The organism is Pseudomonas sp. CFBP 13602, from assembly GCF_014842725.1.
Taxonomy (GTDB): domain Bacteria; phylum Pseudomonadota; class Gammaproteobacteria; order Pseudomonadales; family Pseudomonadaceae; genus Aquipseudomonas; species Aquipseudomonas baltica.
This window is the reverse complement of the sequence record NZ_JACYVT010000001.1, coordinates 230,340-286,410: the sequence shown is the minus strand read 5'-3', so window position 1 is coordinate 286,410 and position 56,071 is coordinate 230,340. Positions and strand designations below refer to the sequence as shown.

Below are 56,071 nucleotides of genomic sequence, written 5' to 3'. Positions count from 1 at the left end.
GCAGCGAGTTGGTCCCGTTGACCAGCACGCCGCCCTTGATGCGCTGCATCCACAGCGGGCCCTCTACGGGCTGGCGTGACACCTTGCTGGTCGCCGTCACGTCACCGATCGCTTCCAGGGACGTCACCAGGTAGATCACCAGCATTGGAATGAACAACGCCCAGGAGAAACCGAGGCCGAAGTGCAGCGGTACGGGCACCTGAAATACCGCGGCCTGGTGCATGCCGGTGAAATCCAGTCGGCCCAGGTAACCGGCCAGCGCGTAGCCCATGGCCAGAGCGATGACGATGGCGGCGCTGCGCATCCAGGTCACCGGAATGCGATTGAGCACCACGATGATCGCCAGTACCAGGCCGGAGAGCATGAGGTTTTCGCCGTTGGCGAACGTGCCATTGGCCATGGCGCCGAAGCCGCCGCCCATGCTGATCAGACCGACCTTGATCAGGGTCAGGCCGATCATCAGTACCACGATACCGGTGACCAGCGGGGTGATCAGCCGTTTGACGAAGGGCAGGATTCGCGAAATGCCGATTTCCACGAACGACCCTGCGATGACCACGCCGAAGATCGCCGCCATCACAGCTTCCACCGGTGTGCCCTGTTGCACCATCAGCGCACCCCCGGCAATCAGCGGTCCGACGAAGTTGAAACTGGTGCCCTGCACGATCAAGAGGCCCGCGCCGAACGGGCCGATGCGGCGGCATTGAACGAAGGTAGCGATGCCTGAAATGACCAGCGACATGGAAACGATCATGTTGGTGTCACGGGCGCTGACGCCCAGTGCCTGGCAGATCAGCAGGCCAGGCGTGACGATCGGTACGATGATCGCAAGCAGGTGCTGCAGCGCGGCAAGCATGCCCAGCAGTGGGCGAGGGCGGTCTTCCAGGCCCAGGATCAATTCGTCGCTGGGTGGCTGTGGGGTGCTCATGGCAAGGGCTCCTGAGAAAGAGCGCGAAGGCTCCGGCAAAAAGAGCGCGATGGCTCAATCGAAAGGAGCGCGATTCTACGGCGCGGCGCCCATGGGGCAAACCGGTTTTTGCTGAGGATGTTCGAACCAGGGGCAAGAAAAAGCCCGCACGAGGCGGGCTTCGACAGGGCAACGGTGAATCAGTCGTCGCGACCCATGATGCCGAACAGCTGCAGCAGGCTCACGAACAGGTTGTAGATCGACACGTACAGGCTGATGGTCGCCATGATGTAGTTGCGTTCGCCACCATGGATGATCGCGCTGGTCTGGAACAGGATGCACACCGACGAGAACAGCACGAAACCGGCGCTGATCGCCAACTGCAGACCGGCGATCTGGAAGAAGAAGCTCGCCAGCACCGCGCCCAGCAGCACGAAGAAGCCTGCGGTAATGAAGCCGCCCAGGAAGCTCATGTCCTTGCGAGTGATGAGCACATAGGCCGACAGGCCGCCGAACACCAGCGCCGTCATGGCGAAGGCCGAGCTGACCACTTCGGCGCCGCCCTGCATGCCCAGGTAACGGTTGAGGATCGGGCCGAGCAGGAAGCCCATGAAGCCGGTCAGGGCGAAGGTGGACACCAGGCCCCAGGCCGAATCACGCAGCTTGTTGGTCAGGAAGAACAGCCCGTAGAAGCCGATCAGCACGACGAAGATGTTCGGGTAGCCGACGCGCATCTGCTGCGCGACGTAGGCCATCACGCCACTGAAAGCCAGGGTGAGTGCCAGCAAGCCGTAGGTGTTGCGCAGGACGCGGCTAACTTCTAGCTGCTGCACCTGCGAGCCTTGATTAACTGCATAATCCTGTTCGCGCATGGCGAGACTCCTTTGATTGAACACGTCTGAAACGTTCAGATGCAAAGATCATATCAGACCCTTGCCTAGCCGCTCTATCCAGAGTTTGACAGCGTGTTTCATTCCGGTATTATGGCGCCCGCAAAGCAACCAGCAAGACATTCGGGAAATTGGCAGAGTGGTTGAATGCACCGGTCTTGAAAACCGGCGAACGTTAATAGCGTTCCCAGGGTTCGAATCCCTGGTTTCCCGCCAAACATCGAAAAGCCCCGCATTGGCGGGGCTTTTTCGTTTTCGCCGTTGCAGAAGTGCCATGTCGCGAAACCCACTTGTGCAGGTGTCCTGATTGTTGCGTTACAGCAAGAAAAAGATATCGAGGTTGATCAGGAAAGGCGTCGTCTACGTGACGGTCATGGGGGTGATGGGAAATTCCGGGAGGATCTTCGATCACCTTTCGGTTTGGCAGCCGTGGCGCCTGGCGAAACAGATGCTTGGCTATGTATTGATGCATTGAGGTATCGATGCATTGAGCCGCTGGGCGTTTCAGTGCGGTGTCAATCGCCCGCGCAGCGCCGAAACCCCGGCGCGCAGCGCGTGGCCGCGGCAGGTCAGCACCACCAGCGAGGCAGCCGCCGCTACGGCCATGTCTTTCTGGGCATCCCAGAAATCGCCCTGGGCACCGACGAAGGCCGAGTCGCCACCGCCCACGTACGCGGCGCCTGCCCACTCCATCAGTTCATAGAGCATCGAGGTCGACAGCACCAGCGACCAGGCGATCAATGATGCCCACGCACCCTTGAGCTGGCATTTCTCACTGACGATTTCCCGCAAGGGCAGGCTGAGCAGCAGGCCGTAGGCCAGGTGCACGAAACGATCATATTGATTGCGCTCCCAGCCCAGCGCTGCATTCACGTCCACCCCGCTGATCAGGTACAACGCTTCGTTGTAGGGAACCTGGGGGTAGGTGAAGTGCGTGCCCACCTGATGCAGGCATAGAAAGATGATCACCATCACCCACGCGCGTCGGCTCCACTGGAAATGGTCACGGGTGAACCACACGGCCACGGCGCCCACCAGCACCAGAATGTTTTCGATCAGCCAGGTCTGGCGGTCCAGCGGCTGCCAGCCCGAGGCGATCACCGCCAGCAGCAACACCCAGTGCCAGTAGCCTATGCTTGTCCTTCGAGTTGCCATTGTCACGCTCCTCGCCAAGTCCTCTGCTGCAGTTGATCACCATGCCCTACATTAATTCGTTCAGGCTTGCAGCGCTGGCTGATCGACAGCCCGGTCCGGGTCGTCGGGCCTCTGGAGGGGAGAAAGTGAATTGCAAATTGGAATGAACATTTGCCGAACTACCACCCGTCGTATCTATCTGCAACCAACGCGCGATAGATAGGTCAAGAGACTTACAGCCGCCGGATGCCGGCATCTCCTCGACAGGTATCGTCCATGATCGGAATCATTGTCCCAGCTCATAATGAAGAAGCAGTGGTCGCTCAATGCATCGAGTCGTTGCTGATTGCCGGTGAGCATCCTGGACTGTCGGGCGAAGAGGTCAAGGTGGTTATCGTGCTGGACGAATGTTCCGACGGTACCCAGCAAGTGGTCAACCGCTACCCCGTACAGAGCGTGGCCGTGGCGCACTGCAACGTCGGTCGTACGCGCGCCGCGGGTGCTCAACTGTTGTTGGATCAAGGCGCCCGCTGGTTGGCGTTCACCGATGCCGATACCCTCGTGCCGCCCACCTGGCTGGTCGATCAGCTGCGCTTTCGCACCGACGCGGTTTGCGGCACGGTGCGCGTGGATGACTGGTCGCTGCATGCCGAGGAAGTTCGCAGCCGTTACGACGCCCTGTATACCCCGGTGGAAGGTCACAAGCATGTTCACGGCGCCAACATGGGGGTCAGTGCCCAGGCCTACCGCCGGGTTGGCGGGTTCAAGCCGCTCAAGGCCCACGAGGACGTGCACCTGGTGGCCGACCTGAAAGAGGTCGGGGCGTCCATTACCTGGACTTCGATCAACTGCGTGACGACCAGCGCCCGGCTGGATTGTCGCTGCCGTGAAGGCTTCGGCGACTATCTGCGCTCGCTGTCGATCGGTGCTCCGCTGGAAGCCATGGGTTGAGCGTGCCCGAGCGTCCGAATTCGCCAACATGAACACTGAAAATAAGATCGGAACTATTTCCAACCGGCAACGCCCTAAGTTCAGGCAGCAAGTACGAAGCTTCCGGCTTACATACTTCAAGTACTGTCACTAAAACGATGATCAAAGTGAGGCTCAACATGAAAAGCGAACAAATCGAAGGCGTAGCAGAAAAGATCGCTGGCAAGGCTCAAGGTGTAGTGGGCAAACTGGTCGGTGACCATTCCCTGCAGGCAGAAGGCGCAGGTCGTGAAGCGGCTGGCCAACTGACCAAGACCTACGGCGACGCGCTGAACAATGTGTCTGCCTTCGTCAAGGAAAAGCCAGGTGCCTCGTTGGCCATTGGCGCTGCCATTTTCGTACTGGTAAGCCGTTTCCTGCGTCGCTGATTCTGCTGCGCTTAAAGTGTCTTCCCAACCGTTCGATTCCTGGCCTTCAGCCAATTGAACGGTAGGGAAGTGCAGCAACCCCCCCCCGCACTTCCTCTAACGCTTCACCCCCCCCAACCCAGCGAACGACGAATGACGTCTCTGTAAGGCGTTTCTAGTTGCTGCGGCAGTTGTTCAATGTACTCCCGCGCATGTATTCGCACTTCACCCGTCAAGTTTTGCAGATAGTCGAGAACATCGTCGATGGTGGGTATCCGTGCCTCTATACCCGCGAATCGCGGCGGCAAAGCGGTCCAGATGACTGCATCCAGTTCTCGCTCACGAGCCCATTGGGCAAGGACCCCGGTGGACCGGTCGCTGCAGATGAAACTGCCGATGCCATCATCGCGCGAATGGGGTATCTGTTCACGTTCGCGCAGTGCCTGGCAGGCGTCGTCGAGCGAGGTGGTGTCCAGCAACGCCCAGAGAGATGGCACAGCAGGTGCATTCAGGCAGATCGCCGTGGCCAGCTCGCCGCCGTCGCCGACCCTGCAAAGCTCGACGGGTAATGCAGGGCCGTCGGTGTGCCAGGGGCTGCAGACCGGTAAAGCCCCCGGCTTCCATACCAGCGATCCCCAGGCCAGGCAGGCTATGTTCATCATCGTTTTCCGTTTGAGCAGTCATTGCCTGCAAGTGCAGGTGTCAACTCAGGCCCGCCGACAGCTGCACAAGTTCAGCGCCATCGCCCCAGTGGACGCTTCGGGCGCCGGTGCTCGGCATTCAGCCCAGCAGAGGTTTGGCCAATTCACGCAGCCGCTGCTTGTCTTCATCCAGGGTAAGCGCGCTGTCGGCGCGTTTCAGCAGTCGAGTCGCGTGCAGCCGGCACTGGGCGGCGAAGGTTTGCGGGCTGATCTCGTTCAGGCTGATCAGCGCCTTGATCATGCGAATGTCGACTTCCAGCAGCCCGGCGCCGTCGCGCGCCACGAAGGTGAAGAAGTCGTCGAACAGATCGGCCACCTGCAAGCCGCGAACGTGCACTCGGCGGCAGTGTGGATCGATCTCGCGGGATGTCGAATCGGTAGTGCTGTGTACATGCCAGGCGGTGAAGCACCTGACTCCACGGCCAATCACGTCGATCACCGTGCCCGAGTCGTTGGTGGCCGGCGACAGGGCGCGCGAAGCGATCTCCGCGAGAACCGAAATGCCGAAACGTGGGTCCTGTTCGAAGGTACGGCGCAGGCCGATCGTGACAGCCGCGCGGATCTCCGCGGCGAGGTCTGCCTGGGCCTGCGCCTGGCCGTCGCTGTCCGCGGTATACCAGGCCAGGTCTGCGCCGAGGTGAAGGAACGCGCCTGGCAGTACGCTCAGGTAGATCTGCAGCCCGTGCTTCTCGGCCAGCGCGCCAAGGGCGGCGACATCGATGTGCTGCACGTAGCCGGTGTCCTCGCTGCGCACGGTTGCTGCCGTTGGCGGAGTCATCAGATCGAGCGGGTAGGGCGCCGCGCCCATGTACGGCCAGCGCGCGCGGTTTTCCAGGGATTGCAGCGCTGCGGCTTCGACCCGGTCGATGGTTTCGCCGACCCGGCCCAGCTTGGACAGGTGGTCGATCCAACGCAGCAGCGTATAGACGATCAGGATGATCATGACGATGGTCACCGCGAACAGCACCACCCGCCCTTGAGCGCCGTAGGCCCCGGTGCTCAGGGCAATGATCCCGACCAGGCTGAACAGGAACGAGCCGATGAACGTTGCCAGCGCGTTCTGGGTCGTGGCGTCTTCCATCACCAGTGAGGTGGCACGCGGTGTTACGCCGCTGCTGGCGGCGCCATAGGCACTGACCATGGTGCTCAGCGAGAAGGTCGTGACCGCAAGCATGCTCGACGCGATGATCGCGAGGATCTTGTCGACCGAATCGGCACCGATCCGCGTTGGCAGGTCGGCGGGCACGAAGTCCTTGAAGACGATGGCAATCAGCGCCGTGGCGATGCCCGTCAGGGAGAACAGGCTTGCGCGGAACCACAAGCGTTTGGTCATCTGACCCAGGGCCCAGCGCCAGCGAGCGATCATCGTGTATTCCTCGGGATTGTCAGTCGGACCGCCAGCAGCCATGCGAGCGCGGCTGCACATTGAGTGCCTGGAGCTGACGAAAGTTTCATGCCACCGTAGCAGCGGTCATCGGCCGCGAAATGAACGACGCGATGTATCGGCCATGACGACAGCGGCCTGGTCGATTGCACGGAACCCCGGATCGGTCTGCAGGCTCACAGTGTAGAGCCCCTCATTGAAAGGAACCGATCATGGCCGATGACAAGCAACCGCCCGCCGAGGACACCGAGGACCAGACGCCCGCCCATTCCACCCCGGAAGAAAAGGAACGGCTGAAGGATTTCAACAAGGATGGCATCCCGCCAGGCGTGGCCTGAGGCTGGAGCAGCGCTATGCGCCCATATTCATGACCGGAGGATTTATGAGCAACGAGACCAAGCCCGACAACGACCTGGGGTTCGACCCGGACTCTCCCGACCTTGCCGACCCGCAGGTCGATCCGATCGGGCCCGCCAAGAAGCCCGAAGGCGACACGTCGGAAAAAACCGGTGACGCAGATAAATATCCGCCCTATGGCACCAAGGACTGAGTCTGGTAGCCTTGTGCAGGCAGCCCTCGGTGCCTGCCTGCCGCACCACGCTGAAAGCGTGAGCGCGCCGCCCTGCCGAGTGGCCGTACTCACGCTGCGACACGTCTCCAGCCATGACATCGCCAGGAGAAGCTCTAGATGATTCCCACCACTGAAATGCGCCGCATCGTCGAAGCCAGCTTCGCGCCCCTCAAATGCCATTGCACGTTGAATCCGGGGGGCACCATGACGGTCGAAGTGTCCGACCCGGCCAGTGGTCAGGTCGACCTGCTGATGGTAGGTGTCGATACCCAGCCGTTGTCCAGCAGTCGGGCGATTGCCGAACTGGTGGCGCAGCTGCGTGCCGAGCTCAAGGGCAACCAAGAGTGGTTCTGCCGCCATGCCCCGCGCGGCGCTAGCCGGTCGTGATCAGGCTGGTGTCTTCTGGCGCTCGGGCAATGCCTGCTCGTTGTTCTCGATGGTCCACAGCGGTCTGAACAGCCGTGTCCACAAGGCGACGATCACCAGCGTACTGACAGCGCCGAACAACGCTGCTGGCACCGTGCCCAGCGCCGTCGCGCTGACCCCCGCACGGAATTCGCCCAGTTCGTTCGAAGAGCCGATGAATAACATGTTCACCGCGCTGACCCGTCCACGCATATCGTCGGGCGTGGCGAACTGGATCAGCGAAGAGCGGATGTACACGCTGATCATGTCTGCTGCCCCAGCGACGAACAGCGCCGCGCACGACACCCAGAACCACGTGGACAAAGCGAACACCAGGTTGGCCACGCCGAACACGGCCACCGCGAGGAACATGCGCTGGCCCATCCGCGCGTTGAGCGGACGGATGCTCAGGTAGAAACCCATGCCCAGTTCACCCAGTGCGATGGCGCTGCGCAGCAGGCCCAGCCCGGCGGGGCCGACATGGAGAATTTCCGCAGCATAGATCGGCAACAGGGCGACCACGCCACCGAGCAGCACCGCGAACAGGTCCAGCGATATCGCACCGAGGATGATCGGCCGCGAGGTGATGAAGCGGATGCCAGCGGTGAAGCGACTCACTGCTGTGGTCTGATCATCCACCGGCCGCACGATGCGCACGCTGGGTACCCACTGCAGCAGCAGCACACCCAGGGCGAAGCCCAGCAGGCAGATGCCGAACGTCCAGCCACCGATGGCGGCATACAGCAGCCCGCCCAGCAGGGGACCGGCAATTACCGCCACTTTCATGATCATGCTGTTGGTGGCGATGGCCTGGGCCAGGTGCTCGCGCGCAACGATCTGCGGCAGCAGGCTTTGCACGGCGGGCCCGGTGAACGCTCGGGTACAGCCGAACACGAACAATGCGACGTAGTAGGGCCAGGTGTCGACGGTTTCACTCAGGGCCAGCCACAGCAGCGCGGCGGAGGAGAGCACCGACACACTCCAGCTGATCTGCAGGATGCGCCGCCGGTCGAAGCGATCCAGCAGATCCCCGGCCGGCAGCAGCAACAGCACCATGGGGATGAACTGGGCCAGGCCGACGTAGGCCAGAGTCAATGGATGGCGGGTCATGTCGTACATGTGCCAGGCGACAACGATGGCCTGGATCTGCATGGCGAACATGGCCGCGAGACGCACCATGAGGAAGGCACGGAAGCCGGGCTGGGAGAATATGGCGGTGGAGTTGCGTTTCAAGGTCGACGTTCTTGTGCCAGTCAATGGGTCACGCGATCAGCGCATACGTATCAAGATGTTAACAAAGACCGAGTGTACGTGATCAAGTGTCCGGTGCGCATCCGCTTGCGCACCGTTGAGTGGTTGCGGCACGTTTCGTGTGTCGATAATGACTATTGACGAACGCAATAGTGGCGCCTCGGTTCGGCTGGTATCTTTGATTTCGAAGATTGAATACGAGGCCAGGCGCTGATTCTTCCCCGCATAGCGACTGGCCCAGTGCTCTGCTTCAACTCTCTTTGGTTGGATTTTCAGCCACCTCACGTCAGTGCGGTGGCTTTTTTTTGCCCACGATCCATGCCCGATATCCGTAGGAGCGGTCCGTGGCCGCGAAACGGGCGCTGCGGTCGGTCAGGCACATCGCAGTCAGCCTTTCGCGGCCGATGACCGCTCCTACAGGCGCTGTCCACCTCACGTAGGAGCGGTCCGTGGCCGCGAAACGGGCGCTGCGGTCGGTCAGGCCGAATCACTGCGCCGAGAAGGCAAACACCGTGGTGTGGGTGTAGGTCTGGCCGGGATCGAGGCGGGTGCTGGCGAACGTGGGCTGGTTGGGGGCATCGGGGAAGTGCTGGGTTTCCAGGGTGAAGGCGCCCCAGTGCGGATACACCTTGCCACCCTTGCCGCGAACGGTGCCGTCGAGGAAGTTGCTGGTGTAGAACTGCACGCCTGGCTCGGTGGTGTACAGCGTCAAGGTGCGCCCCGAGACCGGGTCGGTCACCTTGGCGGCCTCGCGTTTCAAGTCGCCTGCGCTGTCGAGTACCCAGTTGAAATCGAAGCCGCCTTGTTTCGGCTCGGCGAACGCCAGCTGCTCATGCTTGGCGCCGATGTGCTTGCCAATGGCGGTAGGGGCGAGGAAATCCATCGGCGTGCCTTTCACCGGTGCCAACTCGCCGGTCGGGATCAACTTCGCCGTCACCGGCGTGTAGCGGCTCGCATGCAAGGTGGCCACCTGCTTCAACACATCGCCACTGCCGGCACCGGCCAGATTGAAATAGCTGTGGTTGGTCAGGTTGAGCACGGTGGGTTTGTCGGTGGTGGCCTTGTACTGCACGCGCAGTTCGTTGCGTTCGTTCAGGCTGTAGGTGACCTGGGTCGCCAGGGTCCCGGGAAAGCCCATCTCGCCATCGGGTGAGCGATAGGTGAAGGTGGCCGCGACCTGGTCGGCATCCTGCGTGGCCTCTACGGCCCAGACGTGTTTGTCGAACCCTCGGGTGCCGCCGTGCAGGGCATTGCTCTTGTCATTGAGCGGTACCGAATAGGTCTGCCCGTCCAGGTTGAACTTGCCCCCGGCCAGGCGGTTGCCGAAGCGGCCGATAGTGGCGCCGAAATACACGGTGGGATTGGCCTGGTAGCCCTGAATGTCATCGAAGCCCAGTACCACATCCGCAACCTCGCCTTTCTTGTCCGGCACTTGCAGCGCCTGCAAGGTCGCGCCGTAGGTGATGATGCTGGCTTTCATACCGTGGCTGTTGCTCAGGGTGATCTTTTCCAGCGGCGTGCCATCGGGCAGCGCGCCGAAGCTTTCGCGGGTCGAAGTCAAGCCTGCCGCATGGGCAGAGATGGAAGCAGTCATGAGGGTCAATCCAATGGCGCTGAGCAGTTTTTGATAAATAGGCATGTAAGGCGTTCCGTAGTTTTTTATAGGAAATGGCTGGATCCCGGGGTTGGACAACCGGACTCCGGCGGTGGCTGCACTGGCAGGTATAGCTGAAATTCGACGTCCGTAAAAATAAATGGTAATACTATTTGCCAGATCACTCGTGGTGTCATTTCTGACAGGATCTACGACACGCCGCTGTGGATGGCGCAAGCGTGACGTTACGTTACAAATGCCCATCCTGTTATATGGTATGACTATTCGCTGATATCGCTGGACGCTGTAGCTATTCAATAAAAATAAGGAGTTAGCTATGTTGAGTCGTCATGGGATCCGTTCCCTGTGTTGTGCCGCCCTGACCGCCGCGATGTTCGCAGGCTCGTCGGCTTCGTGGGCCGAAGAGGTCAAGATCGGTTTCCTGGTCAAGCAGGCTGAAGAGCCCTGGTTCCAGACCGAGTGGGCCTTTGCCGAGAAGGCCGGCAGGGACAAGGGCTTCAAGGTCATCAAGATCGCCGTGCCCGACGGCGAGAAAACCCTTTCGGCCATCGACAGCCTGGCCGCCAATGGGGTCAAGGGTTTCGTCATCTGCCCTCCTGACGTTGCGCTAGGCCCGGCCATCGTCGCCAAGGCCAAACTCAACGACATGAAAGTAATGGCCGTGGACGATCGCTTCGTCGATGCCAAGGGCAACTTCATGGAGGACGTGCCGTACCTGGGCATGGCCGCCTTCGAAGTCGGCGAGAAACAGGGCATGGCCATGGCCGGCGAAGCCAAGAAGCGTGGCTGGGACTGGAAAGACACCTACGCCATCATCAATACCTACAACGAGCTGGATACCGGCAAGAAGCGCACCGACGGCTCGGTCAAGGCGCTGAAGGCTGCGGGCCTGCCGACCGAGCACATTCTTTTCGCCGCGCAGAAGACCCTCGATGTACCCGGCAGCATGGACGCCACCAACTCCACGCTGGTCAAGCTGCCGTCAGGCGCCAAGAATCTGATCATCGGTGGCATGAACGACAACACCGTGCTGGGTGGCGTGCGCGCCACCGAGAGTGCCGGGTTCGCCGCAGCCAACGTGATCGGCATCGGCATCAACGGTACCGATGCCATCGGTGAGCTGAAGAAAGCCAACAGTGGCTTCTTCGGCTCCATGCTGCCCAGCCCCCATACCGAGGGCTACAACACGGCAAGCATGATGTTCGAGTGGGTCACCACCGGCAAAGAACCGCCCAAATACACCGCCATGGATGATGTGACCCTGATCACCCGCGAGAACTTCAAGCAGGAACTGGAAAAGATCGGTTTGTGGAACTGATCCGACCCATGGCCTCTGCCCTGGCAGAGGCCGATTCTTCACGGCGTGCCGTGATGCCTGCTCTGGAGTTGTATCCATGCGTGTAGAGTCATTGCGTTTCAACGGTATCGGCAAGAATTTCCCGGGCGTGCGCGCACTGTCGGACATCAGCTTCGAAGTTCGCCCGGGCAGCGTGCATGCCCTGATGGGCGAAAACGGTGCCGGCAAGTCCACCTTGTTGAAGATCCTGGGCGGTGCCTACCAGCCCAGCACGGGCAGCCTGCAGATTGGCAGCCAGAGCCTGGTGTTCAAGTCCGCTGCCGAAAGCATCGGCAGCGGCGTGGCCGTGATTCACCAGGAGCTGCACCTGGTGCCGGAAATGAGCGTGGCGGAAAACCTGCTGCTGGGCCACATGCCAGCGCGTTTCGGCCTGATCGATCGCAGCGCCATGCTGCGCCGTGCCGGCGAGCTGCTCGCCGGTCTGGCCGACGAGATCGATCCACGCCAGCGCTTGGGCAGTCTGTCCCTGGGCCAGCGGCAGTTGGTCGAGATTGCCAAGGCGATGTCGCGCAATGCCCATGTGATCGCCTTCGACGAGCCGACCAGCAGCTTGTCGGCACGGGAAATCGACCGGCTGATGACGATCATTGCCAAGCTGCGCGACGAGGGCAGGGTGGTCCTCTATGTCTCCCACCGCATGGAGGAGATATTCCGCATCTGCGACGCCGTCACGGTGTTCAAGGATGGCCGCTACGTGCGCACTTTCGACGACATGGCCGAGTTGACCCACGACCAGTTGGTGACCTGCATGGTCGGCCGCGATATCCAGGACATCTACAACTACCGTCCTCGCCCTCATCAGGGCCAGGCACTGCGCGTCGAGGGCTTGCTGGGGCCGGGTCTGCACGAGCCGGTCAGTTTCAGCGTCGCCAAGGGTGAAGTGCTGGGCTTCTTCGGCCTGGTGGGCGCAGGCCGCACCGAGCTGTTGCGCCTGCTGTCCGGATTGGCCGCCAGCAAGGCAGGCAGCCTCACCCTCGATGGGCGTTCGCTGACCCTGGCCAACCCGCGCGACGCCATCGCCGCTGGCATTCTATTGTGCCCCGAAGATCGCAAGAAGGAAGGCATCGTGCCCCTGGCCAGTGTGGCCGAAAACATCAACATCGGCGCCCGCGACCGCCATCTCACCCTGGGCTGCCTGGTGCAGGGCCCGTGGGAAAAGGAGAACGCCGCGCGCCAGATCAAGGCGCTGAACATCAAGACCCCGTCCGCCGAGCAGCCGATCATGTACCTCTCCGGCGGCAACCAGCAGAAGGCCATCCTCGGTCGCTGGCTGTCGATGCCGATGAAGGTCTTGTTGCTCGACGAACCCACACGCGGCATCGACATCGGTGCCAAGGCCGAGATCTACCAGATCATTCACGGCCTGGCCGCCGATGGTATCGCGGTGATCGTTGTGTCCAGCGACCTGATGGAAGTGATCGGCATCAGCGATCGAATCCTGGTCATGAGTGAAGGTGCGTTGACCGGCGAAGTGCTGCGCGAGCAGGCGCAGGAATCCAGGTTGCTGCAATTGGCACTGCCGCGCACTCGCGGCTGAACAATAACAACAGAGGTGCTTATGTCTACGCAAAACACGCTGCCGGCCCCCCGCCAGGGTCTCAACCTGCGTCGCTTTCTGGACGAGTGGGTGATGCTGCTCGCCGCGCTGGCGATCTTCGTGCTGTGCACGATGTTCATCGACAACTTCCTCTCGCCATTGAACATGCGCGGGCTGGGCCTGGCCATTTCGACCACCGGCATTGCGGCCTGCACCATGCTCTACTGCCTGGCGTCCGGACATTTCGACCTGTCCGTGGGTTCGGTGATTGCATGCGCCGGGGTCATCGCGGCGGTGGTGATGCGCGACACCGAAAGCGTGCTGCTGGGCGTGGGCGCGGCCTTGCTGATGGGGCTGGTGGTTGGCCTGATCAACGGCATCGTCATCGCCAAGTTGCGCATCAATGCCTTGATCGCGACCCTGGCGACGATGCAGATCGTGCGCGGCCTGGCCTATATCTTTTCCAACGGCAAGGCCGTCGGGGTCATGCAGGAGGACTTCTTCATCTTCGGCAATGGCCAGTTGATGGGCGTGCCGGTGCCGATCCTGATCACCATCGTCTGCTTCATCTTCTTCGGTTGGTTGCTCAACTACACCACCTATGGACGCAACACCATGGCCATCGGTGGCAACCAGGAAGCGGCGCTGCTGGCGGGTGTGCACGTGGATCGCACCAAGATCATCATCTTTGCCGTGCACGGTGTGATCGGTGCGCTGGCCGGTGTGGTGCTGGCGTCGCGGATGACCTCGGGCCAGCCGATGATCGGCCAGGGCTTCGAATTGACGGTGATCTCGGCGTGTGTGCTGGGCGGGGTGTCGCTGGCCGGGGGCATTGGCATGATTCGCCACGTGATCGCCGGCGTGCTGATTCTGGCGATCATCGAGAACGCGATGAACCTGAAGAATATCGACACGTTCTATCAGTACGTGATTCGCGGGACGATTCTGCTGATCGCGGTGATCATCGATCGCTTGAAGCGGCGCTGATATGCGGGGGGGGCTTTCGCGGCCGATGACCGCTCCTACAGGGGAATGCACATCTGTAGGAGCGGTCATTGGCCGCGAATAGGCGCTACCCAATTGCATATGTGATCGGGTTCAGACCACCATCGACAACAGCAGGATGAAGATCAGGCCGACAACGGACAGGATGGTTTCCATCACGGTCCAGGTCTTCAGGGTTTCGGTCACGGTCATGTTGAAGTACTGCTTGACCAGCCAGAAACCCGCATCGTTGACGTGCGAAAGGATCACCGAGCCGGCGCCGGTGGCCAGCACCAGCAACTCACGGTTGACGCCGGGCATCATGCCGATGACCGGGGCGACGATACCGGCACCGGTGATGGTCGCGACCGTTGCCGAGCCTGTTGCAACGCGAATCACCGCAGCCACCAGCCACGCCAGCAGAATCGGATTGACCTCGGCCTGCACGGCCATCTGGCCGATGATGTTGCCCACACCGGTATCCACCAGCATCTGCTTGAAACCACCGCCAGCGCCGACGATCAGCACGATGGCCGCAGTCGGGGCCAGGCTCTGGTCCAGCAGCTTCATGATCTTCGAACGGTCGAAACCGCGCGCCACACCAAAGGTGTAGAAGGCCAGCAACAGGGCCGCGAGCAGCGCGGTGATCGGGTGGCCGATGAAGTCCATCCACTGGCGGAACAGGTTCTCTGCCGGCAAGGCCACGTCGGCGAAGGTCTTGAGCATCATCAGGAACACGGGCAGCAGGATGGTGATCAGGGTCACCGCGAAGCTGGGCAGGTTCTGGTTGTCCGACTCCTTGGCAATCTGGTCCATCAGCTCCTTGGAAGGATTGCCCGGAATGTACTTGGAGATGAACGAGCCGAAGATCGGGCCGGCGATCATCGCAGTGGGCAGGCCGACGATCAGGCCGTAGAGAATGGTCTTGCCGATATCGGCGTTGAAGATGCCGATGGCCAGCAGCGGACCCGGATGTGGCGGCACCAGGCCGTGGACCACCGAAAGACCGGCAAGCAGCGGGATGCCGATCTTCACCAGCGACACGCCGGAACGGCGGGCGACGATGAACACCAGCGGGATCAGCAGCACGAAGCCGATCTCGAAGAACAGCGGGATGCCCACCAGGAACGCGGAGAACATCATTGCCCAGTGGATGCGCTTGACCCCGAACTTGCGGATCAAGGTTTGCGCGATCTGGTCGGCGCCGCCCGAATCGGCCATCAGTTTGCCGAGCATGGTGCCCAGCGCAAGGATGATGCCGACGAATCCAAGCACCCCGCCGAAGCCGTCCTGGAAGGACTTCATGACCTTGACCACCGGCAAACCGGACGTCAGGCCGAGGAAGATCGCCGCAATGGTGAGTGCGACGAAGGGGTGGACCTTGAACTGGGTGATAAGCACGATCAGACCAATGATGGTGACCAGTGCATCGAGCAGCAAGTAAGTGTCGTGAGCTAAGCCAAACATAAAGGTTTGCCTCGTGTTGTCGTTGTTGTGGGCGCAACGGTTGTGGTTGGGGACATCAGGCACTGCTGCGCGGGATGCTCAGACAGCGCTGTCTTCAAGTGCCGATCAAGCCAGCGTGGAAGTGCCGTGCTCTATCAGCCAGTGTTCCACCTGCTGCGCCAGCTCCACGATGGGAGTGGTCGCGTCCAGGTCCAGGGTCAATGGTTCGCCGGTCGGCGCTTCCAGGGCAGCGAATTGGCTGTCGATCAGGCTGGCCGGCATGAAATGACCGGGCCGATGGGCAACGCGGTTGGCGGCTTCTTCGCGGGTCAATGCGAGAAACACGAAGCCCAGGCCAGGCACGGCGTCGCGCAGGGTCTTGCGATACTTGAGCTTGAGCGCCGAGCAGGTCAATACGGGGCGTTGCCCGGACTCGATGCAGGCACGCATTTCCTCGCCCAGACGCACCAGCCAACCGGCGCGGTCGTTGTCGTCGAGGGGGTGGCCGGCGCTCATCTTGGCGATGTTGGCCTCGGGATGAAAGCTGTCGCCTTCGATCAGGCGGCCGCCGCTGCGGCCAACGATGGCGGCACCGACGCTGCTCTTGCCGCAGCCGGATACTCCCATCACCACCAAAGCGTTCAGAGGGGCATTCATCAAGTCACTCCTGCTGGGGCCGGCCGTTCGTGGATACGGCGCCCTCATCTTATTGATCTTGTCAAAGCAGTCTGGTGCAGCCTGCGGTAATAGCAAGGCACAAATCATTATTGCTCTGGATTCGAGACAGCGCTACCTTACCTCAACTCTTTTTCATTGCAAGTAGATAACAACAAGAATCATGGCGCGAATCGGCTCACGCGCAACTGGCCTGCCCACCCTGGCCGAAGTTGCCAAACTTTCAGGTGTTTCCCCTATCACGGCTTCGCGCGCACTGCGCGGAGTGTCCACAGTCGCTCCGCAGTTGGCCAGCAAGGTGCTGGAGGCCGCGCAGACCTTGGGTTATGTAGTCAACCCGGCCGCACGCGCCTTGGCCTCGGCGCAGAGCCAGTCGGTGGTGGTGCTCATTCCCTCGCTGTCCAACCATTTGTTCATCGACACGCTGGAGGCCATCCACGAAGTGATGCGTCCGCGCGGGCTGGAAGTGCTGATCGGCAACTACCACTACGATGTCGACGAAGAAGAAAACCTGATTCGCAATTACCTGGCCTACAAGCCGGGCGGCATCCTGCTGACGGGCATGAGCCGCACCGAGCGTGCGCATGCCATGCTGCACAGCAGCGGTGTGCCGTGCGTGCACATGATGGAGTTGGGCGCCAGCGGCGGGCGTGCCTGTGTCGGCTTTTCCCAGGAGCAGGCCGGAAGCGTGGCGGCGCAGCATCTGCTGGACGCCGGGCGCCGACGCCTGGGCTATGTGGCCGCGCAGCTCGACCCGCGTGTGATGCAGCGCGCCGAAGGATTCAGGGCGGCGCTGGAAAGGGCGGGGGTGCATGATCCCCAACTCGAAGTGCTGTGCCCGCAGCCTTCGTCGATCGGCTTGGGCGGCGAGTTGTTCGCTGACCTGATGCAGCGTCATCCAGATGTCGACGGGGTGTTCTTCTGCAATGACGACCTGGCCCAGGGCGCCATCTACGAGGCCCAGCGCTTGGGCATCGCCATTCCGGGACGAGTGGGCATGGTGGGCTTCAACGATCTGCCGGGTTCGGCGCATCTGGTACCGCGCCTGACCTCGATCCGTACCCCGCGCGCCGAGATCGGCCGCAAGGCGGCGCAGATGTTACTGGACAGCATGGCTGGCAAGAGTGACAGCGCCCAGGCAATCGACCTCGGCTTCGAGCTGGTCGTACGCGAAACCTGACCGGGCGTCCCTGATGCCTGCGGTGATGCCGGACGCGGCTTGCGCCGCTGCTACAGGGGATCGCGGTGCCTCTGTAGCAGCGGCGCGAGCCGCGTCGGCGGTGGGAGCGGTGTGTCTGATGCCCTGCGGTGATGCCGGACGCGGCTTGCGCCGCTGCTACAAAGGATGTGTGGCGCCAGTGGCAGCGGCGCGAGCCGCGTCGGCGGTGGGAGCGGTGTGTCTGATGCCCCGCGGTGATGCCGGACGCGGCTTGCGCCGCTGCTACAGGGGATCGCGGTGCTTCTGTAGCAGCGGCGCGAGCCGCGTCGGGGGTGGGTGCGGTGTGTCTGATGCCACGCGGTGATGCCGGACGCGGCTTGCGCCGCTGCTACAGGGGATCGCGGTGCTTCTGTAGCAGCGGCGTGAGCCGCGTCGGCGGTGGGCGCGGTGTGTCTGATGCCACGCGGTGATGCCGGACGCGGCTTGCGCCGCTGCTACAGGGGATCGCGGTGCTTCTGTAGCAGCGGCGCGAGCCGCGTCGGCGGTGGGAGCGGTGTGTCTGATGCCACGCGGTGATGCCGGACGCGGCTTGCGCCGCGGCTACAGGGGATCGCGGTGCCTCTGTAGCAGCGGCGCGAGCCGCGTCTGGGTTCAGCGCGTTACTCGTTCCTGGCCAGGGCTGTGGTTGAACAGGCGTTTGTATTCCCGGCTGAACTGCGAGGTGCTCTGGTAACCCACGCGCAACGCGACCTGGTTGACGTTCATTGCATCCGCGACCAGCAGCGCGCGGGCCTTGAGCAGGCGCAGGCGCTTGATGTACTGCACGGGCGAGGCCAGCGTATTGCGCTTGAAATGCTCGTGAAACGTCGAAGCACTCATGTTCGCCCGTCGCGCCAGGTCGTCGACTTGCAGCGGCTGCTCGTAATGTGCGTGCAGCCAGGACAGCGCGCCGGCGATACGTGCGAATTGCCCTTGCTGTTCGACCAGCGCGCGCAGCACATGCCCATTGGGACCGCGCAGTGCGGTGTAAAGCACCTCGCGCAACCGGGCCTGCGCCATGGCCAGGCGCTCCTGGGGATCGTGCAGGCACTGCAGCAGCCGTTCCACCGCGCCGCGCATGGCGTCGTCCAGCGCTACGGCAGTCATCGACTCGGTGGTCTGTGCCTGGCTCGGGCCGGGCTCCATGGCCAGCACCAGTTCACCCAACAGCGTTCGATCGATCGGGATAGATACACCGAGCAGGGGCAACTGCTCGCTGGCGAAGGTCTCGCACTCGAACGGCACTGGCAGTGCCTGTATCAGGTAGTGGCCCGCACCGTATTCCAGGGTGCGCTCGCCCAGGTACGCCAGTTTGCTGCCCTGGGCGATCACCATCAGGCTCGGTTCGTAGATCTGCGCGGTCCGCGCGACGTGGCTGCGGCACGAAACCACGCGCAGGCCGTCGATGGCCGTCGGGATCCAGTCATCGGCAATGGCCAGCGGGCGAATCAGCTGTACCAGGCGGGCGTTGGCGTCGAGGTGTTTGGTCAGGCTCATGGGATACCACGGATCAGGCATGAAATCAGTCGTGGATGATCGCACGTTCGGGCCCCGTTTGCGGGGTGCTCGGAGGAATGGGCATTCATTGCGCAGGATCGGACATGGCCGCAGGCGCGCGGGAAAGCCACAATCTAAGCCTAATCATTTTTCGTTTCGAGAGGTTTACCATGTCCAAGGCACTCGGCTACGCCGCGCTTTCGCCCACCACGCCCCTGGCGCCCTTGAGCTTCGAACGTCGCGCCTTGCGCCCTGACGATGTCAGCATCGAAATCCAGTATTGCGGCGTCTGCCACTCTGACTTGCACCAGGCCCGCAACGACTGGGGCATTGCGGTTTACCCACTGGTACCGGGCCACGAAATCGTTGGCCGCGTGGTTGCCGTCGGTTCCCAGGTGCAGAAGTACGCCGTGGGCGACCGCGTCGGCGTGGGCTGCATGGTCGACTCGTGCCAGCATTGCGATGCCTGCCACGCGGACTTGGAGCAGTACTGCCTGGAAGGCCCGACCATGACCTACGCTACGCCTGATCGCGTCGATGGCAGCAACACCATGGGCGGTTATTCCGACAGCATCGTGGTCAGCGAGAATTTCGTGGTGCGCATTCCCGACGGCCTCGACCCGGCCAACGCCGCGCCGATCCTGTGCGCCGGCATCACCACCTATTCGCCGCTCAAGCATTACGGCGTCAAGCCGGGTGACAAGGTCGGCATTCTGGGCATGGGTGGCCTGGGCCACATGGGCATCAAGTTCGCCAAGGCGCTGGGCGCCGAAGTGACGCTGTTCACCCGTTCGGCGAGCAAGGCTGCCGAGGGCCGTCGCCAAGGTGCGGACCATGTGATCGTATCGACCGATGCCGAGCAGATGAAGGCCGCCGCCGAGACCTTCGACTTCCTGCTCGACACCATTCCGGTGCCGCACGACCTGAACCCCTACCTGGAAACCCTGCGTTTCGACGGTGTGCACATTCTGGTCGGGCTGATCCAGCCGGTAGATCCCGCCCTGCATGCGGCCAACCTGGTGCTCAAGCGCCGCGTTCTGGCCGGTTCGTTGATCGGTGGTATCAAGGAAACCCAGGAAGTCCTGGATTTCTGCGCCGAGCACGACATCACCTGCGATATCGAGATGCTGGACATCAAGAACATCAACGAGGCGTTCGAGCGCATGCACGCCGGTGACGTGAAGTACCGCTTCGTGATCGACATGGCCACCCTCAAGGCCTGATACGGCAGGGCATAACCTGTGTAGGAGCGGTCCTTGGCCGCGAACCAGGCGCTGCGGTGTGTCAGTCAATCCGCGGTGTGCTTTTCGCGGCCGCTGACCGCTCCTACGGCTTCGCGGTCACCTGTAGGAGCGGCTTGAGGCCGCGAACCGGGCGCTGCGGTGTGTCGGTCAATCCGCGGTGTGCTTTTCGCGGCCGCTGACCGCTCCTACGGATACGAGGTCACCTGTAGGAGCGGCCTGAGGCCGCGAAACGGGCGCTGCGGTATGTCAGTCAATCCGCGGTGTGCTTTTCGCGGCCGTTGACCGCTCCTACGGATGCGAGGTCACCTGTAGGAGCGGCCTGAGGCCGCGAACCGGGTGCTGCGGTATCGCGCTGCTACTTTATGCAACCATTCCTGCACGCCAGCCTCAAAGCTGCAATCCGTGCCAGGAACATCCCCGATGTCTTCATCTTCCGCCCGCCCGTTGCGCATCGGTGTGCTGACGCACATCAAACACCCCATTCGCCAACCGTTCGCCGGCGGCCTGGAAGCGTTCACCCACGATGTGACATCCGGGCTGATGCAACGCGGCCATGACGTCACGCTGTTCGCCAGTTCGTCCAGCGATCCGGCGCTCAACATTGTCCCGGTGTGGGATGACACCACCTACAAGGACGGTCGACGGGCCTGCCTGAGCTCCGAGTACATCGAGGAGCATCACGCCTACCTCAAAGCGATGCAGAACATCGACGACCGCCGCTTCGACGTCATCTTCAACAACAGCCTGCACTATGTGCCTGCGACCATGGCCTCGATGATTCGCACGCCGATGCTGACGGTGCTGCACACCCCACCCTTCTTCGAATTGATCAACGCCTACAGCGGCGAGCGCCGCGCCGGGCACTTCGCAACCATCTCCGAAGCCAACGCACGGCAGTGGAAAGAGGTCGTTCCCGAGTGCCATGTCATCCCCAACGGCATCGACCTGCAGCTGTGGTCGCCGCGCGCGGCACCGCTCGAGCATGCCATCTGGTTCGGGCGGCTGGTGCCGGACAAAGGCGCGCACCTGGCCATGGACGCCGCGAAACTGGCCGGCGTACCGCTGCGCCTGGCCGGTCAGGCGGTCGACCCGCGTTACTTCAAGGAGCAGATCCAGCCGCGCTTGAATGACCAGTGCCAGTACCTTGGCCACTTGGGCCGTGACGAACTGGCCATCGAGCTGGCCAGCGCGTCCGCCGCCTTGGTCACCCCGTGCTGGGAAGAGCCCTTCGGCCTGGTCGTGGCAGAAGCCCTGGCCTGCGGCACACCGGTAGCGGCCTTCGCCCGCGGCGCGGTGGGCGATCTGCTGACCGACGCAACAGGTGCGCTGGCCGCAGGCGGCGACGTCGAAGGCCTGGCACACGCTTTGCGCCTGGCCCGGCGCAAGTCACGCCTGGCCTGCCGCCTTCATGCCGAGAGCCAGTGGAGCCACGAGGTCATGCTCGACCGTTACGACGCGCTGTTGCGGCAAGTGGCCGACGCCGGTGCCTGAGCGCGCGCAGGTCGGCTACTACGTGCATCACCACGGCTCCGGCCATGGCATGCGCGCCCTGGCCATCGCCCGGCACCTGGACTGCGACGTCACGTTGATCGGCTCGCGGTTGCCCGAAGCCGACTACCCCTCGACGATCAAGGCCCTGCAGTTGCCCGGCGACACTGCGCCCGACATGCATGTGGAGAGCTTTCCCGCGCTGCATTACGCGCCCTTGGCCGTGGACGGGCTGCGCGAACGCATGGGGCTTCTGGCCGACTGGATGCGTAGCGCCTGGCCGTGTCTGCTGGTGGTCGATGTATCCGTGGAAGTGGCGATGCTGGCGCGCCTGTTCGGCGTACCGTGCGTGTACATGCGCCAGCACGGCGAACGTACCGACCCGGCCCATCTGCAGGCCTATGCATCGGCCTCGCGCTTGCTCGCGCCATACCCGGCCTCGATGGAGTGCAGCCAGATGCCCGACTGGGTGCTGGCCAAGACCGACCACTGCGGTTGGGTGTCCCGCTACAGCCAGCAAAGCAGCGCTCACGTGGCGCCTGGGCATGGCGCGGTGCTGGTGATCACCGGGCAGGGCGGCACGGCCTTCACCGTCGATTCACTGATCGCCATTGCCAGACGCTGCCCCGAAGATCGATTTCGTGTAGCCGGACCGCTGCCCGCCAGTGACCTGCCGCTGCCGGGAAACCTGACGCTGCTGGGGCACCTGGTCGACCCCTTGCCGGAACTGCTGCGTGCCGAGATCGTGGTAGGCAGTGCCGGGGACAATGTGGTCGCCGAGGTCGCGCATATGGGCGGGCGTTTGATCGCCATTGCCGAGCAGCGCCCGTTCGATGAGCAACGCCTGCAGGCGTTGCAGCTCGAAAGGTTGGGCGTGGCACTGGGTGTGCTCGGTGTCCCGGCTGCAGATCAGTGGCCGGCTCTACTGCAGAGGGCTCGGCACCTGCCCGGTCGCCGCGGCTGGCAGGCATTGCTCAACGACAATGCCGCAGCCGACGCCGCTCGGATCGTTGTGGATACGCTGCACAGTCATTTCGGATCGAGCTGATGGAGGGCTGGCGCGCTCAGCCTGCCTTGAGCGCCAGCGGCGGAATGAACGCCTCGAGCTCGGCTTCCACTGCCTCGATGATGCGCTCGACGTCCGCGGCATTCATGACCGTTGCACAAGGCAGCCCGGCGATGGCCAACAGGGTTTCGCCGCTGCTGCGGTCGAACAGCCTGGCCACCATGCTGCTGGGCGCATCCATATTGCCCTCGAAGCCCATGGGGTGAAAGTGCCAGCGCATCACCTGGCAAGCGTTCGGAAATGTCATCTTGTTCATCGCGCCCACCTGTTGCAGCCGCACGTGGCAGGGCAGGCCATCGGAATGGATAGCCTGTGGAGTATTAAAAGTAGCACCACCTGGATGACAGCTGTGCGCTTTGCCACGAATACCGGGCGATTTCATGAAGTTTCATGATCTGCGTCAGTTTTTGCAGGACGCAAGCCCCGTGGCGTCCGCTTTGCCGACCACCGCGTCGCAGCCTCCGGGCTTGAGCATGATGGTCAGCAGCGCCGAGAGCAGCAGCGCCCCGCTCATCAACAGGTAGGAAGCGCCCGGGTTGCCGGTGCTGGCGTTGAGATAGCCCACCAGGTAGGACCCGGCGAACGAGCCCAGGGCGCCCATGCTGTTGATCAGCGCCATGGCACCACCGGCCACGTTGGCGGGAAGGATCTCCGGCACGATGGCAAAGAACGGACCATAGGGCGCGTACATGCACGCTCCGGCGATCACCAGCAGTGCATAGGACCACCAGAAGTGCTCGCTGCCCAGCGCGTACGAGCCGTAGAACGCCAGTGCCGCCAGCAGCAGCGGTGGCCAGACGAAGCGCTTGCGCCGTTGCATACGGTCGGAAAACCAGCTCACCACCAGCATGCCGATCACCGCCGCCAGGTAGGGCAGGGAAGACAGCCAGCCAGCCTCGATCATGTCCATCTGCGCGCCCTGCTTGAGAATCGACGGCAGCCACAGCACGAAGCCGTACACGCCCACGCTCCACAGGAAGAACTGCAACGACAGGGTGATGACCTTGCCCGAACGGAAGGCTTCGGCGTAGTTCTTCACCGGCTTCATGCCCACCTGCTCGGCGGCCAGGGCCTGTTGCAGGTCGTCTTTTTCCTGCTGGCTGAGCCACTTCGCCTGGGCGGGTCGATCATCGGCCAGGCGCCACCAGATGAATGCCCAGATGACGGCGGGCAACCCTTCGATGATGAACATCCAGCGCCAGCTGTAATGCTGGATCAGGTAGCCGGACACCACCGACATCCACAGCATCGTCACCGGGTTGCCCAGTATCAGGAAAGTGTTGGCCCGCGAGCGTTCCGCGCGGGTGAACCAATGGCACAGGTACACCAGCATCGCGGGCATGACCACGGCTTCGACGACGCCGAGCATGAAGCGGATCACGATCAGCCAGTAGGCGCTGGAGACGACACCGGTCAAGGTCGCCAGGCTGCCCCAGAGGATCAGGCTGACGAAGATCAACTGCTTGACGCTGTGCTTCTGCGCATAGATCGCGCCGGGGACCTGGAAGAAGAAGTAACCCAGGAAGAACAGGGCGCCGAGCAGCGAGGACAGCCCCGGCGTTATGTTCAGGTCGGCGGCCATGCCCGAGGCTGCGGCAAAACCGTAGTTGGCCCGGTCCAGGTAGGCCAGGCTGTAGGTGATGAAGACGATCGGCATGATGTACCACCAGCGACGGCTGGCGAGTTTCACGGTGTGGCTGTGCATGGTCTGACTCCTGAGCATTTTGTAATTGTCGCAACAGGTAGGGCGTTTTGATTCATGGGTGCAGGGCGCAACGTTTTGCGGGTGTCTTTTTTGCGTGCGTCAGTGGCTTTCGTCCTCGATCAGCGCGGCGCGCGTCGGCAGGCCTTCCATGTCGCCCGGGCTCTGTACAGCCAGGCTGCCGATCCAGTTGCCGCGGCCGGCGGCCTGGGCCAGGTCGCGGCCTTCGAGCAGGGCACTGATGACGCCCACGGCGAAGCCGTCACCCGCGCCGACCGTATCCACCACCTTGGCCACGGGGCGGCTGGCTACGTAGCCTTGTTGCTCGGCGCTGCAATAGAACGCGCCGTCCGCGCCCAACTTGATCACTACTGCTTGCACACCCAGGTCGAGATAGAAACGGGCAATGTCTTCGCAGCGTTCGTGTCCGGTCAGCAGCTGCCCTTCGGCCAGGCCCGGCAATACCCAGTCGGCCAGCGCGGCGAAGCTGTTGATCTGCTCGATCATGTGCGCCTGGCTGGGCCACAGCGACGGGCGCAGGTTGGGGTCGAACGAGACGCTCCGGCCTGCCGAACGCATGGCGGTCATCAAACCGCGGGTCAACGCGTTCATGCTCGGCGACAGCGCCGGGGCGATGCCGGTGGCATGCAGGTGACGGGCATCGAGCAGACGTGCAGGCACATCGCCAATGCCCATATGGCTGGCCGCCGATCCGCGGCGAAAGTATTCGACCGTGGGGTCGCGGCCATCGTCCTGCAGCGATTTGAATTGGAACCCGGTGGGGTGCTGTGAATCCACGCCGACATGGCTGCAATCCAGCCCTTCGCGTTGCAACGCGGCGACGATGAAGCGACCGAGCGAGTCGTTGCCCACTCGGCTCAGCCAGGCGACGTTGAAGCCCAGCCGCGACAGGCCGATGGCGACGTTGTTGTCGGCACCGGCAATGCGTTTGCGGAAGCGCTCGACTTCGGCCAGTTCGCCGGTCTGCTCGGCGACGAACATGGCCATGGTTTCGCCGAAGCTCAGCACATCGAACTCAGCCATGGGCCACCTCCTGCGCGGCCTGGCCAAGGCGAGCGAGGGTGGCCACCTGTGCCTTGGCGACAGCCAGCAGGTCGCTGCCCTGCAACGGGTACTCGATGGCCCGCACCAGGCCTGGTGCCATGTGCCCGAGCAGGCGCGCCCACTGATGCAGGTCGGTCAACTCGGGCGGCGTGGCGACCAGGTTGCCGGCCGTGGTGCGTTGTACGGCCTTGCAGTGAATGTATTCGACGAAACGGCCCAGCTGCTGCGCAGCGCTCGAAACCGACTGTTGCTGCCATTGCCAATTGCCGATGTCGAAGGTCATGCCCACCGGCACGCCTTGCCCGGCTATCGCAGTGAAGAAGTCGACCAGCGGCTCGATCCGCCCACCGTGGGCAGTCTGGTCGTTCTCGATCAGCAGGCGCACGGGTTGATCGCGCAACTGGTCATGCAACAGGTGCAAGTCGCTGGCAATGGAGTGAAAACCCAGCGAGACCTTGAGCCAGATCGCGCTGCACGCGGCCGCGCGAGCGAGCGCCAGTTGCAGCTGCGGATTGGGCGCAGCTTGGCCGGGCTGCCACAGCTCGAGCGGCGAGGAATAGACGCAGGTCAGGCCTTGCGCGGCGATCGCACTGCGCAGGGACGGCGCATCGAAGTCATCGAACAGCTCCTCGCGCAGTTCAATATGGCTGGCGCCGGTCTGGGCGACCAGCGGTGCCAGGCTGGCCTGGCCCTGTGTACGAACATGGTCCGCGCCGAAGCTGGAAAGGCTGATGGAGACGGGATAGGGATGCATTGTTATTGTCCTGTGAAACCGGTTTCAATTTTAAGCATGGATACTGCGCACGCCGCAGCGCTTTTTCAGCGGAGCGGGGTGGAACCTCGAATGATCAGATCGGGGGTGAAGTGGAACGTCTGGGCTGGACCTTGCGCCCCCTGCAGCCGCCGCAACAGGCATTCCAAGGCTCGCACGCCGATGGCATGGGTGGGTTGGGCAAGGGCGGTAATACCGTTGCCTACCAGGGGGTACCAGTCGAGGTCGTCGAGCGCGATCAGCCCCACGTTTTCGCATGCCTGGTTGCCCAACTCCCGCAGGGCCAGCGTGCAGGCCAGTGCCGCCACGCCATTGGCGCAGAACAAGGCCTTGGGCCCGACGTCGGTGCTGGCAAGGAACGTGCGTAGTTGCTCGCCGAGGCCGGCACCTGTGTAGAACACCGTGCCGCCGGTGCGTTGCGCGAAGGCCTCGATGCGTTCGGTACGAGAACTGGTGCCATCAACCGCCTCACTGACCAGCGCAAGCTGGCGATAGCCGCGCTCGTGGAGGTGGTCGACGGCCATGTCGACGGCCATCCGGTTGTCCAGCCCGACAAGATCGCTGGGCAGGTCGGCCACCTTGCGGTCGACCAGCACCAGGGGCAGTTCCCGTTGCAGTTCGCGCAGCTCATCCAGGTGGTGGCCGAGGGTGTTCACGATCACGCCTTCGACGTTGTAGGCACGCATGGCCTGCAACTGCTGGCGTTCCTGTTCCGGGTCGCGGTCGGTGTTGCAGACCACCAGGCTGTAGCCATGGCGGCGGCAGGCGGTTTCCACGCCATGCATGACGGCCACCGAATAGGGGTTGCGGATATCGGCCATGAGCATGCCGATCAGGCGCGTACGACCGCGCTTGAGGCCGCGGGCCATCTGATTGGGGCGATAGCCGAGGTCGTCGATGGCGCGGGCGATGCGTGTGGCGATGACGTCGGACAGCAGACCGCGATCCTCACCGATGAAGCGCGAAACACTGGCCTTGGATACACCTGCGCGCTCGGCTACGTCGAGCATGGTCACGCGAGGGCGCACAGGAACGGAAAGACGGGTCACGGCCTGAGTCCTTTTATGGATGTTATGGGCAGGCGATCAGTGGTTGAAACCGGTTTCAGGAAACACCAAATCGAAGTGGCCGTCAACGGGGGAAGATGGATTTTTGCGCAGGCGATCGGGGCACGAGGGTGGTGCATTTCACGGCTGGAACCGCAGCGCGGCCTTCGCGGGCATAGCTCGCTCCCACAGGGGATCGGCCTACTCCTGTGGGAGCGGGCTCTGCCCGCGAATCGGGCGACGCGGGTCAGCCAGCGGCGACGACGGTGATTTCCACCAGCAGATCGGGCGCGGCCAGGCGGGATTCCACGGTAGCGCGCGCCGGGGCGTGGCCTTCGGGTGCCCAGGCGTCCCACACTTCGTTCATTCCGGCGAAATTGGCCTGGATGTCCGACAGCCACACTTGGGCGGTGACGATACGCGTCTTGTCCAGGCCAGCCTGCTCCAGGAAGCTGTCGATCTTGGCCAGCACCTGGGCAGTCTGGCCCTTGATGTCCAGGCTACGGTCGGTGGCGGTCTGCCCGCCGAGGAACGTGAAGCCGTTGCACTGAACGACACGGCTCATGCGTTGGTTGGTTTCGATGCGCTTGATGTCCAGCATGGTGTATTTCCTCACGAGTGGATAAGGGATGTTGCAGGTTGTTCGAGCGTCGTCGCCGATTGCGCGAAACGCCCTATGGAAAAGGGGTCGAGACTGATCGGCGAGGGCTCGCCGAGAATCTGCTGGGCCAGGCGCTGACCGGTCCCGGGACCCATCTGGAAACCACTGCCGCAGAAACCGAAGGAATAGCTCAGCTTGTCCGTCTTGCAGCTGGCGCCGATCACTGGAATGTCATCGGCGGTAAACGCCTCGACACCGGCCCAGACCCGATTCACACCCAGGTTGCGCAAATGGGGAAACAGGTCGGTTACCGTACGCGCGCTGGTGCTCAGGCGGTCCATTTGAACCTCGCCATGGCGCGCGGCGAACTCCACCGAGCCCACCAGCTTGCCGCCGATCACCACGGTGCCGTTGGCGAACTGTTTGAATGACAGCGCCCGGCCCGTAGCGCCCAGCACCGGTGCACAGAATGGGGCGACCCGGTGAGTGACCATCAGCATCAAGCCCTGCGGATGCACCGGCACCGGCTCGCCGACCTGTGCCGCCAGTTGCGCCGCCCAGGCCCCTGCGGTGACAACCAGGTGCTCCGCTTGATGCACGCCCGACCGCGTCTCGACCCGCCAATGAGTGGCGCTGCGCTCGATGCGCAGTGCCGGCGTCTGCTCCAGGACCCGTACTCCCAGCCGCTGCGCAGCCAGGCGAAACGCGGTAACGGTGTGGTACGGCACGGCATAGCCGTCGCCGCCGACCCAGATACCACCCACCACATGGGGTGCCACCGTAGGTACCAATTCGAGCACCTGCTGCCGATCGATCAAAACTTCATGGGTGAAGCCCAAGGCATGCAACTGCTCCACACGGCGCTGGCATTCCTGCAGTTCAGCGTCGTTCTCGGCCAGTTTCAGCTGGCCGCTGGCGACGAAGCCACCGTCCTCGCCGAGCACGTCCTGCAAGCCATGCCAAAGCGTTCGCGAAGCGAGGGCCAAGGGGATTTCCGCCACATGGCGGCCCAGGGTGCGCACGCCACCGGCGTTCACCCCGGAAGCATGGCGACCGCAATACTCGGCCTCCAGCACGGTCACCCGGACGCCGGCACGAGCCAGGTGCAGGGCGGTGCTGAGGCCGTGGATGCCGCCGCCGATCACCAGTACATCAGCGCCCGAGCGCAGGCGCTCAGTCACTGGCCAGCTCCCCGAGTGTGATGGGCTTGATCGGCGGACGAATCCGGTAGTAACCGACGTCGCCTGCGGGCACCTGGCGCGCATCGGCGATCACTTCGGTCACGGTCAGGCCGCACAGGCGTCCCTGGCAGGGCCCCATGCCGCACCGGCCGAACGACTTCGCCTGGTTCGGACCGGCGCAGCCCATGGCGACGAACTGGCGCAACTGGCCGGCGGTGACTTCCTCGCAGCGGCAGACAATGACGTCGTCAGCCGGGATCCGATGCTCGTCGCGGGGCCGGTACAGCGCGTCGAGAAACGGTCTGATGCGCAAATTGTCGCTCAACGCCCGGCGCAGCTCGACGCCACGCCGATCGCGCTGCGGAGCGCCCAGCGCGCCCAGCCGAGCGGCGATGCCCAGGCCGGCCAGCCGGCCCTGCAGTGCCGCCGCCTGTGCACCGCCGATACCGCCTCCGTCACCGGCGACAAACACCCCTGGCACGTCCAGTTCGCCCCAGCTGTCCCTGAGCGGGCTGAAGCACAGCTGCTGCGGATCCCAGGCGTGGGTCGCACGCAGCGACTGGCTGAATTGAATATTGGGTACCACCCCCTGGTGCAGCAGCACGCAGCGACTGGCGATGCGCTGCGTCTTGCCGTTGGCGGTGAAGCTCAGCGCCTGGGCCGAATCGGTACCCTCGATCGCCAGCTGCGAGGCGCCGGTGAAATGGGCGATGCGCGCCTGGCGCAGACTGCGCATCAGCTCCAGGCCCTTGCGCAGGTAAGGCCAGGCACGCAGGGCCGAGACCAGATGACGCCGCGCGCGCCAGTAGTCGTCGCGGTGCGTGGTATCGACCAAGGCCTTGATCGGCACTCCGGCACGCAAATACTGCCAGCCCAGCAGGTACAGCAAAGGTCCGCAACCGGCCAGCACCACCGGCTCGGTGGGTACTGCGCCAGCGCTCTTGAGCAGAATCTGCGCCGCGCCCGCAGTCATCACTCCCGGAAGGGTCCAGCCACGGATGGGGAAGGGCCGCTCCATGGCGCCGGTGGCCAGCAGGACCGCGCGGGCCTGCAACGTGTGCATGCGCCCGCCCTGCAGATAGCTGACCTGATGATCACGACCCACCTGCCACACTGCAGCTTCCTTGATGTGCCGCACCGGAGTGTCCTCCAGGGCTCTGGCCAGCACGTTGCCGTGGGCATAGTCCGGTCCCAGCAGGTCGCGCCGGCTCAGCGGCGCCAGGGTGATACCGCGATAGATCTGCCCGCCAGGGCTGCCTTGCTCGTCCAGCAAGACCACGGCGAGGCCCAGCCCGGCCAGCTCGGTGGCACCGGCCATGCCTGCCGGGCCGGCGCCCACGACGACGACGTCGACGGATTCGGGGTTCATGGCTGCACCTCCAGGACGCTGACCGAGGGAACCTCGAACTGCAAATCGCGAGCGCCTTCCTGGGAGCGCACCTGCATGCCGTCGACCACATCGATCAGGCAACTCTGCCGATTGGGCACGCCATCAATGCTGACCAGGCATTCGAAACACACGCCCATCATGCAGTAGGGCGCGCGCGGCGACTCGCTCACCGGCGTGGCCCGGAAGCGCTCGATTCCGGACATCAACAACGCCGCCGCCACGCTGATGCCTGGCGGTACGCTCAACGCCTCGCCGTTGAAGCTGAAGGTCACACTGCGGCTGCTGCGGGTTTCGCCGGCCACCGACTGGAACAGCGGGGCGCGGCTGGGGGCTTCAATGGGCATGGGCAAGCACCTTGTCGCTGAGAAAACGTTCGCCGTTGAACACGGCCAATTCGTTGGGCTGCGCCGCCCCCATCACCCAGGGCGCAATGCGCAGGGCGTGGGCGGCGGCCAGGGTTACACCGCTGTGGCAGGTGATGACGAAGGCCCCGGGGTGGGTCGACGACTGCTGGTAGATCGGGAAACCGTCCGGGCTCATTACCCGCAAGGCACCCCAGGCACGGATCAGGCGCACATCGCGCAGCAGCGGAAAGGTCGCTACGCCACGCTGGGCGATCGCCGAGAGCACACCGGTGGAGGTACTGTCGTCGAAGCCGACTTCTTCCATCGAATCGCCCAGTTGCACCGTGCCTTCGTCGGTCTGGCGGACATTGATGGTGGGATAGTCGAGAAACGGCTGGACCCGCTCGCTGACCAGTACCTGCCCGCGGTTGGGTGCGACCGGTGCATGCAGCCCGACCTGCGCGGCCAGTCCGGGGTTGCCCAGGCCGGCCGCGAGTACCACGCGCGGCGCACAGTAGGCCTGCTCCCCGGCCCAGATACGGAAGTCGCCGGCACTGCCCTCGATGCGCTGGATGTGCTGGCCGCCTGCGAAACGCGCGCCATGGCGTTGCGCGGACGCATGCAGGGCGCGCAGCAGCTTCAGCGGGTTCACATGGCCGTCCTGGGGGGTATAACTGGCGCCGATCACGGCCTTGCCGATCAGCGGCAGGCGCGCCTTGAGTTCGCCGGCATCGAGCATCTCGAAGGGGTAGTCACCGACCGCCGCCTGCAATTGGCGCAGGCGCGCCTCGCGCTCCAGCAGTTCCTCGTCGCTGAAGCACATGTGAAAGCCACCCGGCTGCTTGAGGCTGACATCCACGCCACTGTCGGCCAGCAGCGTATCGCGCAGGTCGGCCCAGCGTTGCGCCGAAGAACGTGTCCAACGCGCATAGTCGGGCAGGTTGTAGCCTTTGCCCTGAACCCAGACCAGGCCGAAATTGCCACGCGAAGCGCGGAACGCATCGTCGCCTTGGTCGAGCACCACGGTGTCGGCGCCGTTGCGCGCCAGGCCGTAGGCCACCGCCGTACCCACCAGCCCGCCACCGACGACGATCACGTCGGCCTTGATCGCTGCCGTCGAGCGCTTCATTTGCCTTCTCCTATGAGCACGCGGTCCAGGCCTACCAGGCGATCCAGCACCAGCATCAAGATCAACGTGCCAACGATCAGCACCGTAGAGACCGCCGTGATCAACGGGTCGATGGTCTGGGAAATCTGGTTGTACATAGCCACTGGCAAGGTCGTGGTGCCGGGCGTGGCAACGAACACGGTCATGGTCAGCTCATCGAAACTCTGGATGAAAGCCAGCATCCAGCCGCCGACCACGCCGGTGCGGATGCGCGGCAGGATGACCCGGTGGAACGCCGTCCAGCGTTTGGCGCCCAGCGACAGCGCGGCCTGCTCGATGTCTTTCTCCAGGCCGATGGTGGAGGCCAGGGTCAGGCGCAATGCATAGGGCAGCACGACGATCACGTGAGTCAGGCACAGCGCCCAGAACGAGCCGCCAATCTGCGCGATGGAGAAGAAACGCAGGAAGGCGATCCCCAGCACCACGGAAGGAATCATCAGCGGCGAGAGCAGAAAACCGGTCAATGTGCCGCGGCCGGGGAAATCGTAGCGGCTGATGGCCAAGGCCGCCGGGATGGCCAGCAGCGTGGCGATGGTAGCCGACGCCAGGCCCAGCTTGATCGACAGCATGAACGCATCGAGCATTTCCTGATTGTCCAGCAGGGCCCTGAACCAGCGCAGCGACAAGCCATTGGTGGGCAGTGACAGATACCCCTTGTCGGTGAACGCCATCGCCATCACCACCAGCAGCGGCGCGACGATGAAGCCGATGAACAGGGTATGGAACAGCAGCGAGAAAAAACCGTTCTTGTGCATGGCGGCCTACTCGAAGACTTGCTTGAAGCGGCGCTCGGCCAGCTTGCTGCAACCCAGAATGATGATCAGATTGGCCACCAGCAGGAGCATGGCGATCGCCGCGCCCAGGGGCCAGTTGAGGGTGCCGAGGAATTCGTCGTAGGCCGCAGTGGCGACCACCTTAAGCCGGCGTCCGCCGATGATTGCCGGGGTGGCGAAGGCCGAGGCGGCGAGGGCGAAGACGATGATCGAGCCGGAAAGAATGCCCGGCATGATCTGCGGCACGATGATGCGCCGGAACACCGTCAGTCGCGACGCGCCCAGGGACAGGCCGGCCCACTCCACCTGCAGGTCCAGTCGCTGCAGGGTGGCCCACACCGCGATCACCATGAAGGGCACCAGCACATGGGTCAGGGCAATGATCACGCCCACTTGGGTGAACAGGATCTTTACCGGTTCGTCGGTGATGCCCAGGGCTTGCAGGGCATCGTTGATCAAGCCGTTGTTGCCCAACAGAATCGCCCAGCCGAGGGTTCGCACCACTACTGAAATCAACAGCGGGCCAAGCACCACCAGCAGGAAGGTCGAGCGCCAGCGTGGCGCCATGCGCGCAATGATGATGGTTTCCGGGACGCCGAGCAGTACGCACAGCACCGTCACTGCCAGGGCCATCGAGCCGGTTCGCAGGAAAATCTCGTGGAAATAGTCGTCCTTGAACACCTCGATGTAGTTGCCCAGGCTGTACACCGGCAGCACGCCTTCGGTGTCGCTGAACAGGTTGAGCGACAACAGCGCGGTCAGCAGCAACGGTGCCAGCAGCAGGGCAATGAATACCAGCAAGGCAGGGCCGCTGAGCAGCCAGGGCGCCGCGCCTACGTGTTCGGCGTCATACCTGGCCATGGGCAGCCTCCTGGTCGAGCAGGCGCAGGTCGTCGTCCGACCAGTCCAGGCCGACTTCGTTGCCCTCGGCGGGCGGTACATGCCCCAGATTCGGCTGGGTCAGGTGGACCAGGCCAAAGTGGCTGTCCACGGCAAGCAACCACAGGTTGCCGAGGAACACCCGCAGGGCGATCCGACCGTTGATGCGGCCCAGGCCAGGTTCGGTCAGGCGGATTTTCTCGGGGCGGATGTACACGTTGACGTCCTGACCCAGGGAGCGGTCCTCGTGGGGCACATGCAGCAAGGTGTCGCGCACCTGCACGTGGCAGCAGCGCTCGTTGCGCAGCTGCACGGCTCCGGCGAAGGCGTTGGTCTTGCCCAGAAACGCCGAGGCGAAGGGCGAATGGGGTCGTTCGTAGGCTTCGAATGGTGTATCGATCTGCACGATGCGCCCGCGCTGCATGACTGCGATGCGGTCGCTCATGGTCATCGCTTCGACCTGATCGTGGGTGACCAGGATGGTCGTGATACCCAGTTCGCGCTGGATGGCGCGCAGCTCGATGTGCATTTCCTCGCGCAGCTTGGCATCCAGGTTCGACATGGGTTCGTCGAGCAGCAACAGGTTGGGGCGGATGGCCAGGGCGCGGGCAATCGCCACCCGCTGGCGCTGCCCGCCGGAAAGCGCCTTGGGATAACGCTCGCCAAGCCCGCCAAGACGGACCAGGTCCAGCGCCTCGACCACGCGTTTGGCACGTTCGGCCTTGGCCACGCCGCGCATCTCCAGGCCGAAGCTGATGTTCTGCGCCACTGTCATGTGCGGGAACAGCGCGTAGCTCTGAAAAACAATGCCAAGGCCGCGATCTTCCGGGCGTACGTGGGTGATGTCGCGACCGTCGAGCACGATCCGGCCTTCGGTGGGTTGCACGAACCCGGCGATTGACTGCAGGGTGGTGGTCTTGCCGCACCCGGAAGGGCCGAGCAGGGCGACGAACTCGCCGTGCTGTACCTCCAGGCTCAGGCCGTCGATGGCCTTGAATGTACCGTAGTTCTTGACGAGGCCTTCCAGTATCAAAAATGCCATGGCTTTGCCACGCAGGCATGCGCCTGCGGCTCCAGGAAAAGGTCGGGAAAGTTCGGACGGGCGCGCGGATCAGCGCTCGACGGTACGGTTCCAGCGCGTGGTCCACTCACTGCGCTGCTGGTTGATGGTCTCCCAGTCGACTTTGATCAGGGCACTGACTTTGTCCGGGCCATAGGGCATGCGCGCGGCGATCTCGGGGCTCAGCTCGACGGTCTTGTTGACCGGCGCAAAACCGTTTTCGTGGGCCTGGATGGTTTGCACTTCGGGCGACAGCACGTACTGGATGAACGTCTGTGACAGTTCCGGCTGGGCATTGGGTGTCACCCCGCAGGCGGCCAGTTGCAAGGCCACACCACCTTCCTTCGGGTAGATGAACTTGAGCGGGAAACCGGTGCCCTGCAAGGCCACGGCGCGACCGCTGCCGTAGACCGCCATGACCACGTCGCCGTTCTGCATCATGCCGTCCATTTCACCGGGCGCCGACACCCAGGCCAGCACGTTCGGACCAATCTCGTCCTTGAGCGCCTTGAAGCCGGGGTCGATGTTCTTCTCGCTGCCGCCGCGCAGGCGAGCCATCTCCACCAGTGTGTGCAGGCCGTAGGTGTTGGTCACCGGGGGCATGCCGAGCAGTTGCTTGTAGCGTGGGTCGGCCAGGTCTTCCCAGGAGTCGGGGGCGTCCCAGCCACGCTTCTTGAAGGCTTCTTCGTTGTAGCCGATTCCGGTAGCGACCATGCCGATACCAGTGGCCTGTGGGCTGAGGCGAGCCAGCGGGTAGAGGTCCTTGTACACCGGCGCATCGCTGAGGTCGCCGCACAGGCCCTGCTGAAGTGCCTGGTACATGGGCCCGTCATCCATCATGGCGACGTTGATCTGCTGGCGGCCCTTCTGCGCCTGCAGCTTGGCCAGAGTTTCAGTGGAGTTGCCGGCTACGTAGACCACTTTGACGTCGTGTAGCTTCTCGAAGGCGGGAATGATCTTGCTCTTGTACATCTGCTCGGTAGAGCCGCCGACACCGGCAACGTAGAGGGTCGGGGCGGCGTGGGCGCAGGCGCCGCTCAGAGCGGCGAAAGCGAGGGCGACGCGCAGGGAAGTGAGGCGAAAGGACGGTTGTTGGCTATTCACAGACTATCTCCGAAGTGCAGGGGGCAGATCGAACAATGCGTCGGTCGCTCCGGCGAACCGGGGCCACGCATGCGCTGTGCATGCTCCCGGCCATGGGCGGCGCCGGGTAACGCATCTTGGTGTGCGCTATGTGTATGTGCTGCTGGACTTGAGTATTGCGAGCGTGACGGTATATGGTCAAATACGGATATCGGGCCTAGTCATGCATATTTGATATGGAGGCGTCAGTGAACCTGAGGCAGATCGAAGCGTTCCGCAGTGTGATGCGCATGGGCTCGATGACCGCAGCGGCCGATGTCCTGTACACCTCGCAACCCAACGTCAGTCGACTGATCGCTCAACTTGAGCTGAGCACCGGGCTGACCTTGTTCAAGCGCGCCGGGGTACGGCTGATCCCGACACAGGAGGGTCGCGCGTTCTTTCAGGAGGTGGAGCGCGCATTCGTCGGGCTCGACAGCCTCAGGCATTCGGCGAAGAACATTCGCAACCTGGGCACCGGGCGCCTGCGTGTCGCGGCCGTGCCGTCGACGGGCATGAGCGTGATTCCCGAGGTGCTCAAGACGTTCACGTCGACCCGTCCGGAGCTGACCGTATCGCTGCACGTGAACTCGTCGCCCACCGTTGAACAGTGGGTGAAATCGCAGTTCTGCGACATTGGCATCGTGGTGCATCCGGGCGATGTGGCGAACCATCAGGTCGAGTTGCTGGCCGAGATGGCCGCAGTCTGCGTGTTGCCGGCGGCGCATCCCCTGGCAGAGCGGCAGAGCATTACCTTCGCGGACCTCCAAGGGCAGCCGTTCGTGTCGCTGTGCCACGGAGACGGCACGCGGGCGCTGGTCGACGGGCTGTTCGAACAGGCCGGTGTGGAGCGAATCATGGCCCTGGAAGCGCAATACAGCGCGATCAATTGCGAAATGGTTGCGCACGGCATGGGCATAACCCTGGCTCACCCGCTGGTGGCCAGGGATTACCTGCACCGCCAGATCGTGGTTCGACCCTTCCGCCCGGATATTCCCTTGCCGACTTACGTGATCTGGCCCCATGCGCAGAACCGCACCCTGTTGGCCGAGGATTTCATCGACACCCTCAAAGCCCATTACCAGCATCTGACCAAATCCCCGTAGCCCACCTGCAGGTCCGCGGTTATCTGTGGGAGCGGGCTCTGCCCGCGAATCGCGCCGCGGTGCATCAGGCACTCCGCGGTGTCCCTTTCGCGGCCGATGACCGCTCCTACAGGGGTACCGAGATCCCGTCTGGCACAGGTAGTATGAGGACAAACTGTAGGAGCGGTCCGTGGCCGCGAATCCGGCGCCGCGGTGCATCAGGCACTCCGCGGTGTCCCTTTCGCGGCCGATGACCGCTCCTACAGGGTGCTAGATCACCTGGTCGGCGAGTGGAATAGCGTGGGCCATGTCTTCGGCGCGGGCCTTGGCCTTGTGCAGGGTGACCGGGATCGACTTGGCGGCGGGCACCTTGCTCTTGCTCGCGTAATGCCACAAGGGCACCAATGCATTGCATTCGGGGTAGTAGGCGCCCGCGCAATTGATCGGGATATCGTAGGCGATGATCTGCATCGGCCCCACCTCGCGGCGCACCTGCGGCTCGATGGCGGTACGAATCGTGACCCAGTCGCCCGGATTGAAACCCAGCCGGACGATGTCGTTGTGGTTCAGGAAGATCACGCTGCGCGTGCCCTTGACCCCGCGAAAACGGTCCTCGTAGCCATACACCGTGGTGTTGAACTGATCGTTGCTGCGCAGCGTCATCAGTTGCAGCACATCGCGCTGTCCGGCGTTCTGCGAGACGTCGTCGTCCTCGTCAAGCGTCTTGGCCGTGACGAACTGCGCCTTGCCCGAGGGCGTGGTCCAGTGACGCTCGCAAGCGCCCAGCGGCCGATGGAAACCGCCGGGCTCCCACATCCGTGTCTCCATGTCATGGAAGATCTCCGGATAGGTCTGGGCGATGGCCTCCCGCACGCGGGCATAATCCTGGCGCCACAGCTCCCACGGAATCTGCTCGTTGCCGCTCAGCGTCGTTTGGGCCAGGCCGGCGATGATCGCCAACTCCGCGCGCAAGTGCTCGCTGGCAGGCTCGGCGCGGCCTTCCCAGGCGCGGATGCAGCCGGTGCTGTCTTCGGTGGTGTAGACCTGGCGGCGGCCGTCCTGCACATCGCGCTCGATGCGCCCCAGGCACGGCAGCAGCCAGCCGTGCTGGCCGGGGAACAGGTGGGTGCGATTAAGCTTGGTGGCGATCTGCACATTGAGGGCCAGGCCCGACCATGCCGGCTCCATCCGATCGGTGTCCGGCACTGCGCGCAGGAAATTGCCGCCCAGGCCGATGAAGCCCTTCACCTTGCCGGCCACGATACCCTCGCAGGCATCCACCGTGGCCATGCCCTTTTGCTTCGGTACCTTGATGCCGAACAGCGACTCGATCTTGTCCACCGGCACCTTGGCCGGATCCTCGGTGATGCCCACCGTGCGTTGCCCCTGCACGTTGGAGTGCCCGCGCACGGGGCAGATGCCAGCGCCCGGCTTGCCGATGTTGCCGCGCAACAGCAGCAGGTTGACCAGCATCTGCACGTTCTGCACGCCATGGCGATGCTGGGTCAGCCCCATGCCATAGATGATCATCACCCGGTTGCTGCGGGCATACACGGTGGCAGCGGCCTCCAGAGCCGCGCGATCCAGGCCGCTGCGCTGTTCCAGCGCGGCCCATTCGTGCTGGTCCACCTGCGCCAGGAAGTCATCGACCCCCTCGGTGTGCTCGGCGATGAAGTCATGGTCGATCACCGCTGGCCGGCCGTCGGCATGCGCCGCGCGGTCCATCGCCACCAGGGCCTTGGCGATGCCCATTACCGCCGCCGTGTCACCACCGATAGCTACCTGGTGGTATTGCGTGCTGATCACCGTGGAGTCCGGGCCCAGCATTTCCACCGGCGATTGCGGATTGACGAAACGTTCCAGACCGCGCTCGCGCAGCGGGTTGAAGCTGATGATCGGCACCTGGCGCTTGCGCGCCTCCTGCAGTGGATGAAGCATGCGCGGGCTGTTGCTGCCCACGTTCTGACCGAAGAAAAAGATGCAGTCGGTCAGCTCGAAATCCTTCAGGTTCACCGTACCCACGGGCACCCCGATGCTTTCCTGCAGGCCCACCGACGTGCTTTCGTGGCACATGTTCGAGCTGTCCGGCAGGTTGTTGGTGCCATAGGCGCGAGCCAGCAATTGGTACATGAACGAAGTTTCCAGCGAGGCACGTCCCGAGGCGTAGAACACCACACTGTCTGGTTCCAGCCCGCGCAGTTGCTGGCCGATGCCCTGGTAGGCTTCCTCCCACGTGGTGGTCACATAACGATCACTGGGCGCGTCGTAGCGCATCGGATGAGTCAGGCGCCCGTTGCGCTCGAGCTCGTAGTCGCTCCAGGTGCGCAGCTCGCTGAGGCTATGCTTGGCAAACAGCTCGGGACCGGTGCGCAGCGCGGTCAGCTCCCAGGCGGTCGCTTTGGCGCCGTTCTCGCAGAATTCCAGGGCGTGAGGATTGCCTGGCTTTGCCCAGGCACAGCTGACGCAGGCGAAGCCGTCGGGCTTGTTTTGCCGCAACAGCGCGGCAGGGCCCTTGCCCAAGGCCTGCTGGCGCCAAAGGATATTCATCACCGAAAACGCCGATCCCCAGCCTCCGGAAGAAGAGGTGTAGGGTTGATAACGCGCTTTGGGGTGAATGATCTGCATGGTCTGGATCCTCGGATGCGGATGCCTCGGTGCATGAGGCCTGCATTTACGACGGCCCGTGATCGGCAAAGGTTCGAAGAGCTTTACGCGGCGCTGCCTGCAGGCTGTTCTCGCGCACTTCATCCGGCACGGCCCCTCGGTCAGCGCTGGCGCCGCAGCGGCGATTGCGCTAAAACCGATGGCACCCTTTGGCAAAGGCGTCTATTTTGAATGCAAAATACAAAAAGCAAGGGAGAGACAGCATGACCAGCTCCGCCAAACGCCCGATCAAGGTCCCGTTCACCGGCCCGGCACTGCTTGCCACGCCGTTGCTGAACAAGGGCACCGCTTTCACCGCGCAAGAGCGCGACACCTTGCATTTGCAAGGCTTGCTGCCCCAGCAGATCGAGACCATCGACCAGCAATGCGCGCGGGCCTATCACCAGTTCCAGGCATGCTCGACCGACCTCGAGCGCCACGTGCTGCTGCGCTCGATCCAGGACTCCAACGAAACACTGTTCTACCGCCTGGTCGACGACCACATCGACGAGATGTTGCCGATCATCTATACCCCCACGGTCGGCAAGGCCTGCCAGGAATTCTCGCGCATCTACCGCAGCCATCGCGGCTTGTTCATCAGCATCGACGATGTCGAGCGCATGGACGAAATCCTCAACAACGTGACCAAGGACAACGTCAAGGTCATCGTCGTCAGTGACTGCGAGCGAATCCTCGGCCTGGGCGACCAGGGCGTGGGCGGCATGGGCATCCCCATCGGCAAGTTGTCGCTGTACACCGCCTGCGGTGGCATCAGCCCGGCCTACACCCTGCCGGTGGTGCTCGATGTGGGTACCAACAACCCCGAGCGACTTGCCGACCCGCTGTATTTCGGGCGTCGCGAAGAGCGTGTGCGCGGTGAACGCTACGAAGCTTTCGTGCAGGCGTTCGTCGAGGGCGTGCAACGGCGCTGGCCGGAGGCGATCCTGCAGTTCGAGGATTTCGCCCTGAGCAATGCCATGCCACTGCTCGAGCGGTTCCGTGACCAGCTGTGCTGCTTCAACGACGATATACAAGGTACCGCCGCCGTCACCGTGGGCACCTTGCTGGCCGCGTGCAAGGTCAAGGGTCAGAAGCTTTCCGAGCAGACCGTGGCATTCGTCGGCGCCGGTTCCGCCGGGTGCGGCATCGCCGAGCAGATCATCACTGCCATGCAGCTGGAAGGGTTGAGCGACAAGGAGGCGCGCAGCCGTGTCTATCTGCTCAACAGCAAGGGCCTGCTGACCGACCGCCAGCCCGACCTGTACGACTTCCAGCAACGCCTGGCCCACGACAGCCAGACGCTGGCCTCCTGGTCGTTCGCCGGGCAGTGGCCAACCCTTCTGGAAGTCGTGGCCAACGCCCGGCCAAGTGTGCTGATCGGCGTTTCCGGCAAAGCCGGTCTGTTCACCGAGGAAGTGGTGAAAACCCTGTATCAGCATTGCCCGGCGCCGATCGTCATGCCGCTGTCCAACCCCACCTCGCAGATCGAAGCCCACCCCAAGGACATCCTGCAGTGGACCGAAGGCAACGCGCTGGTGGCCACCGGCAGTCCGTTCCTGCCGATCGAAGTGCTGGGCCGTACCTTCCCGATCGCGCAGTGCAACAACTCCTACATCTTCCCCGGTGTGGGTCTGGGCGCCATTGCCAGCCGGGCCACGCGCGTTACCGACGGCATGCTCATGGCCTCGGCACAGGCGCTGGCCGACAGCGCGGCAGCGGGGCAGATGCTGCCACCGTTGCGCGACGTGCAGGCGGTCAGCAAACGCATTGCCCTGGCGGTAGGCCTGGCAGCGCAGAAGGACGGCGTGGCTGCACCGATGGATGAGGCCGCGTTGCGCGAGGCAATCGACGTGCATTTCTGGAAGCCGGAATACCGCGCCTACGAACGCCAGCCTCTGTAGCGCGCCGGGAGCTCAGGCCAGGTTGTGGCTCTTCATCCAGCCCAGCCCGGCCTCGGTTCCATTCAACGGTTTGTACTCGCACCCCACCCAGCCCTGGTAGCCGATCCGGTCCAGGTGCTGGAACAGGAAACGGAAATTGATTTCCCCGGTGCCCGGTTCGTGGCGGCCGGGGTTGTCCGCCAGCTGCACGTGGCCGATAGCCTGCAGGTGTGCCTGCAGCGTGCGCGCCAGATCACCCTCCATCACCTGCATATGATAGATGTCGTACTGCAGAAACAGATTGTCGTGGCCCACCTGTTCGCGAATCGCCAATGCTTGCTGTGTGCCGTTCAGGTAGAAGCCGGGCATGTCGCGGGTGTTGATCATCTCCATCACCAGACGAATGCCATGACTCGCCAGCGCTTCGCTGGCGTAGCGCAGGTTGTCGACGAGGGTCCGTTGCGCCAGTTGCGGGTCGTCGCCGGGCGGGGCGATACCGGCCAGGCAGTTGATCCGGGTATTGCCCAGCACCTTGGCATACTCGATGGCCGTGGCCACGCCGGCGCGAAACTCCTCGCGGCGCTCCGGCAGGCAGGCGATCCCGCGCTCACCGCTATCCCAATCGCCGGGCGGCAGGTTGAACAACACCTGGGTCAGGCCGTGCTGCTGCAGTCGCGCCTTGATCTCGGCGCTGTCGAAGTCGTAGGGAAAGAGGAATTCCACACCCCTGAACCCGGCCTTGGCGGCGTGGGCGAAGCGTTGCAGGAATTGATGTTCGGTGAACAGCATCGAAAGGTTGGCACACAAACGAGGCATGGCAGGCTTCTCCAGGCAGGAGGCGTGGCGACGGGCGCGTGACACAGGCCCGCCCGCCGCCTCACCGGTCCAGGTTATCGTACTCCATGCTCAGGATTGTTTCGCGCCTGATGTCAATGCGCCAACAGTCACTTGGGCACCGCGACAGCCACCGGCGTGGCGGCTGCGGGAAGCTCGTAGACGAAGCGGTTCTGTGGGCGCATGCGGAACGACAGCACCACGCCAATAGCCAGCAGCACGATGCTGACCATGAACGGCAGCTGCCAGTTGCCGAACTTGTCGATCAGCAGTCCGGCGGCCACCGGGCTGATGATCGCGGCCATGGCCGATCCGGTGTTCATCATGCCACTGGCGGTACCGCAATGGTCCGGGGCGATGTCCATGGGAATCGCCCACATCGGCCCGATGGTCATCTCCGAGAAGAAGAACGCGATGGCCAGGCAGGCCAGCGAGACGTACATGTCGTGGGTGAACATCAGTGGCAGCAGGGCTACCAGGGTCAACGACAGACAGATCGCAACCATCAGGCTGCGCGCCCGGTTGAGGTTGCCGGTGCTTTTGTAGATGCGGTCGCTGACGATGCCGCCCAGGGTGTCGCCAACCACGCCGCCGAAGAACACGGTCGAGGCGAATATAGCGGTGCTTTTCAGGTCCAGGCCCATGTTCATGAAGTACATGGGGACCCAGCTCAGCAGCAGCCACAGAGTCCAGCCATAGCAGAAGTAGACGATGGTGACCGGGGCCATGCGCCGGAACAGTCGTCCCCAAGGCAGCTTGATGGTGTTCTTGGGCTTGGGCGCAGGCAGGGCGTCCAGCTCCTGCTGGGTGATGCGCGGGTGATCCTTGGGTTGTTCGGTGAACACCAGCGCCCACAGCGCGACCCAGACGAAACTGATACCGGCGCAGACATAGAACGACTCGCGCCAGCCATAGGCCGCCATTACCGCGACCATCGCTGCCGGCGCCAGCGCGTTGCCCAGGCGGGCGAAGGCGTGGGTGATGCCTTGGGCGAAGCCGCGGTTCTCCTTGCCGACCCAGCGCGACATGGCCGCAGTGGCAGCGGGGAAGGTGGCGCCTTCGCCCAACCCCAGCAACACCCGCGCCACGATCAGGGAAACGAAGCCGCCAGCCATGCCGGTGAGCACCGTGGCGCTGGCCCAGATCAGCCCGCACACCACCAGGGTGCGCTTGGCGCCGAAACGGTCGCTGACCCAGCCGCCGATGATCTGGAACACCAGGTAGGGGTAGGCGAAGGCCGAGAAGACGATGCCGATCTCGGTCTTGGTGAGGTTGAATTCCTTGCCAAAACCGACCGCAGCGGTACTGACGTTGACCCGGTCCAGGTACGTGATGAAATACATGGCGCACAGCATGACCAGCACCATGGTAGTGGGGCGCAGATATAACCGCTTCATGTTCTATCTCCAGTTTCTTATTGTTTACGCCCGCAGGCGTTGATTCGGGATAGTCAGTCGCATCGGGCGCAGCCAGGGGCAGCGCCGGTGATTCACTCGCGGCGCAGGGGCACGTGCTGCCCGCCCAGGTAATCCATGGCGGCCAGCACGCCGCTGGCGTCCAGTTTGACCCCGGCCATCTGCAAGCCCATTTCGCAACCACTCAGGGTGGCCATCAAGGTCAGGTCGTTGCAGTCGCCTAGGTGGCCAATGCGGAACATGCGCCCCTTGAGCTTGCCCAGGCCGGTGCCCAGCGACATGTCGAAGCGCTCGTAGATGGTCTTGCGCACCTGGTCGGCGTCGACGCCTTCGGGCGTCATCACACCCGTTAGCACCGGGCTGTAGACGCTGGGATCGGCGCACTGGATGGGCAGGCCCCAGGCCTGCACGGCGGTACGGCAGGCCTGGGCCAGGCGTTGGTGGCGAGCGAAGACGTTGTCCAGGCCTTCGCCGAGAATCATGTCCAGTGCCTCGGAAAGCCCATAGAGCAGGTTGGTATTGGGCGTGTAGGGCCAGTAGCCGGTCTTGTTCATCTCGATGATGTCATCCCAGGCCCAGAAGCTGCGCGGCAGGCCACCGCGCTGGCTGGCTTCGATGGCCTTGGGCGAGAGCGCGTTGAAGCTGATGCCGGGAGGCAGCATGAGGCCTTTCTGCGAGCCGGAGATGGTCACGTCCACGCCCCATTCGTCATGGCGATAATCAGCTGAGGCGAGCCCGGAGATGGTGTCCACCAGCAACAGGGCAGGGTGCCCGGCGGCATCGATGGCCCGTCGTACGGCAGGAATGTCGGAGGTCACTCCGGTGCTGGTTTCATTGTGCACCACGCACACCGCCTTGATCCGGTGCTCGCTGTCCTGTTCCAGGCGCGCCTGGATCATGTCTGCACGCACGCCGCCGCGCCAGCCTTCGATGCCTGGGAGGCCGATGAATTCCGGCTTGAGCCCCAGGCTGATGGCCATCTTCTGCCACAGGCTGGCGAAATGGCCTGTTTCGAACATCAGCACCTCGTCGCCTGCGCTCAACGTGTTACACAGTGCTGCTTCCCACGCACCGGTGCCTGAAGCGGGGTAGATGATCACCGGGTGGCGGGTCTTGAAGATCTGCTGAATGCCTTCGAGCACCTTGAGGCCCAGTTCACCGAACTCGGGACCGCGGTGATCGATGGTCGGGTAACTCATGGCGCGCAGGATACGATCGGGTACCGGGCTGGGGCCCGGGATTTGCAGAAAATGACGGCCGGCAGGATGAAAGTCGAGCTTGAGCATGGGTCAACCCTTTGTTGTTGTATTTTGAATGCAAAATTACATTAGCAGTTGGGGGCGCTGTGTCAAACCACTCAATTGCGCTAATATCCGCCTAGATTTGCGCTTTTTAGAATAAGAAAAGCTCGCGTTAACCCATCGCTACAAGGAGTTTGCATGCAGTCTTCGTCAATGGCCGCCCCGGCCACGCCCGCGCTGCAATTGCCACGTCTCGAACGGCAGCGTCTGCACGACACCGTGGTAGAGCATTTGCGTGGGTTCATCACCGAGGGGGTGCTGCCGCCCGGTACCAAGCTGAACGAGCGCGAGTTGTGTGAGACGTTGGGTATTTCACGCACGCCTCTGCGCGAGGCGCTGAAGGTGCTGGCCGGGGAAGGCCTGATCGAAATCAATCCGAACCGCGGAGCCAGCGTCGCGCGCATGAGCGAACTGGAAATTCGCGAAGCATTCGAGCTGATGAGTGGCCTGGAAGCCTTTGCCGGAGAACTGGCGTGCGAGCGCATCACCGAAGCGGAGCTGGAGCAGATCAAGGCTTTGCACAATGCCATGGTGGTGAGCAAGAGCCAGCATGACCTGGTGGGTTACTACCAGCGCAACCGCGCCATCCACGACCTGATCAACCTGGCGTCACGCAACTCGGCGCTGCGCCAGATGTACCTCACGGTGAACCGCCGCCTGCAGGCGTTGCGGTTCCTGTCCAACCAGCAGGCACCCAAGTGGGATCGCGCCCTGCACGACCATGAACAGATGATCGAAGCCCTCCAGGCTCGCGACGGCAAGCGCCTGAGCGCGATCCTGCGCCAGCATTTGCTGGAAAAGCGCGACGCCATCATGCTGCTGGTACAAACCACCCGGCCCTGATCTGCGACGCTCGCTTCGCAGTCACTGACGCTCACACGGATACAGGGTCGGGTTCTGGATTCGCCTGCGTGGGTCAGCGCAAGCTCAGCGGGATGTTCAGATCCCTGATGCGGTGGGCGGTATCGGCACCGACCGTGCCGGCCACGAACGCCGACTCGCGGGTCGTGCCGTTTTTACTGGGCGCTTGCACGTCCAGGGCTGCCAGTGGCAAACCCGTCGGGGCTTGCCAGCTCGACCGTCGCGGCGGAATGTAGCCATGGTAATGGCTGCGTATCGCATCGCTGTCCAACACCGGCGTGTCTTTGAACGATGCCAGGCTGCCGGCAATCGTCAAGCGACCCGCTGCGTTGACCGAAGCGGCATGGGTGGCCAATCGCACCGCCGAGATGTCTATATCGCCGCCCGCTTTCATGGCGAAGCCGTTATGCACACGGTCCGTCACGGGCGTACGAGCATTACCGTCGGTTGACACGAAATGATACTCAGGCAGATCGTTGTCCAACCATATCGCCCGGTTGCGCGGTCCCGCAGGCTCCAGGCTGGCGGTAAGCTGGATATCGCTGGCCTGCAGCTTGATGTCGCCCTTGCTGTCCAGCTCCGAGCCAGCCACGTCGAGCATCGCGCCTGCAGTGACTTGCACGGTGCCACCGGCCAGCGTGCTGCGCGCCCGTGATTCCTTGAAGCCCGTACGGTTCCAGGTGCCTTGCGATGCACCGGCCATTGGGCTCCAATGCGACCCACTGAGGGTGAAACCTTCCGTTTCGCCGATGCCGCTTATCCAGACGTTGTCCTGGGCGTCGAGGGTCAGGGCAGTGCCTGCCAACAGGTGGGAGCCCGCGATGGAAATGTCACCGTCTCTGAAGGTCGACCGACGCGCGCGCAGTGCCAGTGTGCCGCTGGCTGCCAGCACGCTGGGGCTGATAGCTGTAGACGTGCGATCGAAGCCACGCGCTGCCTGTGCGGCGCTCGGACGCGCACCTTCGAGATGCATGCGCGCGCTGGAACCCTCGATGGCGATGTTGCCCTGGCTGTGCAGACCCACACTTGCTGCCGACAGCCTGCTGCCGCTGATGGAGATGTCCGTGCCCCGGATCGACAGCTCGCCGTCGAGGGCATTCAGCTGCGTTGGCAACAGATACGCATGGGTGCGCGCGGCCTCATGGGCGCGGGTCTCGGTCAAGGTCACGCGCCGTACATCGGCACCTTGGCTCGACGCGCTGCGCAGCTCCAGTCCAGCGATGTGCGTGGCCCCCGACCCGCCGATGTGCAGCGAATGGCTCGCATCGATTCTTGCACCCACCAGCCTGGCGCTGGGGAGTGTGACCGAGCCGCCGCTGATATGGCTGGCGTTGGCTCGCTCGACGTAGGTAGAGGCGTTGTCTTCAGGGCTATCGGACGAAGCGAGCCGAACGCTGCGCGCGTGTGTGTCCACCTTCGCCCCGACCTCGACGCCTCCGCGCACCGTGTAGATCCCGACGTGCTCCGGTCCATCGATACGGCTGGCCGCGATTTCGATGCCGTTGACCCCGTCCAGGCGCACCCGCCCCTGAGCGATCAGGCTATTGCCCACATGCCGCAGCGTGCGTTCGGTGATGTGAGCGTCGGATTCCCCCTGCGCCAGGGTGAACCAGTGATCCTCGGCAAGCGCGGGTCGCTGTGTTTCGGTCTGGTGAGCGAGGGCGTCCAGCTTCAGGCGCGCACCTGAACGTGCGTCGATGTGTCGACCCGTGACCGCCAGCGACGTCAGCGTCAAGTCACTTGCGGCTAACAGGCTCACGTCCTCGTCACCCGCGTCGAGCGTGGCCTGGGCGGGCTCGCCGTTCTGGCGGGCGGTGGAACTGATCGCCAGCGCCCCAGCCGACGCGATCTGGATACCTTGGGCGGCGTGCATGCCAGTGATGCCCATGTTCACGCCGGCACCGGCCTGGGTGCTGATGACCTTGATGCGTCGGGCGTGCATGGCGCCCAGCAGGTTGGCGTCGACCGCCGTCTGCTTCGGTGCAGTGTCGGTGCTGGCCAGCGTTCGCGCATCGACCTGCTGGCGACCCATCAACAAGCTCAAATCGCCTCCCGCCGTCATGTCGCCGCTGACCATCACGCTGGGTGCGATCAATTGCACGGAGCCGGCGCCAACGTTCACGCCAGCTTGGCCGACCACCAGGCGCTGCTGCGAATCACGCGTGTCGTAGCGCGCGATCGCGCCATCTGCCAGCACCGCTGTGCCCACCACGTAAGTTGCCGTGTCGTGTTGACCCAAGGCCAGGCGGGCGCCATTGAGCTCGATGCCATTGGGGTTGCTCAACACGTAGTCGGCGGCATGGCCGAAGATGACTTGCTCGCCGTCGATACGGGAGCCGCGCGTGCCCACCACTTCGTTGAGAATGGTGCGAGCGGCGACATCGACCAGCTGCGGGTTGGCTGCAACCGTGATATCGAGCCCGCCAACACTGGCTTGTCCTGCGGCCAGGCTGTTGTTCAATACCACACCGGCGGCGCCAACGTTGTAGTCCTGCCAACGGTTGTGGGAAAGACCCTGGGCATTGGGCGCAACGATGGCAATCACCGGTGCGGGCGTTTGGCTGTCGACCAACGCGGTGCCCATAGGGCCATCGATTGCCACCAATCCGGTGGCCATGGCAGGTTCGAGGGCCGTCAGCAGGGCCATGGAGATGGCCATGCCGAGCGTGTGTCGGGTCAAGGAAGGGGTGCTGCAGGCTGCTGGTTGCACGTGGATGCTCCTCTCGGGGGCTGGGAAACATGGGCAAGCGGCGGGAAGAATCCGCCGTCGGCCACTCTAGAGAGGAGGGGGTCCGGTAATGAGTGCAGGAAGGATCCTTGTGCTGTAGGACGTGTCTGTCAGATACAACGTCAGCGGCCGACGGTGCCAGTTGGCTCGGGACCGGCACCGAGCAGGGTCCAGCCCGTCAGCCGAGATTGAACTCCACCCGCTCCGGTACCCGATTCATCAATACCCGGCCGCCGCGAATCGACACCCGCGCCTTGGCCTGTTGGCGCACCGCTTCGTAGTCGCTCTCGGCGCCCAGGATCACCATGTTGGCCGGGCGGCCCACGGCGATGCCATAGCGTTCGCCCAGGTTCAGCGCGCGGGCGCTGTTGTCGGTGACCAGGTCGAGCGAGCGCTGCAGGTCTTCGAAGCCCATCATGTGACAGATGTGCAGGCCCGCATCCAGGACCCGCAGGATATTGCCGTTGCCCAGCGGGTACCACGGGTCCTTGATGGAATCCTGGCCGAAGCAGACATTCATGCCCGCCCGATCCAGCTCGGCAACGCGGGTCACGCCGCGGCGCTTGGGAAAGGTATCGAAACGCCCCTGCAGGTGAATGCTTTCGGTCGGGCAGGACACGAAGCTGATCCCCGACTGTTTGAGCAGACGGAACAGCTTCGAGCAATAGGCGTTGTCGTACGAGCCCATCGCTGTGGTGTGGCTGGCCGTGACCCGGCTGCCCATGCCACGCACACGGGCTTGTTCGGCAAGCACTTCGAGAAACCGCGAATGCGGATCATCGGTCTCGTCGCAATGCACGTCCACCAGGCAACCGGTGCGCTCGGCCAGGTCCATGAGGAAGCTGATCGAGCTGACGCCCTGCTCTCGAGTGTTCTCGAAGTGCGGAATTCCGCCCACCACGTCGGCGCCCATGGCAACTGCGCGCTCCATCAGCTGGCGGCCATCAGGGTAGGACTCGATACCTTCCTGGGGAAACGCCACGATCTGCAGATCGATCAGGTGGCGCGCTTCTTCGCGCACTTCGAGCATGGCCTTGAGCGCGCCCAGGGTCGGGTCGGTCACATCGATGTGCGTGCGTACGTGCTGGATGCCGTGTTCGGCGAGCATGCCGATGGTGGTCAGGGCGCGCTGCTTGGTGTCTTCGTGGGTGATGCTCGCCTTGCGTTGGCCCCAGCGTTCGATGCCTTCGAACAGGGTGCCGCTCATGTTCCATTGCGGATCACCGGCCGTGAGGGTGGCATCCAGGTGAATGTGCGGCTCGACCAGCGGCGCTATCAACAATTGCCCCTGTGCGTCGATGTCATCCCCATGAGCCTGGACCCTGTTGGTTTGTGCCTGGACCGCCGCTATGCGGGCACCGCTGCAGGTGACGGTGTGCAGGCCTTCGGTCTTGCGCAACCTGGCGTTGATGATCTTCATGGGGGCACCCTTTGTGTAAAAGCCGATGACCAATGTTGCCATAGTTGTCCGCAAGCCCCCGGAAAAACCTCGGGGCAATGTGCGGCCGCGGCTCAGGCCGGCGCGGTGAACAGCTCGCGGCGTGCACCTTCGGTGATGGCCACGATGCCAGGGTGCTTGACCTTGCGCTCTACCGAAATCACGTAGAAAGACTCGGTGACGGCTTCGGTCTGCCCGATCAGCCGCACTTGGTACTGGGTCATGATTTCATCGGCAATCACACTGGGCGCGATGAAGATGCCGCTGCCCGACTGTCCGAAGGCCTGCATCAATGCACTGTCGTCGAACTCGCCGACCACCCGCGGCAGCAGCCCTTGATCGCCGAACCAGCGCATCAGCCGGCTGCGCAGCACGCTCTCCTGGCCGGGAATCAGCAGCGGTGCACCGTGCAGGCACTGCGGAAAATCGCCGCCATGGCGTGCGGCCAGCTGCTCGGTAGCGAAGAAGCTGATGCCGCATTCGCCCAGCTTCTGGCTGTAGCCCTTGATGTCCAGGTGTGATGGCATCGGACTGTCGGAGATGACCATGTCCAGACGCTGGATCGCCAGGTCAGCCAGCAGCCGCTCCAGCTTGTCTTCCCGGCAGGTGATGCGCAGGGGTTCGCTCAGTTCCATGGTCGGTGCAATCAGCCGATACACGATCGACTTGGGCACCACGTCGGCCACGCCTACCCGAAAAGGAATCTGTTCCTCATCGGGTTGGGTCCGCAGCACCGCCTCCAGTTCTCCGCCAATCTGGAACATGCGTTCGGCGTAGGGCAGGGCCTGGCGACCCGCCTCGGTGAGCTCGAGGTGCCTGCCAACACGCCGAAACAATTTCACACAGAACGTTTCTTCAAGCAGGCTGATCTGACCGCTAATGGTTTGTGCGGTGAGGTTGAGTTGCTCACTGGCACGCACGATGCTCCCGGTGCGCGCAACGACCCAGAAATAGTGAAGCTGACGATAATTGAGCACGGCGACCTACACTTCGTAAAAACCGAAGTGTAACTGGTAAAAATACGAATTTTCCAGAGGTGTCCGTGTCTCTAGAATGCCTCGCTAGCAAAGAGCCAGTAGTTGGGGCTTGCTAGCGTGCGCGGCACCAGCCGAGCCTCTCCAGACATTCAGCGAACCGTGATAAGGGCAGGAACGATACATGGAATACCTACTGGAACTGGCTTCAAGCCCCACCGCCTGGGTGGCATTGGTGACCCTGGTGATCATGGAAGTCGTGCTGGGCATCGACAACCTGATATTCATCTCGATTCTGACCAACAAGCTGCCCAAGGAAATTCAGGCCAAGGCACGCCGTATCGGTATCAGCATGGCGCTGATCCTGCGCCTGGGCCTGCTGAGTACCGTGGCGTACATCGTGCAACTGACCGAGCCGGTTTTCTCCGTGCTGGATCACTGGTTCTCGTGGAAGGACGTCATCCTGATCGCCGGTGGCTTGTTCCTGCTGTGGAAAGCGACCAAGGAGATCCACCACACCGTGGATCCGGTCGATCAGGAAGAGGCGAAGATCGGCGACAAGGTAAGCATGAGCTTCGCCTCGGCGATCGGTCAGATCCTGGTGCTGGACCTGGTGTTCTCCATCGACAGCATCATCACCGCCGTGGGCATGACCGAGCACTTGCCGATCATGATCATCGCCGTGGTCAGCGCCGTCATCGTGATGCTGGTGGCCGCAGAGCCTCTGGCCAAGTTCATCAACGACAACCCTACGGTGGTCATGCTGGCCCTGGGCTTCTTGATCATGATCGGCATGACGCTGATCGCCGAAGGCTTCGGTGCACACGTGCCTAAAGGCTATATCTACGCAGCGATGGCGTTCTCGGCGACGATCGAGGGCTTGAACATGTGGTCGCGAAGGTCCAAGCAGCGCAAGCTGGCGGCCAATCGCGAAGCGTAAAGGCGGCAGACAAAGCGAGGGGGCATGGATGCCCCCTTTTTTTCGCCTTTGATTTTAGGCTGGCTTGACGTTCCGGACGGACGGGTCAGACGTGCTGAGGCGTCCCGGTGCGACGGGATGCGGCCGGCGCAGAGCGCTTGGCTGCTCGAGGCTGCGGCTGCGCGTGCTGGTGGCGGCGAGCGATTCGCAGCACCCCCCAGAGCATGGCGGCCGCTACGGCCATCCAGCCGGCAATCAGGCTGAAGATTATCATTGCAAGGCTCATCACTACCTCCATTGCTTTCGCGTCTTCTAGGTCACGTAATAGATGACCTTGAGGGTTTGCGGGCGTTTCAACCTATTGACGAAAGGTCATTTGCGTGCATCGGCCGGGCCTGTGCGGCCGTCCATTGTTCAGCCGCTATACCGCTGGCTGCGGGAAATCTATGATGGCCGTTCCGGCGTCACAGTGTGTGTCGCCACGGAGCAAGGGAATACGATGCAGCCCAGATCTAACGTCGTGGCCGGTCTACTGCTGATGTGCAGCCTGGTAGCAGGTCTGGCCGGTTGCGCAAGCAACAACGGCCCGGCACTGCCTGGCCTGGCGGACCGAGTGGAGCTCAACGGCGTACCGTTCTATCGGGGCAACGCCAATCAAAGCGGCTCGATGGTGCTGGCCAGCATGCTCTCGCAGCAAGGCATTACCATTACACCTGGGTTGCTGGATCCGGCGCTGAAACTGCCCGGTGAAACAGATCGCCTGCAGCAGAACATCACGCAGGTAGCCCGCGAGTATGGCTTGCTGGTGTATGCGCTCGATCCGCAGCTCAACGCGTTGCTGACTCAGGTGGCGGCGGGTAACCCGGTGTTGCTGCGCTACAGCGAGGGCTCGGCGTTCTGGTCGCAACCGCGGTATGCCTTGTTGGTGGGCTATGACCGATTCAAACGGCACGTTTTGCTGCGCTCGGGGATGAACCGACGTCTGACGATGGATTTCGACAGCTTCGATTCGGCGTGGAAGAGCGTCGGTGCCTGGGCCATTCTGGTTCAGCAACCCAACCAGTTGCCGGCCAAGGTCGACCGCCAGCGCTGGCTGGACGCCGCTGGCGAAACCGCCGCAGCCGGCCAGGAACCCGCCGCAGCCCGCGCCCGCAAAGCGCTCGGCCCCTGAACGCTTCCGCCGTAGGAGCGGTCATCGGCCGCGAAAGGGGTTGTCGAGGTGTATCAGGTAAAGCGCCTATACCGCCGACGCGGCTTGCGCCGCTGCTACAGGGGATCGCGTTGCCTGTAGCAGCGGCGCGAGCCGCGTCGGCGGCGTCCGCGTTCTGCCTGACCCACCACAGCGCGCCCGGACGCGGCTTGCGCGCCTGTAGCAGCGGCGCGAGCCGCGTCGGCGGTGCACACGTTGCGCCTGACCCGCCACAGCGCCCCCGGACGCGGCTTGCGCCGCTGTTACAGGGGATCGCGGTGCCTGTAGCAGCGGCGCGAGCCGCGTCGGCGGTGTATGCGTTCTGCCTGACCCACCACAGCGCTCTCGGACGCGGCTTGCGCCGCTGCTACGGGGGATTGCGGTGCCTGTAGCAGCGGCGCGAGCCGCGTCCGGGGACGCCGCAGGGTTTCAGGCTGCTCGCGCTCCGATCAAAACCCCAGGCGATCGCGCAGGCTGTAATACCAGGCGCCCAGTTGGGTCAGCGGCGCGCCGAAGGTGCGGCCACCAGGGAAAGGGTAATGGGGCAGATCGGCGAAAGCGTCGAAACGCTCGGCCTGGCCGCTGAGCGCCTCGGCGAGCACCTTGCCCGCCAGGTGGGTGTAGGTCACCCCATGCCCGCTGCAACCCTGGGAATAATAGATGTTGTCGCCCAGGCGGCCCATCTGCGGCAGCCTCGACAAGGTCAGCAGGAAGTTGCCCGTCCAGGCGTAGTCGATCTTTACCTGCGCCAACTGCGGGAACGCCTTGAGCATCTTCGGTCGGATGATCGCCTCGATATTGGCGGGATCCCGCGCGCCATACACCACGCCACCGCCGAAAATCAGGCGCTTGTCGGCCGTCAGGCGGTAGTAATCGAGCAGATAGTTGCAGTCTTCCACACAGTAGTCCTGCGGCAGCAGGCTGCGCGCCAGCGCCTCGCCCAAGGGCTCCGTGGCGATCACCTGAGTGCCGCAGGGCATGGACTTGGCCGCCAGTTCTGGTACCAGCTCGCCCAGGTACGCATTGCCGGCAACGATCACGAATTTTGCCCGCACCCGGCCCTGAGCTGTGTGCACGACAGGATTGGCGCCACGCTCGATACGCAGCGCCGGGGACTGTTCATGGATGCGCCCGCCCAGCGATTCGACCGCTGCCGCTTCGCCCAGCGCCAGGTTCAGAGGGTGGATATGCCCGCCACTGACATCCAGCAGACCACCCATGTATTGATCGCAATCGACGACCTGGCGGATGCGCGTCTGGTCCATCAGCTCCAGCTGGGTGTGCCCATAACGTTCCCACAGGCGCTGTTGACCCTCCAGGTGCTTCATCTGTTTGACCGTCAGCGCAGCGAATACGCCACCGTTCTTCAAGTCGCAATTGATGCCGTAGCGAGTGACCCGGTCGCGAATGATCCGCGCGCCCTCGAAAGCCATGTCGCCGAGCAACCGCGCCTGTTCGGCACCGACGCTGCGTTCGATCACATCCAGATCCCGGCTGTAGCTGTTGACGATCTGCCCACCGTTGCGCCCCGAAGCACCGAAGCCGACCTTGGCCGCCTCCAGTACGCAAACGCTGAAACCGCGTTCGAGCAGGAACAGCGCACTGGACAGCCCGGTGTAGCCTGCGCCAATGATGCACACGTCCGTTTCGATATCATCCTGGAGGGCAGGGCGAGACGGCGCTGCATTGGCAGATGCGGCGTAGAAGGACGGGGGGTATTGCATGCTGGACATCCGGCAACCTCGGCTCGATGGGATTTCGCCTGTGCCGGGATGCTAACGCAGTTGCCCTTGCCTCACCAGCATGCCGAATTCACCCGCGCCAAAAATAATTCCGCATTTCATAGGGTTAGCGCGCAGAAAGGAGTTGACAGGCAACCCCGAATCCGTAGAATGCCGCCTAACAGCAGGCACGTAGCTCAGTTGGTTAGAGCACCACCTTGACATGGTGGGGGTCGTTGGTTCGAGTCCAATCGCGCCTACCAAACAAAATCCGCTCTGCTGGGCGGTCTGGAAGGGCTCACCGAAAGGTGGGCCCTTTTTGCGTTCACTGGGTGATGTGCTCGAGCCCTTCGATAAGGTTGGCCAGTTCCGCACTGCGCCGTTCGAGGTCAGCCAGCACCTGGTGAACCTCCGCACCTGCGCCGGGCCGCTGCAGGCAGCGTCGCACGTCGGCCAAGGCACCAGCGTATGCCTGCTGATGCTGATGAAGGCGCATCAAATGCAAAGCCAATAGATCGTGATCGAACATCGCGGCCACCTCGCTACGGGTTGCTGCAGTCTATCAATGCCGCCCGCCCGATCGCGCAGATTCAGTTCAATGGTCGCCACTGTACGTCACGCAGCCCGCGGCGTTCGACATGCCTTCTGAGTTGCGCCGCATGTTCTGCCGCGTTGGTGCCGCCATAGACCAGCCCGATGCCCGAGTGCAGCGCGGCGTAGTACAACGCATCGGCATCGCTCATGTGGGTATCGCGCTGCTGAAAGCGCCTGGCCTCACCGTTGAGGACGTAGCGAATCTCGTAGTCCGTGAACCGGCTTGTCATAGTTTACTCCCGTGTTACCGGGCATCAGACATGCAGGCCATTGGCCAGTTCCGTGGTGATGGCAAAAAACTACTATTGATCGCTTGCGTGAAGGGTCGCCAAGGCAAGCTTGATGTCACCCTGGCGAATCGCAGGACCGATGCCCAATGCTCAGCTGGGTTCGGTGGACGCGTCAGCACCGTCGATGTCCAGATCGTCCGGGTCTGCTTCGGGCTCATCTGCATCGGCGTCGTTCAGCGCGGCGCCATCGCTGTGCACCTCATCGTCGAGAGGTGATTCCCCGGCCTGGCCGATAAGCGGGATGGGATCGAGATCGATAGTCATGGCATGCCTCGCAAGTTGACGTGGGTGTCATGCTTTCGAGAGACGATGGGCGAGCAGGGTTCGATTCAGCTTGAGACCGTCGGTCATGTCACAGTTCGACGGCATTGAATTCGCAATAGTCTTCCCAGCTCAGGCCCAGTGCGTC

Annotated in this window: 54 protein-coding genes and 2 tRNA genes (2 of these 56 only partly in view); 19 read left to right on the top strand and 37 right to left on the bottom strand. The window is 63.3% G+C overall.

Annotation, left to right across the window (positions count from 1 at the left end; all coding sequences use genetic code 11):
* Together IFU31_RS01260 and IFU31_RS01255 are read right to left on the bottom strand one after the other, a co-directional pair.
* Positions 1–928, bottom strand: the 5' portion of a protein-coding gene (locus IFU31_RS01260; RefSeq protein WP_192102052.1) for a nucleobase:cation symporter-2 family protein. 437 nt of this gene lie to the left of the window's left edge; 928 of the gene's 1,365 nt are visible here — the first part of the coding sequence; its start codon is at positions 926–928; its stop codon lies beyond the left edge, outside the window.
* 179 nt (positions 929–1,107) lie between these two features.
* Complete coding sequence (locus tag IFU31_RS01255; RefSeq protein ID WP_043189407.1) at positions 1,108–1,779, bottom strand: Bax inhibitor-1/YccA family protein; 672 nt, start codon at positions 1,777–1,779, stop codon at positions 1,108–1,110.
* Positions 1,780–1,922: 143 nt separating this feature from the next.
* Here IFU31_RS01255 and IFU31_RS01250 point away from each other — a divergent pair.
* Positions 1,923–2,013 (top strand) — tRNA-Ser (locus IFU31_RS01250).
* Positions 2,014–2,301: 288 nt separating this feature from the next.
* Here IFU31_RS01250 and IFU31_RS01245 read toward each other — a convergent pair.
* Positions 2,302–2,952, bottom strand: a complete 651-nt coding sequence (locus IFU31_RS01245) for a DUF2238 domain-containing protein (RefSeq protein WP_122477010.1) — start codon at positions 2,950–2,952, stop codon at positions 2,302–2,304.
* A gap of 255 nt (positions 2,953–3,207) precedes the next feature.
* Here IFU31_RS01245 and IFU31_RS01240 point away from each other — a divergent pair, with 255 nt between their 5' ends.
* Positions 3,208–3,882, top strand: coding sequence for a glycosyltransferase (locus IFU31_RS01240; protein WP_192057139.1), 675 nt, complete (start codon positions 3,208–3,210; stop codon positions 3,880–3,882).
* A gap of 158 nt (positions 3,883–4,040) precedes the next feature.
* Positions 4,041–4,289 carry a CsbD family protein gene (locus IFU31_RS01235; RefSeq protein WP_122477013.1) on the top strand — a complete coding sequence of 83 codons (249 nt, stop codon included), beginning with the start codon at positions 4,041–4,043 and terminating at the stop codon, positions 4,287–4,289.
* Positions 4,290–4,393: 104 nt separating this feature from the next.
* Here the strand turns inward: IFU31_RS01235 and IFU31_RS01230 are convergent, their stop codons facing one another.
* Both IFU31_RS01230 and IFU31_RS01225 read right to left on the bottom strand, forming a co-directional pair.
* A complete protein-coding gene (locus tag IFU31_RS01230) occupies positions 4,394–4,927 on the bottom strand; it encodes a hypothetical protein (RefSeq protein ID WP_192102051.1) in 534 nt (177 codons plus the stop codon).
* Positions 4,928–5,048: 121 nt separating this feature from the next.
* Positions 5,049–6,335 carry a DUF2254 domain-containing protein gene (locus IFU31_RS01225; protein ID WP_192102050.1) on the bottom strand — a complete coding sequence of 429 codons (1,287 nt, stop codon included), beginning with the start codon at positions 6,333–6,335 and terminating at the stop codon, positions 5,049–5,051.
* 230 nt (positions 6,336–6,565) lie between these two features.
* Here IFU31_RS01225 and IFU31_RS21725 point away from each other — a divergent pair, with 230 nt between their 5' ends.
* The 3 genes from IFU31_RS21725 (at position 6,566) to IFU31_RS01215 (ending at position 7,311) form a co-directional block, all read left to right on the top strand.
* Positions 6,566–6,691, top strand: a complete 126-nt coding sequence (locus IFU31_RS21725) for a hypothetical protein (protein ID WP_090358366.1) — start codon at positions 6,566–6,568, stop codon at positions 6,689–6,691.
* Positions 6,692–6,735: 44 nt separating this feature from the next.
* Positions 6,736–6,903: a DUF6021 family protein gene (locus IFU31_RS01220; RefSeq protein WP_446730930.1), complete on the top strand. Its 168-nt coding sequence runs from the start codon at positions 6,736–6,738 to the stop codon at positions 6,901–6,903.
* 138 nt (positions 6,904–7,041) lie between these two features.
* Entirely contained in the window at positions 7,042–7,311 is a 270-nt protein-coding gene (locus IFU31_RS01215) for a DUF1652 domain-containing protein (protein WP_122477018.1), read from the top strand.
* On the opposite strand, the gene IFU31_RS01210 is transcribed toward IFU31_RS01215, so the two are convergent.
* Together IFU31_RS01210 and IFU31_RS01205 are read right to left on the bottom strand one after the other, a co-directional pair.
* On the bottom strand, positions 7,312–8,586 hold the full coding sequence (locus IFU31_RS01210) for an MFS transporter (protein ID WP_446730931.1): 1,275 nt from the start codon (positions 8,584–8,586) through the stop codon (positions 7,312–7,314).
* A gap of 481 nt (positions 8,587–9,067) precedes the next feature.
* Positions 9,068–10,219, bottom strand: coding sequence for an aldose epimerase family protein (locus tag IFU31_RS01205; protein ID WP_240998721.1), 1,152 nt, complete (start codon positions 10,217–10,219; stop codon positions 9,068–9,070).
* Positions 10,220–10,511: 292 nt separating this feature from the next.
* Here IFU31_RS01205 and IFU31_RS01200 point away from each other — a divergent pair, with 292 nt between their 5' ends.
* From IFU31_RS01200 to araH, 3 genes are all read left to right on the top strand, one after another.
* A complete protein-coding gene (locus IFU31_RS01200; RefSeq protein ID WP_122715288.1) occupies positions 10,512–11,513 on the top strand; it encodes a substrate-binding domain-containing protein in 1,002 nt (333 codons plus the stop codon).
* 76 nt (positions 11,514–11,589) lie between these two features.
* Positions 11,590–13,089, top strand: coding sequence for an L-arabinose ABC transporter ATP-binding protein AraG (araG, locus tag IFU31_RS01195; protein WP_122477023.1), 1,500 nt, complete (start codon positions 11,590–11,592; stop codon positions 13,087–13,089).
* Between the two features lie 21 nt (positions 13,090–13,110).
* Positions 13,111–14,076, top strand: a complete 966-nt coding sequence (gene araH, locus IFU31_RS01190) for an L-arabinose ABC transporter permease AraH (RefSeq protein ID WP_122477025.1) — start codon at positions 13,111–13,113, stop codon at positions 14,074–14,076.
* A 111-nt stretch (positions 14,077–14,187) separates the two neighbouring features.
* Here araH and IFU31_RS01185 read toward each other — a convergent pair whose 3' ends face one another.
* Both IFU31_RS01185 and IFU31_RS01180 read right to left on the bottom strand, forming a co-directional pair.
* The gene (locus IFU31_RS01185) at positions 14,188–15,540 is read right to left on the bottom strand and encodes a GntP family permease (protein ID WP_122477027.1); all 1,353 of its coding nucleotides are present in this window, start codon (positions 15,538–15,540) and stop codon (positions 14,188–14,190) included.
* Between the two features lie 105 nt (positions 15,541–15,645).
* Positions 15,646–16,176: a gluconokinase gene (locus tag IFU31_RS01180; protein WP_192102049.1), complete on the bottom strand. Its 531-nt coding sequence runs from the start codon at positions 16,174–16,176 to the stop codon at positions 15,646–15,648.
* 181 nt (positions 16,177–16,357) lie between these two features.
* Here IFU31_RS01180 and IFU31_RS01175 point away from each other — a divergent pair, with 181 nt between their 5' ends.
* A complete protein-coding gene (locus tag IFU31_RS01175) occupies positions 16,358–17,374 on the top strand; it encodes a LacI family DNA-binding transcriptional regulator (RefSeq protein WP_192102048.1) in 1,017 nt (338 codons plus the stop codon).
* A gap of 630 nt (positions 17,375–18,004) precedes the next feature.
* Here the strand turns inward: IFU31_RS01175 and IFU31_RS01170 are convergent.
* A complete protein-coding gene (locus IFU31_RS01170; RefSeq protein ID WP_122478229.1) occupies positions 18,005–18,889 on the bottom strand; it encodes an AraC family transcriptional regulator in 885 nt (294 codons plus the stop codon).
* A gap of 170 nt (positions 18,890–19,059) precedes the next feature.
* Here IFU31_RS01170 and IFU31_RS01165 point away from each other — a divergent pair, with 170 nt between their 5' ends.
* From IFU31_RS01165 to IFU31_RS01155, 3 genes are all read left to right on the top strand, one after another.
* Positions 19,060–20,112, top strand: a complete 1,053-nt coding sequence (locus IFU31_RS01165; protein WP_185793405.1) for an NAD(P)-dependent alcohol dehydrogenase — start codon at positions 19,060–19,062, stop codon at positions 20,110–20,112.
* A 441-nt stretch (positions 20,113–20,553) separates the two neighbouring features.
* Positions 20,554–21,624, top strand: coding sequence for a glycosyltransferase family 4 protein (locus IFU31_RS01160; protein ID WP_240998779.1), 1,071 nt, complete (start codon positions 20,554–20,556; stop codon positions 21,622–21,624).
* The gene (locus tag IFU31_RS01155) at positions 21,617–22,669 is read left to right on the top strand and encodes a hypothetical protein (RefSeq protein WP_192102047.1); all 1,053 of its coding nucleotides are present in this window, start codon (positions 21,617–21,619) and stop codon (positions 22,667–22,669) included. Before IFU31_RS01160 ends, IFU31_RS01155 begins: the two co-directional genes overlap by 8 nt.
* Before the next feature lie 16 nt (positions 22,670–22,685).
* Here IFU31_RS01155 and IFU31_RS01150 read toward each other — a convergent pair whose 3' ends face one another.
* The 14 genes from IFU31_RS01150 to IFU31_RS01085 form a co-directional block, all read right to left on the bottom strand.
* A complete protein-coding gene (locus tag IFU31_RS01150; protein ID WP_122478290.1) occupies positions 22,686–22,961 on the bottom strand; it encodes a DUF1652 domain-containing protein in 276 nt (91 codons plus the stop codon).
* A gap of 126 nt (positions 22,962–23,087) precedes the next feature.
* Complete coding sequence (locus IFU31_RS01145; RefSeq protein ID WP_122478224.1) at positions 23,088–24,392, bottom strand: MFS transporter; 1,305 nt, start codon at positions 24,390–24,392, stop codon at positions 23,088–23,090.
* 99 nt (positions 24,393–24,491) lie between these two features.
* On the bottom strand, positions 24,492–25,433 hold the full coding sequence (locus IFU31_RS01140; RefSeq protein ID WP_192102046.1) for a sugar kinase: 942 nt from the start codon (positions 25,431–25,433) through the stop codon (positions 24,492–24,494).
* Positions 25,426–26,208: a sugar phosphate isomerase/epimerase family protein gene (locus IFU31_RS01135; protein WP_192102045.1), complete on the bottom strand. Its 783-nt coding sequence runs from the start codon at positions 26,206–26,208 to the stop codon at positions 25,426–25,428. The genes IFU31_RS01140 and IFU31_RS01135 overlap by 8 nt, the downstream gene beginning before the upstream one ends.
* Positions 26,209–26,273: 65 nt before the next feature.
* Entirely contained in the window at positions 26,274–27,236 is a 963-nt protein-coding gene (locus IFU31_RS01130; protein ID WP_192102273.1) for a LacI family DNA-binding transcriptional regulator, read from the bottom strand.
* 283 nt (positions 27,237–27,519) lie between these two features.
* Positions 27,520–27,873, bottom strand: coding sequence for a RidA family protein (locus tag IFU31_RS01125; RefSeq protein WP_049859546.1), 354 nt, complete (start codon positions 27,871–27,873; stop codon positions 27,520–27,522).
* An 11-nt stretch (positions 27,874–27,884) separates the two neighbouring features.
* Complete coding sequence (locus tag IFU31_RS01120; protein ID WP_301335544.1) at positions 27,885–29,054, bottom strand: NAD(P)/FAD-dependent oxidoreductase; 1,170 nt, start codon at positions 29,052–29,054, stop codon at positions 27,885–27,887.
* Positions 29,047–30,423, bottom strand: coding sequence for an FAD/NAD(P)-dependent oxidoreductase (locus IFU31_RS01115; RefSeq protein WP_192102043.1), 1,377 nt, complete (start codon positions 30,421–30,423; stop codon positions 29,047–29,049). Before IFU31_RS01115 ends, IFU31_RS01120 begins: the two co-directional genes overlap by 8 nt.
* Positions 30,420–30,788: a (2Fe-2S)-binding protein gene (locus tag IFU31_RS01110; protein WP_122478217.1), complete on the bottom strand. Its 369-nt coding sequence runs from the start codon at positions 30,786–30,788 to the stop codon at positions 30,420–30,422. The genes IFU31_RS01115 and IFU31_RS01110 overlap by 4 nt, the downstream gene beginning before the upstream one ends.
* Positions 30,778–31,917 (bottom strand): NAD(P)/FAD-dependent oxidoreductase, encoded by a 1,140-nt coding sequence (locus IFU31_RS01105; RefSeq protein WP_192102042.1) that lies wholly within the window; start codon positions 31,915–31,917, stop codon positions 30,778–30,780. Before IFU31_RS01105 ends, IFU31_RS01110 begins: the two co-directional genes overlap by 11 nt.
* Positions 31,914–32,711, bottom strand: coding sequence for an ABC transporter permease (locus IFU31_RS01100; RefSeq protein ID WP_122478214.1), 798 nt, complete (start codon positions 32,709–32,711; stop codon positions 31,914–31,916). The genes IFU31_RS01105 and IFU31_RS01100 overlap by 4 nt, the downstream gene beginning before the upstream one ends.
* A gap of 6 nt (positions 32,712–32,717) precedes the next feature.
* The gene (locus tag IFU31_RS01095; protein WP_192102041.1) at positions 32,718–33,590 is read right to left on the bottom strand and encodes an ABC transporter permease; all 873 of its coding nucleotides are present in this window, start codon (positions 33,588–33,590) and stop codon (positions 32,718–32,720) included.
* Positions 33,577–34,650: an ABC transporter ATP-binding protein gene (locus tag IFU31_RS01090; protein WP_192102040.1), complete on the bottom strand. Its 1,074-nt coding sequence runs from the start codon at positions 34,648–34,650 to the stop codon at positions 33,577–33,579. The genes IFU31_RS01095 and IFU31_RS01090 overlap by 14 nt, the downstream gene beginning before the upstream one ends.
* A 69-nt stretch (positions 34,651–34,719) precedes the next feature.
* The gene (locus tag IFU31_RS01085) at positions 34,720–35,772 is read right to left on the bottom strand and encodes an ABC transporter substrate-binding protein (RefSeq protein WP_122478209.1); all 1,053 of its coding nucleotides are present in this window, start codon (positions 35,770–35,772) and stop codon (positions 34,720–34,722) included.
* Between the two features lie 227 nt (positions 35,773–35,999).
* On the opposite strand from IFU31_RS01085, the gene IFU31_RS01080 reads away from it, so the two are divergent.
* Positions 36,000–36,896 (top strand): LysR substrate-binding domain-containing protein, encoded by an 897-nt coding sequence (locus IFU31_RS01080; RefSeq protein WP_192102039.1) that lies wholly within the window; start codon positions 36,000–36,002, stop codon positions 36,894–36,896.
* Between the two features lie 249 nt (positions 36,897–37,145).
* On the opposite strand, the gene IFU31_RS01075 is transcribed toward IFU31_RS01080, so the two are convergent.
* Positions 37,146–39,500: an FdhF/YdeP family oxidoreductase gene (locus IFU31_RS01075; RefSeq protein ID WP_192102038.1), complete on the bottom strand. Its 2,355-nt coding sequence runs from the start codon at positions 39,498–39,500 to the stop codon at positions 37,146–37,148.
* Positions 39,501–39,742: 242 nt separating this feature from the next.
* On the opposite strand from IFU31_RS01075, the gene IFU31_RS01070 reads away from it, so the two are divergent.
* Complete coding sequence (locus IFU31_RS01070; RefSeq protein WP_192102037.1) at positions 39,743–41,419, top strand: NAD-dependent malic enzyme; 1,677 nt, start codon at positions 39,743–39,745, stop codon at positions 41,417–41,419.
* Positions 41,420–41,431: 12 nt separating this feature from the next.
* Here the strand turns inward: IFU31_RS01070 and hyi are convergent, their stop codons facing one another.
* The 3 genes from hyi to IFU31_RS01055 all read right to left on the bottom strand — a co-directional run bounded on the left by hyi (position 41,432) and on the right by IFU31_RS01055 (position 44,933).
* Positions 41,432–42,214 carry a hydroxypyruvate isomerase gene (gene hyi, locus IFU31_RS01065; protein WP_192102036.1) on the bottom strand — a complete coding sequence of 261 codons (783 nt, stop codon included), beginning with the start codon at positions 42,212–42,214 and terminating at the stop codon, positions 41,432–41,434.
* A gap of 128 nt (positions 42,215–42,342) precedes the next feature.
* Positions 42,343–43,629 carry an MFS transporter gene (locus IFU31_RS01060; protein WP_192102035.1) on the bottom strand — a complete coding sequence of 429 codons (1,287 nt, stop codon included), beginning with the start codon at positions 43,627–43,629 and terminating at the stop codon, positions 42,343–42,345.
* Between the two features lie 92 nt (positions 43,630–43,721).
* Positions 43,722–44,933 (bottom strand): pyridoxal-phosphate-dependent aminotransferase family protein, encoded by a 1,212-nt coding sequence (locus tag IFU31_RS01055; RefSeq protein WP_122478197.1) that lies wholly within the window; start codon positions 44,931–44,933, stop codon positions 43,722–43,724.
* A 153-nt stretch (positions 44,934–45,086) separates the two neighbouring features.
* Here IFU31_RS01055 and IFU31_RS01050 point away from each other — a divergent pair, with 153 nt between their 5' ends.
* The gene (locus IFU31_RS01050; RefSeq protein WP_192057125.1) at positions 45,087–45,791 is read left to right on the top strand and encodes a GntR family transcriptional regulator; all 705 of its coding nucleotides are present in this window, start codon (positions 45,087–45,089) and stop codon (positions 45,789–45,791) included.
* A 73-nt stretch (positions 45,792–45,864) separates the two neighbouring features.
* Here the strand turns inward: IFU31_RS01050 and IFU31_RS01045 are convergent, their stop codons facing one another.
* The 3 genes from IFU31_RS01045 to nhaR all read right to left on the bottom strand — a co-directional run bounded on the left by IFU31_RS01045 (position 45,865) and on the right by nhaR (position 50,952).
* Positions 45,865–48,519: a two-partner secretion domain-containing protein gene (locus IFU31_RS01045; protein WP_192102034.1), complete on the bottom strand. Its 2,655-nt coding sequence runs from the start codon at positions 48,517–48,519 to the stop codon at positions 45,865–45,867.
* A gap of 196 nt (positions 48,520–48,715) precedes the next feature.
* Positions 48,716–49,957, bottom strand: a complete 1,242-nt coding sequence (codA, locus tag IFU31_RS01040; protein WP_192057123.1) for a cytosine deaminase — start codon at positions 49,955–49,957, stop codon at positions 48,716–48,718.
* 92 nt (positions 49,958–50,049) lie between these two features.
* A complete protein-coding gene (gene nhaR / locus IFU31_RS01035) occupies positions 50,050–50,952 on the bottom strand; it encodes a transcriptional activator NhaR (protein ID WP_122478191.1) in 903 nt (300 codons plus the stop codon).
* 181 nt (positions 50,953–51,133) lie between these two features.
* Here nhaR and IFU31_RS01030 point away from each other — a divergent pair, with 181 nt between their 5' ends.
* Complete coding sequence (locus IFU31_RS01030; protein ID WP_122478189.1) at positions 51,134–51,889, top strand: TerC family protein; 756 nt, start codon at positions 51,134–51,136, stop codon at positions 51,887–51,889.
* Positions 51,890–51,974: 85 nt separating this feature from the next.
* On the opposite strand, the gene IFU31_RS21635 is transcribed toward IFU31_RS01030, so the two are convergent.
* Positions 51,975–52,154, bottom strand: coding sequence for a hypothetical protein (locus tag IFU31_RS21635; RefSeq protein WP_244657606.1), 180 nt, complete (start codon positions 52,152–52,154; stop codon positions 51,975–51,977).
* A 213-nt stretch (positions 52,155–52,367) separates the two neighbouring features.
* Between IFU31_RS21635 and IFU31_RS01025 the strand changes: the two genes are divergently transcribed.
* Positions 52,368–53,039 (top strand): peptidase C39 family protein, encoded by a 672-nt coding sequence (locus tag IFU31_RS01025; protein WP_192102033.1) that lies wholly within the window; start codon positions 52,368–52,370, stop codon positions 53,037–53,039.
* 467 nt (positions 53,040–53,506) lie between these two features.
* Here the strand turns inward: IFU31_RS01025 and IFU31_RS01020 are convergent, their stop codons facing one another.
* On the bottom strand, positions 53,507–54,790 hold the full coding sequence (locus IFU31_RS01020; RefSeq protein WP_192056119.1) for an NAD(P)/FAD-dependent oxidoreductase: 1,284 nt from the start codon (positions 54,788–54,790) through the stop codon (positions 53,507–53,509).
* A gap of 174 nt (positions 54,791–54,964) precedes the next feature.
* On the opposite strand from IFU31_RS01020, the gene IFU31_RS01015 reads away from it, so the two are divergent.
* Positions 54,965–55,041: transfer RNA gene (locus IFU31_RS01015), tRNA-Val, on the top strand.
* Positions 55,042–55,103: 62 nt separating this feature from the next.
* Here IFU31_RS01015 and IFU31_RS01010 read toward each other — a convergent pair.
* The 4 genes from IFU31_RS01010 to IFU31_RS00995 form a co-directional block, all read right to left on the bottom strand.
* Positions 55,104–55,307, bottom strand: a complete 204-nt coding sequence (locus IFU31_RS01010) for a hypothetical protein (RefSeq protein ID WP_192102032.1) — start codon at positions 55,305–55,307, stop codon at positions 55,104–55,106.
* A gap of 61 nt (positions 55,308–55,368) precedes the next feature.
* Positions 55,369–55,602 (bottom strand): DUF6555 family protein, encoded by a 234-nt coding sequence (locus IFU31_RS01005; protein ID WP_122478181.1) that lies wholly within the window; start codon positions 55,600–55,602, stop codon positions 55,369–55,371.
* Between the two features lie 150 nt (positions 55,603–55,752).
* The gene (locus tag IFU31_RS01000) at positions 55,753–55,926 is read right to left on the bottom strand and encodes a hypothetical protein (RefSeq protein WP_192056113.1); all 174 of its coding nucleotides are present in this window, start codon (positions 55,924–55,926) and stop codon (positions 55,753–55,755) included.
* Positions 55,927–56,014: 88 nt separating this feature from the next.
* On the bottom strand, positions 56,015–56,071 hold the final stretch of the coding sequence (locus tag IFU31_RS00995) for a DUF6388 family protein (protein ID WP_192102031.1). It continues 240 nt past the right edge of the window; only the last 57 of its 297 coding nucleotides appear in the window; its start codon lies off the right edge, out of view; the stop codon is at positions 56,015–56,017.

Excerpts from the sequence above, each read along its gene's own strand:
- IFU31_RS01050 (WP_192057125.1), top strand. The coding sequence starts at position 45,087 with ATGCAGTCTTCGTCAATGGCCGCCCCGGCCACGCCCGCGCTGCAATTG.
- IFU31_RS01140 (WP_192102046.1), bottom strand. The coding sequence starts at position 25,433 with ATGGCTGAGTTCGATGTGCTGAGCTTCGGCGAAACCATGGCCATGTTC.
- IFU31_RS21725 (WP_090358366.1), top strand. The coding sequence starts at position 6,566 with ATGGCCGATGACAAGCAACCGCCCGCCGAGGACACCGAGGACCAGACG.
- IFU31_RS01230 (WP_192102051.1), bottom strand. The coding sequence starts at position 4,927 with ATGAACATAGCCTGCCTGGCCTGGGGATCGCTGGTATGGAAGCCGGGG.
- IFU31_RS01075 (WP_192102038.1), bottom strand. The coding sequence starts at position 39,500 with ATGCAGATCATTCACCCCAAAGCGCGTTATCAACCCTACACCTCTTCT.
- IFU31_RS01225 (WP_192102050.1), bottom strand. The coding sequence starts at position 6,335 with ATGATCGCTCGCTGGCGCTGGGCCCTGGGTCAGATGACCAAACGCTTG.
- IFU31_RS01215 (WP_122477018.1), top strand. The coding sequence starts at position 7,042 with ATGATTCCCACCACTGAAATGCGCCGCATCGTCGAAGCCAGCTTCGCG.
- IFU31_RS01000 (WP_192056113.1), bottom strand. The coding sequence starts at position 55,926 with ATGACTATCGATCTCGATCCCATCCCGCTTATCGGCCAGGCCGGGGAA.
- IFU31_RS01005 (WP_122478181.1), bottom strand. The coding sequence starts at position 55,602 with ATGACAAGCCGGTTCACGGACTACGAGATTCGCTACGTCCTCAACGGT.
- IFU31_RS01145 (WP_122478224.1), bottom strand. The coding sequence starts at position 24,392 with ATGCACAGCCACACCGTGAAACTCGCCAGCCGTCGCTGGTGGTACATC.
- IFU31_RS01220 (WP_446730930.1), top strand. The coding sequence starts at position 6,736 with ATGAGCAACGAGACCAAGCCCGACAACGACCTGGGGTTCGACCCGGAC.
- IFU31_RS01090 (WP_192102040.1), bottom strand. The coding sequence starts at position 34,650 with ATGGCATTTTTGATACTGGAAGGCCTCGTCAAGAACTACGGTACATTC.
- IFU31_RS01200 (WP_122715288.1), top strand. The coding sequence starts at position 10,512 with ATGTTGAGTCGTCATGGGATCCGTTCCCTGTGTTGTGCCGCCCTGACC.
- IFU31_RS01055 (WP_122478197.1), bottom strand. The coding sequence starts at position 44,933 with ATGCTCAAGCTCGACTTTCATCCTGCCGGCCGTCATTTTCTGCAAATC.
- IFU31_RS01180 (WP_192102049.1), bottom strand. The coding sequence starts at position 16,176 with ATGAATGCCCCTCTGAACGCTTTGGTGGTGATGGGAGTATCCGGCTGC.
- IFU31_RS01160 (WP_240998779.1), top strand. The coding sequence starts at position 20,554 with ATGTCTTCATCTTCCGCCCGCCCGTTGCGCATCGGTGTGCTGACGCAC.
- IFU31_RS01170 (WP_122478229.1), bottom strand. The coding sequence starts at position 18,889 with ATGAGCCTGACCAAACACCTCGACGCCAACGCCCGCCTGGTACAGCTG.
- araH (WP_122477025.1), top strand. The coding sequence starts at position 13,111 with ATGTCTACGCAAAACACGCTGCCGGCCCCCCGCCAGGGTCTCAACCTG.
- IFU31_RS01125 (WP_049859546.1), bottom strand. The coding sequence starts at position 27,873 with ATGCTGGACATCAAGCGCATCGAAACCAACCAACGCATGAGCCGTGTC.
- IFU31_RS01130 (WP_192102273.1), bottom strand. The coding sequence starts at position 27,236 with ATGCTCGACGTAGCCGAGCGCGCAGGTGTATCCAAGGCCAGTGTTTCG.
- IFU31_RS01070 (WP_192102037.1), top strand. The coding sequence starts at position 39,743 with ATGACCAGCTCCGCCAAACGCCCGATCAAGGTCCCGTTCACCGGCCCG.
- IFU31_RS01185 (WP_122477027.1), bottom strand. The coding sequence starts at position 15,540 with ATGTTTGGCTTAGCTCACGACACTTACTTGCTGCTCGATGCACTGGTC.
- IFU31_RS01105 (WP_192102042.1), bottom strand. The coding sequence starts at position 31,917 with ATGAAGCGCTCGACGGCAGCGATCAAGGCCGACGTGATCGTCGTCGGT.
- IFU31_RS01205 (WP_240998721.1), bottom strand. The coding sequence starts at position 10,219 with ATGCCTATTTATCAAAAACTGCTCAGCGCCATTGGATTGACCCTCATG.
- IFU31_RS01025 (WP_192102033.1), top strand. The coding sequence starts at position 52,368 with ATGCAGCCCAGATCTAACGTCGTGGCCGGTCTACTGCTGATGTGCAGC.
- IFU31_RS01165 (WP_185793405.1), top strand. The coding sequence starts at position 19,060 with ATGTCCAAGGCACTCGGCTACGCCGCGCTTTCGCCCACCACGCCCCTG.
- IFU31_RS01255 (WP_043189407.1), bottom strand. The coding sequence starts at position 1,779 with ATGCGCGAACAGGATTATGCAGTTAATCAAGGCTCGCAGGTGCAGCAG.
- IFU31_RS01030 (WP_122478189.1), top strand. The coding sequence starts at position 51,134 with ATGGAATACCTACTGGAACTGGCTTCAAGCCCCACCGCCTGGGTGGCA.
- araG (WP_122477023.1), top strand. The coding sequence starts at position 11,590 with ATGCGTGTAGAGTCATTGCGTTTCAACGGTATCGGCAAGAATTTCCCG.
- IFU31_RS01115 (WP_192102043.1), bottom strand. The coding sequence starts at position 30,423 with ATGAACCCCGAATCCGTCGACGTCGTCGTCGTGGGCGCCGGCCCGGCA.
- IFU31_RS01060 (WP_192102035.1), bottom strand. The coding sequence starts at position 43,629 with ATGAAGCGGTTATATCTGCGCCCCACTACCATGGTGCTGGTCATGCTG.
- IFU31_RS01020 (WP_192056119.1), bottom strand. The coding sequence starts at position 54,790 with ATGTCCAGCATGCAATACCCCCCGTCCTTCTACGCCGCATCTGCCAAT.
- IFU31_RS01095 (WP_192102041.1), bottom strand. The coding sequence starts at position 33,590 with ATGGCCAGGTATGACGCCGAACACGTAGGCGCGGCGCCCTGGCTGCTC.
- codA (WP_192057123.1), bottom strand. The coding sequence starts at position 49,957 with ATGAAGATCATCAACGCCAGGTTGCGCAAGACCGAAGGCCTGCACACC.
- hyi (WP_192102036.1), bottom strand. The coding sequence starts at position 42,214 with ATGCCTCGTTTGTGTGCCAACCTTTCGATGCTGTTCACCGAACATCAA.
- IFU31_RS01245 (WP_122477010.1), bottom strand. The coding sequence starts at position 2,952 with ATGGCAACTCGAAGGACAAGCATAGGCTACTGGCACTGGGTGTTGCTG.
- IFU31_RS21635 (WP_244657606.1), bottom strand. The coding sequence starts at position 52,154 with ATGAGCCTTGCAATGATAATCTTCAGCCTGATTGCCGGCTGGATGGCC.
- IFU31_RS01235 (WP_122477013.1), top strand. The coding sequence starts at position 4,041 with ATGAAAAGCGAACAAATCGAAGGCGTAGCAGAAAAGATCGCTGGCAAG.
- IFU31_RS01100 (WP_122478214.1), bottom strand. The coding sequence starts at position 32,711 with ATGCACAAGAACGGTTTTTTCTCGCTGCTGTTCCATACCCTGTTCATC.
- IFU31_RS01010 (WP_192102032.1), bottom strand. The coding sequence starts at position 55,307 with ATGTTCGATCACGATCTATTGGCTTTGCATTTGATGCGCCTTCATCAG.
- IFU31_RS01240 (WP_192057139.1), top strand. The coding sequence starts at position 3,208 with ATGATCGGAATCATTGTCCCAGCTCATAATGAAGAAGCAGTGGTCGCT.
- IFU31_RS01175 (WP_192102048.1), top strand. The coding sequence starts at position 16,358 with ATGGCGCGAATCGGCTCACGCGCAACTGGCCTGCCCACCCTGGCCGAA.
- IFU31_RS01110 (WP_122478217.1), bottom strand. The coding sequence starts at position 30,788 with ATGCCCATTGAAGCCCCCAGCCGCGCCCCGCTGTTCCAGTCGGTGGCC.
- IFU31_RS01135 (WP_192102045.1), bottom strand. The coding sequence starts at position 26,208 with ATGCATCCCTATCCCGTCTCCATCAGCCTTTCCAGCTTCGGCGCGGAC.